At 66.3% G+C, this 56576-nt stretch carries 48 protein-coding genes and 2 pseudogenes (1 of these 50 running past the window's edge); 26 read left to right on the top strand and 24 right to left on the bottom strand.

Annotation, left to right across the window (positions count from 1 at the left end; translation table 11 throughout):
* A protein-coding gene (locus EVC45_RS33875; protein ID WP_129962514.1) for an aromatic acid/H+ symport family MFS transporter crosses the window boundary here: on the top strand, positions 1-111 show its end. Its footprint begins 1272 nt before the window's first position; 111 of the gene's 1383 nt are visible here — the last part of the coding sequence; its start codon lies off the left edge, out of view; its stop codon occupies positions 109-111.
* Between the two features lie 45 nt (positions 112-156).
* On the opposite strand, the gene EVC45_RS33870 is transcribed toward EVC45_RS33875, so the two are convergent.
* The 5 genes and pseudogenes from EVC45_RS33870 to kduI all read right to left on the bottom strand — a co-directional run bounded on the left by EVC45_RS33870 (position 157) and on the right by kduI (position 4194).
* A complete protein-coding gene (locus EVC45_RS33870; RefSeq protein WP_129962513.1) occupies positions 157-405 on the bottom strand; it encodes a hypothetical protein in 249 nt (82 codons plus the stop codon).
* Positions 406-481: 76 nt separating this feature from the next.
* On the bottom strand, positions 482-859 hold the full coding sequence (locus EVC45_RS33865) for a hypothetical protein (RefSeq protein ID WP_129962512.1): 378 nt from the start codon (positions 857-859) through the stop codon (positions 482-484).
* A 705-nt stretch (positions 860-1564) separates the two neighbouring features.
* The gene (gene kdgR, locus EVC45_RS33860; protein ID WP_211193520.1) at positions 1565-2443 is read right to left on the bottom strand and encodes a DNA-binding transcriptional regulator KdgR; all 879 of its coding nucleotides are present in this window, start codon (positions 2441-2443) and stop codon (positions 1565-1567) included.
* Between the two features lie 137 nt (positions 2444-2580).
* Positions 2581-3351, bottom strand: a pseudogene (kduD, locus tag EVC45_RS33855) (2-dehydro-3-deoxy-D-gluconate 5-dehydrogenase KduD).
* A 6-nt stretch (positions 3352-3357) separates the two neighbouring features.
* Positions 3358-4194 carry a 5-dehydro-4-deoxy-D-glucuronate isomerase gene (gene kduI / locus EVC45_RS33850; RefSeq protein WP_129962510.1) on the bottom strand — a complete coding sequence of 279 codons (837 nt, stop codon included), beginning with the start codon at positions 4192-4194 and terminating at the stop codon, positions 3358-3360.
* A gap of 294 nt (positions 4195-4488) precedes the next feature.
* On the opposite strand from kduI, the gene kdgT reads away from it, so the two are divergent.
* Entirely contained in the window at positions 4489-5511 is a 1023-nt protein-coding gene (kdgT, locus tag EVC45_RS33845; protein ID WP_129962509.1) for a 2-keto-3-deoxygluconate transporter, read from the top strand.
* A gap of 31 nt (positions 5512-5542) precedes the next feature.
* Here kdgT and EVC45_RS33840 read toward each other — a convergent pair whose 3' ends face one another.
* The gene (locus EVC45_RS33840) at positions 5543-6163 is read right to left on the bottom strand and encodes a GNAT family N-acetyltransferase (RefSeq protein WP_129962508.1); all 621 of its coding nucleotides are present in this window, start codon (positions 6161-6163) and stop codon (positions 5543-5545) included.
* A gap of 121 nt (positions 6164-6284) precedes the next feature.
* Positions 6285-7730, bottom strand: a complete 1446-nt coding sequence (locus EVC45_RS33835) for an NAD-dependent succinate-semialdehyde dehydrogenase (protein WP_129962507.1) — start codon at positions 7728-7730, stop codon at positions 6285-6287.
* 293 nt (positions 7731-8023) lie between these two features.
* Between EVC45_RS33835 and EVC45_RS33830 the strand changes: the two genes are divergently transcribed.
* The 5 genes from EVC45_RS33830 to EVC45_RS33805 all read left to right on the top strand — a co-directional run bounded on the left by EVC45_RS33830 (position 8024) and on the right by EVC45_RS33805 (position 12882).
* Positions 8024-8227 (top strand): cold-shock protein, encoded by a 204-nt coding sequence (locus EVC45_RS33830; protein ID WP_007181784.1) that lies wholly within the window; start codon positions 8024-8026, stop codon positions 8225-8227.
* 36 nt (positions 8228-8263) lie between these two features.
* Complete coding sequence (locus EVC45_RS33825; RefSeq protein WP_129962506.1) at positions 8264-8674, top strand: hypothetical protein; 411 nt, start codon at positions 8264-8266, stop codon at positions 8672-8674.
* A 386-nt stretch (positions 8675-9060) separates the two neighbouring features.
* The gene (gene hpnJ / locus EVC45_RS33820; protein ID WP_129962505.1) at positions 9061-10482 is read left to right on the top strand and encodes a hopanoid biosynthesis associated radical SAM protein HpnJ; all 1422 of its coding nucleotides are present in this window, start codon (positions 9061-9063) and stop codon (positions 10480-10482) included.
* A complete protein-coding gene (gene hpnI, locus EVC45_RS33815; protein WP_129962504.1) occupies positions 10479-11639 on the top strand; it encodes a bacteriohopanetetrol glucosamine biosynthesis glycosyltransferase HpnI in 1161 nt (386 codons plus the stop codon). The genes hpnJ and hpnI (EVC45_RS33815) overlap by 4 nt, the downstream gene beginning before the upstream one ends.
* Positions 11640-11820: 181 nt before the next feature.
* Positions 11821-12882, top strand: a complete 1062-nt coding sequence (locus tag EVC45_RS33805; RefSeq protein WP_129962502.1) for a lysylphosphatidylglycerol synthase domain-containing protein — start codon at positions 11821-11823, stop codon at positions 12880-12882.
* Between the two features lie 121 nt (positions 12883-13003).
* On the opposite strand, the gene EVC45_RS33800 is transcribed toward EVC45_RS33805, so the two are convergent.
* Positions 13004-14407: an ATP-binding protein gene (locus EVC45_RS33800; RefSeq protein ID WP_129962501.1), complete on the bottom strand. Its 1404-nt coding sequence runs from the start codon at positions 14405-14407 to the stop codon at positions 13004-13006.
* Complete coding sequence (locus tag EVC45_RS33795; protein WP_129962500.1) at positions 14404-15063, bottom strand: response regulator; 660 nt, start codon at positions 15061-15063, stop codon at positions 14404-14406. Before EVC45_RS33795 ends, EVC45_RS33800 begins: the two co-directional genes overlap by 4 nt.
* A 384-nt stretch (positions 15064-15447) precedes the next feature.
* Between EVC45_RS33795 and EVC45_RS33790 the strand changes: the two genes are divergently transcribed.
* Genes EVC45_RS33790 through hpnK form a run of 3 tightly spaced genes read left to right on the top strand, consistent with a single transcriptional unit; the run spans position 15448 to position 17913 of the window.
* Complete coding sequence (locus EVC45_RS33790; RefSeq protein ID WP_129962499.1) at positions 15448-15798, top strand: hypothetical protein; 351 nt, start codon at positions 15448-15450, stop codon at positions 15796-15798.
* Between the two features lie 19 nt (positions 15799-15817).
* Positions 15818-17083, top strand: a complete 1266-nt coding sequence (hpnI, locus tag EVC45_RS33785) for a bacteriohopanetetrol glucosamine biosynthesis glycosyltransferase HpnI (RefSeq protein WP_129962498.1) — start codon at positions 15818-15820, stop codon at positions 17081-17083.
* Between the two features lie 11 nt (positions 17084-17094).
* Entirely contained in the window at positions 17095-17913 is an 819-nt protein-coding gene (hpnK, locus tag EVC45_RS33780) for a hopanoid biosynthesis-associated protein HpnK (protein ID WP_248295363.1), read from the top strand.
* Between the two features lie 38 nt (positions 17914-17951).
* On the opposite strand, the gene EVC45_RS33775 is transcribed toward hpnK, so the two are convergent.
* Genes EVC45_RS33775 through EVC45_RS33765 form a run of 3 tightly spaced genes read right to left on the bottom strand, consistent with a single transcriptional unit; the run spans position 17952 to position 23540 of the window.
* The gene (locus tag EVC45_RS33775; RefSeq protein ID WP_129962497.1) at positions 17952-21011 is read right to left on the bottom strand and encodes an efflux RND transporter permease subunit; all 3060 of its coding nucleotides are present in this window, start codon (positions 21009-21011) and stop codon (positions 17952-17954) included.
* Positions 21008-22138, bottom strand: coding sequence for an efflux RND transporter periplasmic adaptor subunit (locus EVC45_RS33770; protein WP_129962496.1), 1131 nt, complete (start codon positions 22136-22138; stop codon positions 21008-21010). The genes EVC45_RS33775 and EVC45_RS33770 overlap by 4 nt, the downstream gene beginning before the upstream one ends.
* Positions 22128-23540, bottom strand: a complete 1413-nt coding sequence (locus EVC45_RS33765; protein ID WP_129962495.1) for a TolC family protein — start codon at positions 23538-23540, stop codon at positions 22128-22130. The genes EVC45_RS33770 and EVC45_RS33765 overlap by 11 nt, the downstream gene beginning before the upstream one ends.
* Before the next feature lie 220 nt (positions 23541-23760).
* Here EVC45_RS33765 and EVC45_RS33760 point away from each other — a divergent pair, with 220 nt between their 5' ends.
* The 3 genes from EVC45_RS33760 (at position 23761) to EVC45_RS33750 (ending at position 26793) form a co-directional block, all read left to right on the top strand.
* Positions 23761-24423, top strand: coding sequence for a response regulator (locus EVC45_RS33760; RefSeq protein WP_018417800.1), 663 nt, complete (start codon positions 23761-23763; stop codon positions 24421-24423).
* Complete coding sequence (locus tag EVC45_RS33755) at positions 24420-25784, top strand: HAMP domain-containing sensor histidine kinase (protein ID WP_129962494.1); 1365 nt, start codon at positions 24420-24422, stop codon at positions 25782-25784. The genes EVC45_RS33760 and EVC45_RS33755 overlap by 4 nt, the downstream gene beginning before the upstream one ends.
* A 91-nt stretch (positions 25785-25875) precedes the next feature.
* Positions 25876-26793 carry a ProQ/FinO family protein gene (locus EVC45_RS33750; RefSeq protein WP_129962493.1) on the top strand — a complete coding sequence of 306 codons (918 nt, stop codon included), beginning with the start codon at positions 25876-25878 and terminating at the stop codon, positions 26791-26793.
* Between the two features lie 30 nt (positions 26794-26823).
* On the opposite strand, the gene EVC45_RS33745 is transcribed toward EVC45_RS33750, so the two are convergent.
* A complete protein-coding gene (locus EVC45_RS33745; RefSeq protein WP_129962492.1) occupies positions 26824-28173 on the bottom strand; it encodes a TAXI family TRAP transporter solute-binding subunit in 1350 nt (449 codons plus the stop codon).
* A 209-nt stretch (positions 28174-28382) separates the two neighbouring features.
* Between EVC45_RS33745 and EVC45_RS33740 the strand changes: the two genes are divergently transcribed.
* From EVC45_RS33740 to EVC45_RS33730, 3 genes and pseudogenes are all read left to right on the top strand, one after another.
* Positions 28383-28853, top strand: a complete 471-nt coding sequence (locus EVC45_RS33740; RefSeq protein WP_129962491.1) for a DUF2946 family protein — start codon at positions 28383-28385, stop codon at positions 28851-28853.
* A gap of 108 nt (positions 28854-28961) precedes the next feature.
* Positions 28962-29903: pseudogene (locus tag EVC45_RS33735) on the top strand (hypothetical protein).
* 19 nt (positions 29904-29922) lie between these two features.
* Positions 29923-30294 (top strand): copper resistance protein CopC, encoded by a 372-nt coding sequence (locus tag EVC45_RS33730; protein ID WP_129962521.1) that lies wholly within the window; start codon positions 29923-29925, stop codon positions 30292-30294.
* A 19-nt stretch (positions 30295-30313) separates the two neighbouring features.
* On the opposite strand, the gene EVC45_RS33725 is transcribed toward EVC45_RS33730, so the two are convergent.
* On the bottom strand, positions 30314-31201 hold the full coding sequence (locus EVC45_RS33725) for a LysR family transcriptional regulator (RefSeq protein WP_129962490.1): 888 nt from the start codon (positions 31199-31201) through the stop codon (positions 30314-30316).
* Positions 31202-31342: 141 nt separating this feature from the next.
* On the bottom strand, positions 31343-32227 hold the full coding sequence (locus EVC45_RS33720; protein WP_129962489.1) for a LysR family transcriptional regulator: 885 nt from the start codon (positions 32225-32227) through the stop codon (positions 31343-31345).
* A gap of 142 nt (positions 32228-32369) precedes the next feature.
* Between EVC45_RS33720 and EVC45_RS33715 the strand changes: the two genes are divergently transcribed.
* Positions 32370-33146, top strand: a complete 777-nt coding sequence (locus EVC45_RS33715; RefSeq protein WP_129962488.1) for a sulfite exporter TauE/SafE family protein — start codon at positions 32370-32372, stop codon at positions 33144-33146.
* Between the two features lie 229 nt (positions 33147-33375).
* Here EVC45_RS33715 and EVC45_RS33710 read toward each other — a convergent pair whose 3' ends face one another.
* Positions 33376-34752, bottom strand: coding sequence for an MFS transporter (locus tag EVC45_RS33710; protein ID WP_248295362.1), 1377 nt, complete (start codon positions 34750-34752; stop codon positions 33376-33378).
* 350 nt (positions 34753-35102) lie between these two features.
* Here EVC45_RS33710 and EVC45_RS33705 point away from each other — a divergent pair, with 350 nt between their 5' ends.
* Positions 35103-35849 (top strand): glucose 1-dehydrogenase, encoded by a 747-nt coding sequence (locus tag EVC45_RS33705; RefSeq protein WP_129962487.1) that lies wholly within the window; start codon positions 35103-35105, stop codon positions 35847-35849.
* Positions 35850-36054: 205 nt separating this feature from the next.
* Here EVC45_RS33705 and EVC45_RS33700 read toward each other — a convergent pair whose 3' ends face one another.
* Entirely contained in the window at positions 36055-36954 is a 900-nt protein-coding gene (locus EVC45_RS33700; protein WP_129962486.1) for a LysR substrate-binding domain-containing protein, read from the bottom strand.
* 118 nt (positions 36955-37072) lie between these two features.
* Between EVC45_RS33700 and EVC45_RS33695 the strand changes: the two genes are divergently transcribed.
* Entirely contained in the window at positions 37073-38326 is a 1254-nt protein-coding gene (locus EVC45_RS33695) for a 2-aminoethylphosphonate--pyruvate transaminase (protein WP_129962485.1), read from the top strand.
* A gap of 47 nt (positions 38327-38373) precedes the next feature.
* Complete coding sequence (gene phnX, locus EVC45_RS33690) at positions 38374-39177, top strand: phosphonoacetaldehyde hydrolase (protein WP_129962484.1); 804 nt, start codon at positions 38374-38376, stop codon at positions 39175-39177.
* 4 nt (positions 39178-39181) lie between these two features.
* Here phnX and EVC45_RS33685 read toward each other — a convergent pair whose 3' ends face one another.
* Positions 39182-40105, bottom strand: coding sequence for a LysR family transcriptional regulator (locus EVC45_RS33685; RefSeq protein WP_129962483.1), 924 nt, complete (start codon positions 40103-40105; stop codon positions 39182-39184).
* Positions 40106-40228: 123 nt separating this feature from the next.
* Positions 40229-41446: an amidohydrolase family protein gene (locus tag EVC45_RS33680; RefSeq protein ID WP_129962482.1), complete on the bottom strand. Its 1218-nt coding sequence runs from the start codon at positions 41444-41446 to the stop codon at positions 40229-40231.
* Between the two features lie 291 nt (positions 41447-41737).
* On the opposite strand from EVC45_RS33680, the gene argG reads away from it, so the two are divergent.
* From argG to EVC45_RS47085, 5 genes are all read left to right on the top strand, one after another.
* Positions 41738-43072 carry an argininosuccinate synthase gene (gene argG / locus EVC45_RS33675; protein WP_129962481.1) on the top strand — a complete coding sequence of 445 codons (1335 nt, stop codon included), beginning with the start codon at positions 41738-41740 and terminating at the stop codon, positions 43070-43072.
* A 179-nt stretch (positions 43073-43251) separates the two neighbouring features.
* On the top strand, positions 43252-44283 hold the full coding sequence (locus EVC45_RS33670; RefSeq protein WP_248295361.1) for a diguanylate cyclase: 1032 nt from the start codon (positions 43252-43254) through the stop codon (positions 44281-44283).
* A 141-nt stretch (positions 44284-44424) separates the two neighbouring features.
* Positions 44425-45978: a transglycosylase SLT domain-containing protein gene (locus EVC45_RS33665; RefSeq protein ID WP_129962480.1), complete on the top strand. Its 1554-nt coding sequence runs from the start codon at positions 44425-44427 to the stop codon at positions 45976-45978.
* 252 nt (positions 45979-46230) lie between these two features.
* Positions 46231-46590 (top strand): FAD-binding protein, encoded by a 360-nt coding sequence (locus tag EVC45_RS46265; protein WP_211193518.1) that lies wholly within the window; start codon positions 46231-46233, stop codon positions 46588-46590.
* Complete coding sequence (locus tag EVC45_RS47085; protein WP_248295360.1) at positions 46580-47806, top strand: BBE domain-containing protein; 1227 nt, start codon at positions 46580-46582, stop codon at positions 47804-47806. Before EVC45_RS46265 ends, EVC45_RS47085 begins: the two co-directional genes overlap by 11 nt.
* Before the next feature lie 18 nt (positions 47807-47824).
* On the opposite strand, the gene EVC45_RS33655 is transcribed toward EVC45_RS47085, so the two are convergent.
* A complete protein-coding gene (locus tag EVC45_RS33655; protein ID WP_248295359.1) occupies positions 47825-48670 on the bottom strand; it encodes an ATP-grasp fold amidoligase family protein in 846 nt (281 codons plus the stop codon).
* A gap of 215 nt (positions 48671-48885) precedes the next feature.
* Positions 48886-49809 (bottom strand): LysR substrate-binding domain-containing protein, encoded by a 924-nt coding sequence (locus EVC45_RS33650; protein ID WP_129962478.1) that lies wholly within the window; start codon positions 49807-49809, stop codon positions 48886-48888.
* Between the two features lie 121 nt (positions 49810-49930).
* Between EVC45_RS33650 and EVC45_RS33645 the strand changes: the two genes are divergently transcribed.
* On the top strand, positions 49931-50773 hold the full coding sequence (locus tag EVC45_RS33645) for a DMT family transporter (RefSeq protein WP_129962477.1): 843 nt from the start codon (positions 49931-49933) through the stop codon (positions 50771-50773).
* Between the two features lie 78 nt (positions 50774-50851).
* Here the strand turns inward: EVC45_RS33645 and EVC45_RS33640 are convergent, their stop codons facing one another.
* From EVC45_RS33640 to EVC45_RS33630, 3 genes are read right to left on the bottom strand one after another with little or no spacing between them, the layout of a single operon-like run.
* Positions 50852-53749, bottom strand: a complete 2898-nt coding sequence (locus EVC45_RS33640; RefSeq protein ID WP_129962476.1) for an Hsp70 family protein — start codon at positions 53747-53749, stop codon at positions 50852-50854.
* 5 nt (positions 53750-53754) lie between these two features.
* Positions 53755-55602 (bottom strand): Hsp70 family protein, encoded by a 1848-nt coding sequence (locus EVC45_RS33635; protein ID WP_129962475.1) that lies wholly within the window; start codon positions 55600-55602, stop codon positions 53755-53757.
* Positions 55599-56198, bottom strand: a complete 600-nt coding sequence (locus tag EVC45_RS33630; protein WP_129962474.1) for a DUF2760 domain-containing protein — start codon at positions 56196-56198, stop codon at positions 55599-55601. Before EVC45_RS33630 ends, EVC45_RS33635 begins: the two co-directional genes overlap by 4 nt.
* Positions 56199-56576 lie beyond the last annotated feature (378 nt).

The raw sequence follows: 56576 nt of genomic DNA, 5'->3' as shown, positions 1-56576 counted from the left end.
CTCGCGGTGCCGGCCGCGATTGCGGCGGGCGGGGTGGTGCTGATGATGCGGCGCGTGCCGCTCGATCACGCCTCGGCCGATGAAAACGTCGGCGCCATAGTGATCGAATGAGCGCGGTGTCGGGCGTGCCGCTGCGCCCAAAACGCGCGCGACCGCTCAGGGCGTGCGCATTAACGCCATTTCATTGTGCAGCAGCGCGAGCAATTCGGCGTCGGTTGGCCGCGTGCCCCAGTGGCGCGCGCCGGCCACCGACGCGATCGCCATCCACGAATGCGGTGGAAACCATTCGCGCACCAGCGTGCCGTCCTGGCGCAGGCACAACTGGCCGGTCAACTCGCTGTATTCGGCACAGATGTGCGCGCCGTCGACCTGCGCCGAGACTCGTCTCGGATCGTTGCGTAGCATGTCGTCGCTCCTGTTAGAGGGGGTGGCGAGAATGCAAGCGCGACACGGTGGCGCGATGAACGCCACCTGCCGTCCGTCAGTCGTCGTGGCCGCGGTCGTCGTGACGATGACCGTGCCAGCCGTTGTCGTGCCACTCGCCGTGCGGGCCGCGTGCATCACGCCATTCATCGTGATGACGTTCCCAATCGCGACGGTCCCAATAGCGACGACCGTCGTAATAGCGCTCGCCGTACCAGCCCGGCGCGATGACGACCGCGGGCGGCGGAGGCGCATACACGGGCGCGGGCTGCACGTAGACGGGCGGCGGAGCCTCGACCACGGCCGGCGCGTACGCGATGCCCGGCACGCCGATGTTCACGCCGACATCGACGTGCGCGAAAGCGGCCGTCGATGCGACGATCGCGAGACCCGCGACGACGCTCGACGATACCCAGCGGTTGCGTGAAAGACTCATGATTATTCTCTGTGTGGATGTCTGTGATGGAGGGGCGAGCCGGACGCGCACCTACTGCTGCGCGTGATGGCCCGATCAATAGCGTTCGTAGTAGTGGTCGTGATGCGGATGATCGTCGGGGACCACGATGCAGCCGCTCAACGCGCCGCCCAGCGTGGCGGCAAGAATGACCAATGCGAGAATTTTTTTCATGATGCTGCTCCCTGAATTCCGTGATGCCGGCGCCTGTCGTGCGACGCGTTTCATGTGAACGGCTTTCGTTTGAACCGAACTCTACTGAGCGGCGCGATTTCGGGTGTGTTTGTGTGTAACAGGACGTGTCGATTCGGGCTCGCGTCCATGCGGCCAGGCGAGTGCGATAAACAAATAGGGCAGGCGCCTTGGGTTAGGGGGCGAATCGCCGGGCGATCGTCAGGGGTGCGGGCAAACCCTTGAAGGCGCTATGAAAAAAACCGCATTCGAAGGCAGACGATGCAGGGATATGAGGCCACGCCTCGGCGCCTCGATTGCTGAAAAAAGAAGCGAATCGAATTTTGGCTTATGTATCCGGCGCAGATACATTCGGTTGCAGACTGGGGAAGAAGCCGGGTAGTGCGCGCGTGATGGTAAGACGCCACATCGGTAGCGTCATCAGCTTGTCTTAAGCTTCGGTGGGGTAACTAAAGACCCATTGCGGACGCATTGCGCGCTCCGCGCGCGCACAACCTACTGCGCGGCCGCGGGCTCCGGCGCGGTCGCTTCGCGATAGCCGAGCCGCGTCGAAATCGCGAGACCGGCCTCTTTGAGCAGCGCGACGTAGTGCTGCTTCGTGTCGGCACCGCAGCGCATCGTCGGAAACGAAATCGACAGACCGGCGATCACGCGGCCGAAGCGGTCGAACACGGGCACCGCGATGCATTGCAGGCCTTCTTCCTGCTCCTCGTTGTCCTCGCCGTAGCCCTGCTCGCGTACGTGCGGCAGGATGCTCAATACCGCTGCGGCGCAGGTCAGCGTCTTTTGCGTCGACTTGCGAAACTCGATGTGCGACAGCACGTCACGCGCGTCGGCCGGGTCCATCCACGCGAGCAGCACCTTGCCGATCGCCGTGCTATGCAGCGGATTGCGCCGGCCGATCCGCGACTGCATGCGCAGCCCGTAGTCGGCGTCGATCTTGTGGATGTAGATGATCGCGTCGTCGTCGAACGCGCCAAGGTGTACCGCTTCGCGCGTCATCTGGCCGATGCGGCGCATGTCGATGTCGGCCTCGCGCACCAGATCCACGCTTTCGAGCGCTTTCGCGCCGAGCTCGAACAGACGGATCGTCAACCGATAGCGCTCGGTTTCGACCTCCTGGGTCACGTAGCCGAGCGCCTTCAGTGTTTGAATCACACGATGCACGGTAGTCTTCGACATGCCGAGCCGTTGCGACAGCTCGCTGACGCCGATCTGTCCGGTGTCGCCGATCGCGCCGAGAATCGCAAACACGCGCCCGATCGACGACGCCGATTCGCCTCGCTCACCGCCGTCCGCATCGAGCGACACTGCGTCGGCGGGTTCCTTGCGAGCTTTGCCGCGAGTCTTGTCGAGCGTCTTGTCGTGCGCCATGTTCCTGGGTGTTCCCGTTGCCGCCATGTCCGTGATTTCCTGTCTGGGCCAAGCCGCGCCGCTACCTCTTTGAGCCGATGCTCACCGGCGCGAGAGCATAGCGCGTCGCGCGCGCTCGTGGCGAACTCGTGCGGTTCCTAGCGCGCGAGCCAGCCGCCATCCACCGCCAGTGTATGCCCGTGCACGTAGTCCGACGCCGACGACGCGAGAAAAACCACAGGCCCCGCGAGATCGTCGGGCACGCCCCAGCGGCCGGCCGGAATGCGGCCGAGGATCTCTTCGTTACGCTGCGCGTCGTCGCGCAGCGCGGCGGTGTTCGCGGTCGCCATATAGCCGGGCGCGATCGCGTTCACGTTGATGCGCCGCGCCGCTCATTCGTTGGCGAGCAGTCGCGTAAGACCGAGCACGCCGCTTTTCGACGCGGTGTACGACGCCACGCGAATGCCGCCCTGGAACGACAGCATCGACGCGACGTTGATGATCTTGCCGCCGCTTTGCTGCCGCACGAACTGACGCGCCGCGGACTGCGACAGGAAGAACAGGCTCTTCAGGTTCACGTCCATCACCGCGTCCCAGTCGTCTTCGCCGAACTCGAGCGCGTCTTCGCGACGGATGATGCCCGCGTTGTTGACCAGCACGTCGATGCGGCCGAACGCTTCGACCGCTGCGCGCACGATGTCGTCGACCGATGCGCTCGACGCGAGATCGGCGCGCACGTCGGCGAAGCGGCGTCCGAGCGCGTCGACGCGCGCGGCGGTCGTGCCGGTGTCCGCGCGACTGACGCCGACGATGTCGCAGCCGGCCGCGGCGAGCGCGACCGCCATGCCGGCGCCTAGTCCGGTGTTGCTGCCGGTCACGATGGCGACCTTGCCGGTCAGATCGAAAGTGTTCACTGTGTTCGGGCTCATGGTCGCTCAGCGCAGCTCGCGCACCGCGAGATGGTCCATGTCGCCGAACACCTGGTTCTCGCCGACCATGCCCCAGATGAACGTGTACGCGCGTGTGCCGACGCCCGAATGAATCGACCAGCTCGGCGAATTCACCGCCTGCTCGTTGCGCACGACGATATGCCGCGTTTCGTGCGGCTCGCCCATCATGTGGAAGACGGCGGCGTCGTCGGCGACGTTGAAGTAGAAATACACCTCCATGCGGCGCTCGTGCGTGTGGCAGGGCATCGTGTTCCACAGGCTGCCGGGTTCGAGCTTCGTCATGCCCATCGACAGCTGGCAGGTGGGCAGCACGTCGGGCACGATGAACTTGTAAATGGTGCGGCGGTTGCTCGCGGCCGGATCGCCGAGCGTTTCGGGCGTCGCCTGACCGAGCGAGATCGTGCGGGTCGGATAGGTGGCGTGCGCGGGGGCGCAGTTCAGATAGAAATTCGCCGGCTCGCTGGCGTCGGCGCTGCCGAACGCGACCGCCTGTGCACCCTTGCCGATATAGATCGCCTCTTCGTGGCGCACCGTGTAACGCGTGCCGTCGACGTCGACCCAGCCGTCGCCGCCGATGTTGATCGCGCCGAGTTCGCGCCGCTCGAGTAGATAGTTGACGCCGATCGCCTTGCCAAGCGAGCCCGGCACTTCGACCGCGCGCTCGACCGGCCAAACGCCACCGACGATGATCCGGTCGATATGGCTATACGTGAGCTTCAACGCATCGCGCTCGAAGATCTGCTCGACCAGAAACTCGCGGCGCAAGCCGGTGGTGCCGAGCGTCTTCGCGTATTCGCTGTTGATGGCCTGTCTCACGTCCATTGATCGTTCTCCTGTCGGTATGCGCGGCGCCGCACCGCCTTGCCTTGTGTCCGAGACTGTAACGCAGAATCACAATTTCGGAACGCCGGTCCGAAAGAGTTGCGAGGCGCGATTGCGGCGGGCAACGCGTAGCGCGAACGAGCGGGTAAACGATAGCCGGGTTTGAGAAATAAAACGGAACGACGTTCCTTTCACGATGCTATATTGCGCCGGACAGGGAGAGCCCGGCGCAGAACGGGACACCAACGCGGGTCATTGGCCCGTCAACGGGACGTCACCGTCCATGGAGGAGGCATGAAGATCAAGAAGGCCATCGACCGCATTCCCGGCGGTCTGATGCTGGTGCCGTTGCTGCTCGGCGCCTGTGTGCATACGTTCGCGCCGGGCGCGGGCAAATACTTCGGCTCGTTCACCAACGGGCTGATTACCGGCACCGTGCCGATCCTCGCGGTGTGGTTCTTCTGCATGGGCGCGACGATCGATCTGCGGGCAACCGGCACCGTGCTGTGCAAGTCGGGCACGCTGCTCGCCACCAAGATGCTGGTCGCGTGGATCGTCACGCTGATCGCGGCGCGCTTCATTCCGGTCGACGGCGTCAAGACCGGGTTGTTCGCGGGGCTGTCGATGCTCGCGATCACCACCTCGATGGACATGACCAACGGCGGTCTCTACGCAGCCGTGATGCAACAGTACGGCACGAAGGAAGAGGCGGGCGCGTTCGTGCTGATGTCGGTCGAATCGGGGCCGCTGATCAGCATGATCATTCTGGGCGCGACGGGTGTCGCGTTCTTCGAGCCGCGGCTGTTCGCCGGCGCGGTGCTGCCGTTTCTGATCGGCTTTGCGCTCGGCAACTTCGATAGCGATCTGCGCGAGCTGTTCGGCCGCTGCGTGCATCCGCTGATTCCGTTTTTCGGCTTTGCGCTCGGCAACGGCATCGATCTGAACGTGATCGTCACGAGCGGGCTGCCGGGCATCGTGCTGGGGCTTGGCGTGATCGTCGTGACCGGTATTCCGCTGATCCTTGCCGATCGCTGGATCGCCGGCGGCAATGGCGCGGCGGGGCTGGCGGCGTCGTCGACGGCGGGGGCCGCGGTCGCGAATCCGGCGATCATTGCCGACATGATTCCGAGCTTCAAACCGCTGGTGCCGGCCGCGACCGCGATGGTCGCCACCGCCTGCCTCGTGACCGCGATTCTGGTGCCGATCCTCACGGCGCTGTGGGTGCGCCGGCATCAGGCGCGCGACGTGCTGCACGAGGAGTTCGCGGCGGCCACGCAGACCGCGCCGCTCAATGAGCAGCGCGATGCGCATGTTTGAATGAATCAATAGAGGGAAGCTGGCGCGCCGCTCAGCGCGCCAGCTTCGCTTCGAGCATCGCTTTCACCGCCGGCCATTCGTCGTCGATGATGCTAAAGCGCACCGAGTTGCGCTTGCGCCCATCGGGCATGATCCGCTCGTGCCGCACGATGCCTTCCTGCTGCGCGCCGATGCGCAGAATCGCCGCGCGCGATTTGTCGTTGAGCTCGTCGGTCGTGAATTGCACGCGCACGCAGCGCATCACGTCGAACGCGTGGCACAGCAGCAGATACTTCGCCTCGGTGTTCACGGCCGAGCGCTGCGCCGATGCGGCGAGCCACGTATGGCCGATTTCGAGCTTGCGGTTCACGCGATCGATTTTCCAGAACCGCGTGCTGCCGACGATCCGGCCAGCGCCGTGATTCCCATCATCCCCGTCGCGCCGCACGATCACGAACGGCATCACCTTGCCGGCCGCGCGGCCGGCCAGCGCGGTGGCGATATAGCGATCGATCGTCGCCGGGCCCGGCACGACGGTCAGCTTCATGTCCCACAACTGCCCGTCGGCGGCGGCATCGACGAGCGCCTGCGCGTGCTCCTCGCGCAGCGGCCGCAACTCGACGAACGTGCCGCTCAGCGTGGGTTGCATCGATTCGGTTGGAATCTCGTTCATGGCAATAAAAAAGGTCCGCGAGCGCAAGACTCGCGGACCTGGCAGATCGGTTGACCCGCGCTCTGGAACGACGCGAGCGGCGAACTCGCGGCGTCGTTCCTGTAGCGCGTGGTTGGCTTGATTAAACCGACATCACCGTGACCGCCTTGGTGACGAGGTAGGCTTCCATCGCTTCCGGACCGCCTTCCGAGCCGTAGCCGGAATCCTTGACGCCGCCGAACGGCATTTCCGGCGTCGGCGTGGCGGGCTGGTTGATCCACAGCATGCCGACTTCCATGCGCTGCGACAGCAGATGCACGTTGGCGAACGACTTCGTATACGCGTAGCCGGCGAGGCCGAACGGCAGACGGTTCGCTTCGGCGATCGCTTCTTCGAGCTTGTCGAAGCCGCGGATCGCGGCGACCGGGCCGAACGGCTCGTTGTTGAACACGTCGGCTTCGAGCGGCACGTCGGTCAGCACGGTGGCCGCGAAGAAGTTGCCTTCGGTACCAACGCGCTCGCCGCCCGTCGCGACCTTTGCGCCGGTCTTGCGGGCGTCTTCCACGACCTTGGCCATCGCGGTCAGGCGGCGCGCGTTGGCGAGCGGCCCGAGCGTCGTGCCTTCGGCGAGACCGTCGCCGAGCTTCAGGCTTTCAGCGTGCTTGACGAGCGCCGTGGCGAATTCTTCGCGGATGCTGTTGTGCACGAGGAAACGCGTCGGCGAGATGCAGACCTGGCCCGCGTTGCGGAACTTCGCGGCGCCGGCTGCCTTGACCGCGAGCGCGACGTCGGCGTCTTCCGCGACGATCACCGGGGCGTGGCCGCCCAATTCCATGGTGGCGCGCTTCATGTGCGAGCCGGCCAGCGCGGCGAGCTGCTTGCCGACCGGCGTCGAGCCCGTGAACGTGACCTTGCGGATCACCGGATGCGGGATCAGGTAGCTCGAAATCTCAGCCGGATCGCCGAACACGAGGCCGACCGTGCCGGCCGGCACGCCGGCTTCGACGAACGCTTGCAGCAGCGCCGCCGGCGACGCCGGGGTTTCTTCCGGCGCCTTGACGAGGAACGAGCATCCGCAGGCGAGCGCCGCCGACAGCTTGCGCACGACCTGGTTGACCGGGAAGTTCCACGGCGTGAACGCCGCGACCGGGCCGATCGGCTCCTTGAGCACCTGCGACTGCGCGGCGAGGTTGCGCGACGGCACGATGCGGCCGTACACGCGGCGGCCTTCGTCCGCGAACCATTCGATGATGTCCGCGGCCGCCAGCACTTCGACGCGCGCCTCGGCGAACGGCTTGCCCTGTTCCTGCGTCATCAGGCGGGCGATGTCGGAAGCGCGCTCGCGCACGAGGGCACCAGCCTTGCGCATGATGGTGGCGCGCTCGTGGGCCGTCACCTTGCGCCAGGCTTCGAAGCCGCGCTGCGCGGCTTCGAGCGCGCGGTCGAGATCGGCGATGCCGGCATGCGCGACTTTGCCGATGGCCTGGCCGGTGGCCGGATTGATGACGTCGAGGGTCTTGCCGCTGGCGGCGTCGCACCATTCGCCGTTGATCAGAAGACGGGTATCGGTATAGCTCGAGATGGCCATGCTGGGTTCCTGAGAGAGGGAAAACAACTGGCCGCGCGGTCGTGCGGCACGAGGCGACACACCTGCGCGGCCATGAATGAATTGCCGAATCTATTTATCTTATCTGATTGCGGGAAATCGCACCGGGCGCGGGCCGCGAGCGCCCCGGCGCGGCATGCGGCTTGCTGGGGCTTGGCACCGGAGCGACTTTGCGGGTTGCACCGGTGCGCCGCGTCCGCGCTACACTAAAGGCCCGCGGGACGCAGCGCGTCATCCATTCAACGGCTGCTACAGCGCATCACGAGGACATCGACATGCCAACCGGAACAGTGAAATGGTTCAACGACGCGAAGGGCTTCGGCTTCATCACCCCCGATGACGGCGGCGAAGATCTGTTCGCCCATTTTTCGGAGATTCGATCCGAAGGTTTCAAGTCGTTGCAGGAAAACCAGAAAGTCAGCTTCGAAATCAAGCAGGGGCCGAAAGGCAAACAGGCGGCCGACATCAAGCCCGTGTGACGCCGCCAGGGCGGCTCATCCGCATGCGAGGTATCTATGGATAAGGACGCCGCCTACGCGGAGATCGAGCGCAATGGCGGCGCCACCTATGCGAAAAATTTCGCCGCGCGCTATCCCGACGAACCGCTGAGCCCGTTCTGTCATCGCTACCTGTTCGAACAGACTCAGCGCGATGAAGCGGAGCACGAGGCGGCCGCCGCCACGCGCGACGACGAGCGCGGTTTCGCGCTGAGGTCGCTCGCGCGCATGGAGGCGTCGTCGCATATCGCGCAGGCGGCGGCGAGCGCATCGCGCGACGCCGCTACGGCCGCCCACATCTCGTCGCGCTCGGCGCGCCGCTCGGCCTTCTGGACCATGATCGCCGCGCTCGCATCGGCGCTCGGCGTAGTGGTAAACGCGGCTCTCAATCTCGGCTGGCTCGAGTGGGCGAGGCATATCGCGCGATAAGCGCCACTTAAGACCGTGCGTGTGTGAAATGTGCGTGAAAGCTGCCGTGAGAAGGGGCGTCCGCGGGGCGCGCCGGCACATCGCGCGAGAACCTTTCTATTTACCACACCGATACGACATCGATGCCACACGACTATACGACTGGGTCGATCGCAATAAATCGTTCCATAAGAGCATGCCGCGCGCGGCCTGAACGCAGTATTATTCTTCAGGTTTCCTTCAGCTTTGCTCCGTACTATTTGCGCCACTGCCCGTGGCCTTTCCGGACCGCGGCCGCCGCTACGTGCATGTCGAGCGCAGGCTTTCTCGATCTGCATTCGGGCAATGGAACAGATAGATTCCCGACTGAAAACCGAAAGCGCCTATAAAGGCTTGCTGGAGCATCCATGAAAACCCTGTTCTTGCAGGCGCCGTCGTACGACGGCTTCGATGGTGGCGCGGGTTCGCGTTATCAGGCCAAGCGTGAAGTTCGCTCGTTCTGGTATCCGACGTGGCTCGCACAACCTGCCTCACTCGTTCCCGATAGCCGCGTGCTCGACGCCACGGCAGACGGCCTGTCCGTCGAAGCCGCACTCGACATCGCCATACAATACGAGCTGGTGGTGATTCACACCAGCACGCCATCCTTCCCGACCGACGCACTGTTCGCCCAGGACCTCAAGAAGCGCAAGCCGTCGCTGCTGATCGGCATGGTCGGCGCGAAGGTCGCGGTCGATCCGCACAATTCACTGACCGCGACCGAGGCAATCGACTTCGTGTGTCGCGAGGAATTCGATTACACCTGCAAGGAAATCGCCGAAGGCAAGCCGTTCGCGCAGATCCTGGGCTTGAGCTATCGCGCGCCCGACGGCTCGATCGAGCACAACGAAGCGCGCCCGATCCTCGAGAACATGGACGAGCTGCCGTTCGTCGCACCGATCTACAAGCGCGATCTGACGATCAAGAACTACTTCAACGGCTACCTGAAGCATCCGTACGTGTCGCTGTACACCGGCCGCGGCTGCCGCTCGAAGTGCACGTTCTGCCTGTGGCCGCAAACGGTCGGCGGCCATCGCTATCGGGTGCGTTCGGTCGAGAACGTGCTCGAGGAAGTCAAGTGGATCCGCGACAACATGCCTGAAGTCAAGGAGATCATGTTCGACGACGACACGTTCACCGACTTCAAGCCGCGCGCCGAAGAAATCGCGCGAGGCATGGGCAAGCTGGGCGTCACGTGGTCGTGCAACGCGAAGGCCAACGTGCCTTACTCGACGCTGAAGATCATGAAGGACAACGGCCTGCGCCTGCTGCTGGTCGGCTACGAATCGGGCGACGACCAGATCCTGCTGAACGTCAAGAAGGGCCTGCGCACGGACATCGCGCGGCGCTTCGCGCAGGACTGCCGCACGCTCGGCATCAAGGTGCATGGCACCTTCATTCTTGGCCTGCCGGGCGAGACGCCGGAAACGATCCAGAAGACCATCGAGTACGCGAAGGAAATCAATCCGCTCACCATCCAGGTGTCGCTAGCCGCGCCGTACCCGGGCACCACGCTCTATAACCAGGCGGTCGAAAACGGCTGGCTCGCGGAGAACAAGGTGATCAATCTCGTCAGCAAGGAAGGCGTGCAGCTGGCGGCGATCGGTTACCCGCATCTTTCGCGCGACGAGATGTACCACCAGCTCGAAAACTTCTATAAGCGCTTTTATTTCCGGCCGTCGAAGATCTGGGAAATTCTGCGCGAAATGCTGACGAGCTGGGACATGATGAAACGGCGCCTGCGCGAAGGCGTCGAATTTTTCCGCTTCCTGCGCGCGCACGAGGCGTGAGCGCCGCGCACCTCGCCGCCGTCGCGCTCGCTTATGCGTGCGCGGCGGCGACCGTTGTCGGCATCGGCTACACCGTGCTCGCGAGCGCGCTGATCGGGCGCTTCTTCGCGGGGACGGCGGCCGAACCCTCCAGCTTTCCACCCATTACGGTTATCAAGCCGTTGCATGGCAACGAGTGGGCATTGCTCGACAATCTGTCGAGCTTCTGCGCACAAGATTACCCAGGGCCCGTGCAATTCGTGTTCGGCGTGCACGACTCCGCCGACCCCGCGCTGCGAACCGTCGACGAGCTGCGGCGTCTGCATCCGCAGGCGGACATCACCGTGGTCGCCGATGCGCGTCTGTACGGCCCGAACCGCAAGATCAGCAACATCCTCAACATGCTGCCGCAGGCGCGCCACGACGTGCTCGTGTTCGCCGACAGCGACGTGTGGGTCGGTCCCGACTATCTGCGCAACGTGATCGGCGAGTTGGAGAAACCGGGCGTCGGGCTCGTCACCTGCGCGTATCGCGGGCAGCCCGATCCGGGCTTCTGGCCGCGGCTGTCGGCGATCGCGACCAACTACCAGTTCCTGCCGGGCGTCGTCACCGGTCTCGCGCTCGGGCTCGCGCGGCCGTGCTTCGGCCAGACCATCGCGATGCGGCGCGACACCTATGAGCGGATCGGCGGCTTCAAGCCGTTCGTGCAGCATCTGGCCGAGGACTACGAGATCGGCGCGGCGGTGCGCGCGGCGGGCGAGCAGGTCGCGATTCCGCCGTTCGCGATCGCGCATGCGTGTGTCGAAGCGAGCGCGGCGCAGCTCGTGACGCACGAGCTGCGCTGGAGCCGCACGATTCGCCGCATCGACCCGCTCGGACATCTCGGCACGGCGCTCGTGCATCCGTTGCCGTTCGCGCTGCTTGCGCTCGCGTGCTCGGGCGGCGCAGCGTGGGCGTGGGGGCTCGTCGCGGTGGCGATGCTCGCGCGTCTGGCGTTGAAGTGGCGCGCGGATCGGGCGTTGCGCCAGCGCTGCAGCGATCTGTGGCTCTTGCCGTTATGGGATATCGTATCGTTTGCGATTTTCGTCGCGAGCTTCCGCTCATCGCGGGTGATCTGGCGGGGCTTCAGCTTCAAGGTCGACGGCGATGGGCTGCTGTCGGCGGCGCAGGACGAATGACGAACGAACGGCAGATTGGGCAGGCAATGATTGAAGAAGGTTTGAGCGGGCGTAATGGGAGCGCCCTGGAGACGCACGGCGGCACCCCGGCGGACCGGGCGGCGGTGCGCACGGCCAGGCATGCCGTGGCACGCCGCGTGCGGCGCAGCACGAATACCAGGGTCGTATGCGAGGTGCCCGCATGATGAAGCATCTGGGCCGCGCGGCTGCGCTCGCGGGCTTGCTCATCTCGTTGTGGCTCGTCTGGCGCGAGGATCCGCGCGCGGTGTTCAGCGCGTTGCGCGCGGCCGGCGGGGGCCTCGTGCTAGCCGCGTTCGCGCACGTGCTGCCGATGATCGCCAACGCCTGCGACTGGCGCTCGCTGATTCGCGGCGCGAACCGCCCCAGCTTCGGCAAGATGATGCATCTGGTGTGGGTGCGCGAATCGGTCAACTGCATGTTGCCGGTCGCGCGGATCGGCGGCGAACTCGTGTCGTTCCGAATGTTCAAGCGCTGGGGCGTCAGGTCGTCGACGGCGGTGGCCAGCACCATCGTCGACATGCAGCTGACGGTGATCAGCCAGCTGATGTTCACGATGGTCGGCATTGGTTTTCTGTTCGCCAATGCGCAATCGGGCGCGCTGCGCCTCGCCGGGCAGCTCGCGTGGGGCGTGGTCGCGTTGACGCCGGTGCTGCTGCTGTTCGGGCTCGTGCAACATGCGAATCCGTTCGAGCGCATCACGCGTGTGGCGAACCGCGTGACGAGCGGCAAGCTCACCGCGCTGGTCGGCCAGTCCGCGCAGATCGACCAGTCGATCAAGGTGATCTGGCGCCGCCGCGCAGTCGTGCTGCGCTATCTGTTCTTCTGGCAGCCGCTGCAATGCGTGCTGACCTCGCTGGAAATCTGGCTAGCACTGTATTTCCTCGGCGCGCGCGTGACGCTCGTCGAGGCGGTCGTGATCGAATCGCTGATCCAGGCGGTCAGCAGCGCCGCGTTTTTCGTGCCGGGCGGTCTTGGCGTGCAGGAGGGCGCTTTCGTGCTGATTGGCGGCGCGCTGGGGCTCGACCCCGCCACCTGTCTCGCGCTCGCGGCCGCGCGACGGATTCGCGATCTGCTGATGTTCGTGCCGGGCCTGATCGCGTGGCAGCTGTTCGAGGCGTCCGGTAGCGCGCGGCCCCATGCGACGCCGCACGGCGTGCGCGCCGAACTGGCCGAGCAGCGTTCGGGCGTCGCTGACGTGAACCGGCGCGGCGAGCGGCGCTGAGCGTTCGGGGCAGGTGGTTTGCCGCTCGCCCTTTCCCGCTCACCTTTGCCTCGGAAAAATACCTGAAGCGCGACGCGTCTTCGACGCGCTCGCGGCACGCGTTTAGCGTCGCCAAGCGCCTTCAGCGCGTCGCACGATAGGCCGGAAACGACACCCGCACCGCAAGCCCCTGGTTGCCGATCCCGGCGCCCAGTTGCAGACTCGCGCCGAAATGCTCGGCGATCCGCGCAACGATCGACAAACCCAGCCCGCTACCGGTCGCCTGATTGCCCGTCGCGCGGAAAAAGCGGTTCGTGAGCCGCGCGAGATCGTCCGGCGCGACACCGGGGCCGTCGTCGCGCACGGTCAACTGCACGTGCTCGTCGTCGTGGCGCACCGCGACTTCGATATTGCCGCCGGTGCGTCCGTACTTGATCGCGTTGTCGAGCAGATTGTCGAGCAGGATGCCGATCAGCACCGGCTCCGCATTGATTTCGGCGACCATGTCGCCGACCAGCATCACGTTGATGTGCTTCTGCTGCGCATTGCGCCGGTTCGCGAGCAGCGCGTCTTTCGCGATCGCCGCCGGCCTCAGCGGCTCGATGGGCAGCTTCTCCTGTACGTCGAGCCGAGCGAGCAGCAGCAACTGCTCGGCGAGCCGCGCGCTGCGATCGACGCCTTGCACCACGCGCTCCATCGCGAGCCGCTGCAGCGCGACGTCGGGTTCGGCGAGCGCGACCTGCGCCTGAACCTTGATCGCGGCGAGCGGCGTCTTCAGTTCGTGCGCGGCATCGGCGGTGAAGGCGCGCTCGAGTTCGAGCGCATGGTGCAGACGCGCGAGCACCTGGTTGATCGCATCGACGAGCGGGCGCACCTCGAGCGGCGCGCGGCCGATGTCGACCGGCTCCAGGCGGTTGATGTCGCGCGAGCGGATGGCGGCCGACAGCACCTTCAGCGGCCCGAGACTCCAGCCGATGCTGAACCACACGAGCAGCGCGAGCACCGGCAGCGCGATCAGCGTGGGCCGTGCGATGCGGCTCGCGACACCGCTCACCAGGTCGCTGCGGGTGTTGGCCGGTTCGAACACGCGCACGCTGTGACCGAGCGCGGTTTCGCGCAACGTGAACGAGTGATAAAGCTGGCCGCCGAGCGTGACGTCCTGCGCGCCGCTCGCGGGCGGCAACGGCAAATCCCACACACCCAGCGCGTGCAGCTGCGGGCTGCCCGCCAGGATGACGCCGTTGGCCGCGCGTACCTGGAAGAAGGCGTCGCGCGGCAGCGCGTCGTCGTCGTCGAGGTCGTTCGCGCCGGGCTCGCCGGCTTTCTCTTCTTCGCGCACGTCGATGCGCGCATTGGCGAGCGTCGTCAGATTGGTCGAATCGAGCAGCGCGAGCATCTGCGCGAGCTCGGCGAGACGCGCGACTTCCCATTCGGCGACTTCATGGGTCGCCTGCCGGTAGCTCGACATGAGCGCGCCGCCCCATACGATCACGATGCTCGCGAGCACGAGCAGTACGAGGCGCCGCCGAATCGACGGGCCGATCATTCTTTCTCCATCACATAGCCGATGTTGCGCACGGTCCTGATCAGGCTAGGGCCGAGCTTCTTGCGCAGGTTCGACACGTGCACCTCGATCGCATTGCTTTCGATTTCTTCCTGCCAGCCGTAGAGGCTTTCTTCGAGCCGCGAGCGCGACTGCGGAATGCCGAGATTCGTCAACAGTTGCAGCAGAATCGCCCATTCGCGCGAGGTAAGCGGCACCCGCACGTCGTCGATATGCACCGTTTGCGCGGCCGGATTCACTGTCAGATTCTGGTAACGAATCAGATCGATACTGCGACCTTGTGCGCGCCGCAACAGCGCGCGGCACCGCGCGACCAGCTCGGTGAGATCGAACGGCTTGCCGAGATAATCGTCGGCGCCCGCTTCGAGACCGCCGACCCGGTCGACGACCGTGCCTTTCGCGGTCAACACCAGCACCGGCACGTCATTGCCGGCGTCGCGCACGCGTTTGAGCAGCTCCGTGCCGCTCACGCGCGGCAGGCCGAGGTCGAGCACCACCAATGCATATTGAGTCGTGTCGAGCGCGAGGCTGGCCTTGTGGCCGTCGCGTGCCCAGTCGACCGTGAAGCCGGCCTGACGCAGGCCCGCTTCGACACCGCAGCCGATGAGCTCGTCGTCTTCTACGAGGAGTAAGCGCATGAGGCATTTTTTCCATTGTGGGGTTTTATTGCATAACGTCCTGCAGTTTTATGCAAGCAACATTGATGCAAATCTACGAACAATCTGGCGCGTTCCGAAGTGTAACCACGCCGTTCGTTAGCCGCTTTATGCCATGCGCCTGCTTAAGGTTTCCTTCAGCTTGAATCGATACCATCGACGCGCTATAAAATGGTCGTCGCAGATCGTGATGCGTGTGCGAGTCCATGTCGCCGTCAGACCTTCGCAACCTGATCGTAAGGACTTCGATGGACCGACGCGCGAGGCATTCTTTTTGCTGGTCGGTGGCGTCAACGGACGGTATCGACGAGTCCCGCCCAATACCCAGTATCCGGTCAGGCCGCAAGGCCGCGCACGAGTCAGGTTATGAAGCGAGTCACCATCGACATGCTACGAGCCCATTTGCTGGTCGCGTCTCTGACGGCGGCAGGCACTGAAGCGCTGCTGTGCATCGCGCTGCCGGTACTGCCGGTCTCTGACGCATTTTTCGCCTCCGCATCGTTCAGGCTATTCGCGCTCGCGCTGATCATCGGCGGTGTGGTGATCGCGCGCGAATTTGCCGAGGTTGCGTTCGAGGGCGCGGTGCGAAGCGACTACGCGATTCACGCTGCTCGCGGCGCCTCGCCGGCCATGATCGCAGCGAACTGTCCGCGCCGTTGGCTCGTCGTGCTCCATCTGCGCCTCACGGGCCAACCGTTCGTGCTGGCCGAGCACTGACGGACACGGACGGCACACAATGGCGGCGCACGCGTTGATTGCATTCCAGTGGCTCCTGTTAGCCGGTTGCATTAGCGCTTCGATCTACACGGTAGCCGCCGCGCTCGCCATGCCGTTTTTCACGGCGCGGCATAAATCGAACCATCACGGCGGCAGGGCCGTCAATCGCGCGCTCGGCCGTTCGCTGCTGGATTCGCTCAATGACCCGGTCGAGCCGTTCGCGCAGGTCGGTGTCAGCGTGCTCAAACCGCTGTGCGGCGCCGAGCCGCGCCTCTACGAAAATCTGCGAACCTTCTGCGAGCAGCGCCATCAGCATTTTCAGCTGGTGCTGGGCGTGTCGTCGCCGCACGATCCCGCCATCGCGGTGGTGCGCCGTTTGCAGGCCGCCTATCCGCAGTGCGACATCGAGCTGGCGATCGACACGCGCGTGCACGGCAGCAATCTGAAAGTCAGCAACCTGATCAACATGGCCGCGCGCGCACGCCACGAGGTGATCGTGATCGCCGACAGCGACATCGCGGTCGACTCCGACTATCTCGACAGCGTGGCGGCGCCGCTCGCGGACCCGCACGTCGGCGTGGTCACGTGCCTGTACGTCGCGCGCGGCGTCGGCGGCTTCTGGCCGCGCGTCGGTGCGCTGTTCATCAACGAGTGGTTCGCGCCCTCGGTGCGGGTCGCCCACGCAATGGGCTCGCGCCGCTTCGGTTTCGGCGCGACGCTCGCGTTGCGGCGCGCCACTCTCGAGCGCATCGGGGGCTTCGAGGCGCTGAAAAACTGCCTCGCCGACGACTACTGGCTCGCCGAGCACGTGCGCGCGCTCGGTCTGCAAACGGTGCTGTCGCGCGTGATGGTCGCCACCGACGTGATCGAGCCGACCTTCGCGGCACTGTGGCAGCGCGAAACGCGCTGGCTGCGCACGATCCGCTCGGTCAATCCGCCGGGTTTCGTGTCGCTGCTGATCACGTTCCCCACACCGTGGTTGTTGACGAGCGCGTGGCTGACCGCGTCCCTCGCGACGTGTGCTCACGCGCCGTTCGCGGCGGTGGTCGCGAGCGCGTCGGCCACCGCGCTCTGTGTGGGCGCACGCCTGCTGCTGCATCTGCGCGCCGCGCGCCGCGCGCGCACGTTCTGGCGCGATCTGCCGCTCGTGCCGTTGCGCGATACGCTGCTCGCGCTCCAGTGGCTCGTCAGCGCGTTCGGTTCGCACGTCGTGTGGCGCGGCGAGCGCATGCAGCTCGGCACGCCGCCCGCCGAGCGCAGCGGCCGGCTGGACAGCCTCACGTGATGGAGAGCGCGATGGCGGCCCAGCCGCGCGGACTGATCATTACCGCCGACGATTTCGGCCTGCATCAGCGCGTCAATTTCGCGGTCGAACGCGCGCATCGCAACGGGGTGCTGCGCGCCGCGAGCCTGATGGTCGGCGCGCCGGCCGCGAAAGACGCGGTTGCGCGTGCCCGCACGCTGCCGGACCTGCGCGTGGGCCTGCATCTGGTGCTGGCCGACGGCGCCGCGCTGGCGCCGCGCGAGCAGGTCGCCGCGCTGCTCGACGAGAATGGCCGCTTCGGCAGCAATATGGTGCGCGACGGCGTGCGTTTCTTCTTTTTGCCGCACGTGCGCCGTCAACTCGCGCACGAAATTCGCACGCAGTTCGAAGCGTTCGCCGCGACCGGCCTCACGCTCGACCACGTGAACACGCACAAGCATTTTCATCTGCATCCGACCGTGCTCGGCCTGATCCTCGAGATCGGCCGCGACTACGGCATGAAGGCGATGCGTCTGCCGTTCGAAGCGAATGCGCCGCTGTGGCTGCGGCCGTGGATCTCGCACGTGAAGGCGCGGCTCGGGCGTGCGGGGATCGCGCACAACGACTACGTGGTCGGCATCGCGGCGAGCGGGCGCATGGACGAGGCGACCTGGCTCGCCGCGCTCGCCAGTCTGCCGCACGGCGTCGGCGAAATCTACTGTCATCCGGCGCTGGCCGGCGACGCGCTGAGCGAGGGCATGCACGATTACCGGCATGCCGACGAGCTGCAGGCGCTGCTGTCGCCAAGAGTGGCCGCCGCGATCCGCGCGCTCGGCACGCGGATCGGCGGGTTTGCCGATGTGCTGGCGTAGCGCAATGCTTCGCGCACCGCGCAAGGCTTAGGCCGCGCTCACACCGGCCGTTTTTTCATCAACAGCTTCAGCAACGCCGGCAGCAGCAACAGCACGAGCGGCAACTGCACGATCAGCCCCGAAATGATCGCGATCGCGAGCGGTTGCTGCATTGCCGAACCTTGTCCCAGCGCGAACGCGAGCGGCAACAGCGCGAGGATCGCGGCGATCGTGGTCATCGCGATCGGCCGCAGACGGTTGCGGCCCGCGGCCTGCAACGCGTCGTCGAAGGGCATCTCGTCGTCGCGCACCAGCGCCTGCAATTCCGACACATAGAAGATCGCGACTTCCGTCACGATGCCGATGATCATCGTCATGCCCATCATCGCGGAGATGTTCAGCTCGATGCCGGTGATCCACAGGCCGATGAACACCGCGCCGGCCGCGAAGAGCGGCATCGCCAGCACCGCCAGCGCGACGCGCAGGCGTTCGTACAGGAACAGCAGCAGGCCGAAGACGAGCGCGATCGCCGCGCCGAATACGGTCAACAGGCCCTTGAACGCGATCTGCTGCTGCTGGTACAGACCGCCGAGCTCGTAATAGACGCCCGAGGGCAGCAGGTTCGTGTCGCCGAGCGCCTTCTGCACGTCGGCGATCGTCGAGCCGAGATCGCGGCCGTCGATCCGCGCGGTGACCGCGACCATGCGCTTCAGATTCGAGCGGCTGATCTCGGGCTGACCGGTGACGCTCACGCGATCGGCAACGCGCTTCAGTGCGAACAGATGGCCGTCCGGCGCGCGAATCTGTAACTGACCGAGTTGCGTATCGGTCATCTGGCGCGCGCCGTTCACGCGCACGCGCACGCCGACCGTTTTCGGGCCGCTCTGGAACTGCGTCGCGACATTGCCTTCGAGCATGTCGGTGACGGCCTGCGCGATCGCTTGCGGGTCCATGCCTTCGGCCGCGGCAGCGGCGGGCAGGATGTGCAGCTCGATCGCGTCGCCGGCCGGGTTGATGCCGTCGTTGACGTCGACGATGCCCTGAATCCGGCCGATGCGCGCGGCGACCTTGCGCGCGGTCGTGTCAAGCGTGTGCGGATCGTCGGAGAAGATCTTGATCTGCACCGGCTGCGGCACCGCGGTCAGATCGCCGATCAGGTCTTCCATCAGCTGCGCGAGCTCGATGCTGACGCCCGGCACCTGGGTTTCGATCTGCGAGCGGATTTCCTCCATCACGGTGTCGATCGGTTCGCGCTTGCCGGACTTCAGACGCACGAAGAAGTCGCCCTTGTTCGGCTCGTTCAGATCGCCGCCGAGGCCCGCGCCGGTGCGGCGCGAATAGGTCGCGACGTTCGGGTTCGCACGCACGATCTGCTCGATCTGCTTCATCAGCCGGTCGGTTTCGGTGATCGAGGTGCCCGGCTGCGTGTGATAGTCGAGCACGAAGCCGCCTTCGTCCATGCTCGGCATGAAGCCGCTGCCGACGCGCGTGAACGCGAACGCCGCGACGACGATCAACGGCACGACGCCCAGCAGCACGAGCGGCGGCCTTGCGATCACACGCGCGACCGTCTGCGCATAGCGCCGGTTCAGCCACGCGGCGAAGCGCGTTTCCTCGTGCTCCTCGGCGTCCTCGGGCTTCAGCCAGTGGTCGCACAGGATCGGCACCGCGAGCCACGTGACGAGGAACGAAATGAACAGCGCGCTCGCCATCGTCAGCGACAGCGCCTTGAAAAAGGCCCCCGTCACGCCCGACAGAAACGCGAGCGGCACGAAGATGATCAGCGTCGCCGCCGACGAACCGGCGAGCGGCCGCGTGAATTCGAGCGCCGCGGCCATCACGCGGCCGTGGAACGCGCGCGCGCCGGCTTCGCGCATCCGCCGCACGATGTGCTCGATCATCACGATCGCGTCGTCGATGACGAGGCCGACCGCGGCCGCCATACCACCCAGCGTCATGATATTGAAGCCCATGCCGAACACGTCGAGCAGCAGGATCGTCGCGGCCATCACGACCGGCACCAGCGCGACCGCGATCGCGGTGATCTTCCAGTTGCGCAGAAAGAAGAACAGCGTCATTGCCGCGAGCACGACGCCGATCATGATCGCGTCGCGCACGCTGGTGGCCGACGCGATCACGAGTTCGCTCTGGTCGTACCAGTTCGACAGATGCACGTCCGCGGGCATCTGCGGCTCGAATGCGGCGATCTTCGCGCGGATCGCGCGCGCCATCGCGACGCTGTTCGCGCCGGGCTGCTGGTACACGTTCAGCAGCACGGCATCCTGACCGTCGGCGGTGACGCGCATCCATTGCGGCACCACGCCCCGGTTCACCGTCGCGACGTCGCCCAGACGGATCTGCGCGCCGTTCGCATTGCCGTTGGCGGACACGACGACGTCGCGCAGTTCGTCGAGCTGCGTGATCGTCGAGTTGGTGACGACCAGGTACAGCTTGTCGTGATCCTCGATGCGGCCGTTCGCCATCAGCACGTTGCTCGCGCCGATCGCCTTCGATACGTCGGCGAGCGACAGCTTGTACGCGGCGAGGCGGGCGGGATCGACAGCCACTTCGAATTCGTCCTGCGCGCCGCCGGTCACCTCGACGCGCGCGACCCCTTCCACCGACGACAGCAGCGGCCGCATCTGGAACTGCGCGAGATCGCGCAGCACGGCGAGCGACTGCTGCTTCGAAGTGAGGCTGTACGCGAGCACCGGAAACACGGTCGGGTCCATGCGCCGCACCTGCATCGTCGTGCCGGGCGGCAGCGTCGCGAGAATTTCGCTGATCGCCGATTGCGCCTGCAGCGTCGCCTGCGCCATGTCGGTGCCCCAGTCGAAGTTCAGCGAGATCTCCGCGGCGCCGCGGCTGGTCGTCGAGTCGACGTCGCGCACGTTCGGCACGCGGCGCAGCGCTTCCTCGACCGGCATCGTGACGAGCGTCGTCATCTGCTCGGCGGGGCGGTCGCCCGCGTCGAGCGACACGACCGCGCGCGGAAACGCGACGTTCGGAAACAGCGAGATCGGCAGACGGAACGCGCTCAGTGCGCCGGCAATCGCGAGCAACGCGATGACGAACAGCAGCGAGCGGCGATGCGTCTGCATCCATTGACCGAAGTTCATCGCGCGGCATCCCCGCCGGCGCGGACCGCCATGCCGTCTTGCAGCTCATAGTTGCCGCTCGTCACGACGCCGAGCATCGGGTCGAGCGCACCGTCGACGCCGTAGCGATCGCCGTTTTCGACCGCGATGCTCACCGCGACGCGGTGCGCGTTGCTTTGCGGCGTGATCTGGAACACGTAGGCTTGCTGGCCATCGCGCAGCACGGCCGCGCGCGGCACGATCCAGTGCATGCCGGTGCGGGTCGCGATGTCGCCGGACACGCGGGTGCCGGGGATGAACGGCGTCTGCGCAAGCGGTACGGTCGCGCCGATGTTGACCAGTTGCGATTGCGGATCGATCGCGGCGCCGACGAGTACCACGCGGCCTTCGACGGACGACTGCGCGAGCGTCGCCGAGAGGCCGTGCAGCGTGACGGCGTCGCCCGGATGAATCGCTGCGGCGTCGGTGGGCTCGACGCCAAGCGTCACGTTTGCGCGCGCGTCGCGGCCGCTGCCGCTACCGCTCGCGAGCTGCAGAATCGCCGCGCCGGCCTGCACCTGGTCGCCTTGCGCCGCCGATAGCTGCAGCACCACGGCGTCGAACGGCGCGGTCACGACCTTGCTGCCCCTCGCGGCGCCGGTCTGATTCTGCGCGGCGAGCGCGTCGCGCGCATCGTCGGCGGCCTTGCTCGCGCTGGCGAGCTGCGATTGCGTCGCGAGACCTTTGTCGTACAGCGACCGGGTACGCGTGAGTTCGCCTTGCGCGAGCGTCAGCGCGCTGCGCGCCTGGGTTGCGGCAAGCACCGCGGCAGGATCAGCCTGCACGACGAAGAGCGGCGCGCCGCGTTTGACGGTCTCGCCCGCCTGCACGCGCATCTGCGCGATCCGCGCGACATACGGCAGGTTGATCGTCGTCAGGTTCGACGCGCTCGCCGCGACGATCCCGAAGCCGCGCACCGGCTGCGCGATCGCGGCGCGCTGCACGCGCACGGTCTGCACCGCGACCGACGGTTGCGCTTCACTGGCGGCGTTGTCGTCCGCATGAGCCGGGTGGACCGCTGCATACAGCAGGACCGCGCACACGAGCGGCGCGGCGACGGCCGCAACAAGCGGCCACGGATGCCGCGATGAAGACAGGCTATTTCGCATGAGTGTCGATGAAAGTCTGAGCGGAAGAGAAAGCGTCGGGAATCGCGCTGCCGAGCAGCGCCTGCAAGCCGACGCGTTGTTCGTCGAGCGCTTCGCGCAGCGTCGCGACGTCGATGCGTTTCGCGAGCGCCGCGCTTTGCGCGTCGGTGTATGCGCCGAGCACGAGGTTGTGTTCGGCGTAGGCGGCCGCGGCGTCGTGCGCGGCGCGCTCGACGCCGGGCAGCGCGGCTTCGGTCTGCTGAAGTTGCCGCGCGAGAATCGCGCTGTCTTCGCGCAGACGTGCGACGTCCGCATACGCCTGGTTCAGGCGGATCTGGTACTCGTCGCGTAGCCGCTGACGGGTCGCTTTTTCGATCGCGACATTGCCCTGATTGCGGTTGAAGATCGGCAGGCTCAGGTTGATCTGAAAACCGCTCGTGTAGATGTTCGACGTATCGCGTGCCCGCACGAAACCGACCGACAGACTCGGGAACTGGCTCAGAATCGCCGCGCGGTACTTCTGCTCCTGCGCTTCGTAGCCGGCCTGCAACGCGATCAGGTCGGGGCGGCGGCGGGCGAGTTCGCCGAGCGCCGAGTCGAGCGTGGCGTCGGAGAGCGGCGTGACGTCGGTGTTGCTGTCCGGTTGCAGTTGCAATTGCACGTCCGGTGCGAGGCCCAGCAACGCATTCAGATCGTGATGGGTTTGCGCGGCCGCGCGCTCGGCATCGGTGTACTGCTTGCGCGCGTCGCTGTAGGCGAGCAGCGCGGCGGTCAGCGTATCGTCGGTCAGATTGCCGTCCGCGCGCGCGGCGGCCATGCGCTCGTAGCGCGTGCGCGCGAGATCGCGTTGCTGTTGCAACAGCGGCAGCGTGCGCTGCTGGAAGCAGGTCTTGACGAACAGCTGCCGCGCTTGCGCGACGACCTGCCACTCCTGCCAGAGCAGACCGAGATCGGTCTTCGCGAGCGTCGCGTCGGCGGACTGTTTGTTCGCGCTGCGCAGCACGATCGCCATCACGTCGATGCTGAGGCCATAATTGAATGCGCGTGTGAGGCCGGTCGCGCCCGGATAGTCGCTCGATATGCTCACTTGCGGATCGGGCAGCAGACCCGCCGAATAGGCCTGTGCGCCGGCGATGCCGAGATCGTCGCGGGCCAGCTTCAGATCGGGGTTGTTGGCGACCGCGAGCATCGCGACTTCATCGATGTCGAGGCCGTCGGCGGGATCGAAACGATGCGCGGCCAGCTCGGGCAGCGGCATGCTCGCGGGATCGACGCGGATCCGTTCGAGCGAGCGCGCGGACGTCGAGGTGTCCTGTGGCGCGAGCGGCTCGCGGTGATAGGTCGCACAGCCGCTCATCAGCAGCACGCACAACGGCATAAGCGCGCGCCGACGCAGCGCCGCCACGGGATGGAAAACAGGCAAAATCCGGTTCCTGCGAATCATGGGAAGAGGCGAGCGGCTCGCGAACGAGCCTCGCAAAAGGAACCGATTTTCCGCAGCGTGCGCTTAAGACAGGCTTAACGTCGAACCGCGCGATACGAGCCGCGCGAAATCGGCGCGTCATCAGGAGCCCGTAAGGATTCGTTAAGCTGCCGCGGCCGATAATGCGGCGGCCAAAACCGCAAGAAGGAGAGGAGAGGCCATGCGCCTGCTACTGGTCGAAGACGACGACATGATCGCGGAATCGGTGCTGGGCGCGATGCGCCGCGCCGGCTACGCGATCGACTGGGCCGAGGACGGCCGCGCGGCGGAACTGTCGCTCGATAACGGCGTGTACGACCTCGTGCTGCTCGACCTCGGTCTGCCGAAAAAGGACGGCATCGACGTGCTGAACGCGTATCGCCGCAACGGCGGCGCCGCGCCGGTGATCATTCTGACCGCGCGCGACGCGGTCGACGAGCGCATCCGCGGTCTCGACGCCGGCGCCGATGACTACCTGATCAAGCCGTTCGATCTCGACGAACTGGCCGCGCGCATTCGCGCGCTGCTGCGCCGGCGCACCGGCCAGAAGCAGCCGGTCTACAGTCACGGCGAACTGACGCTCGACCCCGCCGCGCACGAAGTCACCAAGGACGGCGTGCCGCTGCCGCTGGTGCCGCGCGAATTCGCGTTGCTGCAGGCGCTGATCGAGGAACCGACCCGCGTGTTCACGAAGGCCGAGCTCGAAGAAAAGCTATACGGCTGGGGCGAGGAAGTGGGCAGCAACACGATCGAAGTGCATGTGCACAGTCTGCGGCGCAAGATCGGCGCGGACCAGGTCGTGACCGTGCGCGGGGTCGGCTACCGCCTGAAGAGGTGCGGATGACGTCGATTCGCCGCTGGCTGCTCGGCTGGCTGATCTTCGGCACGGCGGCGGCGTCGATGGTCGCGGCTTTCGCGATCTTCCATACCGCGCGGCGCGAGGCGAGCGAGCTGTTCGACTACGAACTGCGCACCGTCGCGCTGTCGCTGCCGTCGGCGCTGAGCGGCGCGGGCATCCGCGAGCGTCGTCCCCCCGACCTCGGCGCTCTCGCCGACGACCGCATCGTCATCGAGATCTGGGACAGGAGCGGTGCGCCCATCTATCACTCGGCGCAGGCGCCGGTGTTCGAGCGTCTGTCGCCAGGCTTTCACACGGTGCCGCGCGGCGAGTATCACTGGCGCATCTTCGGCGTCGCGCAGACCGACCGCTATGTGCAGGTCGCGCAGCCGGTCTCGGTGCGCGAAGACCTCGCGTTGCATCTGGCGCTGCATACGCTGTGGCCGCTAGGCGTGCTGCTGCCGGTGACGATCGTGCTAGTGCTGCTGGTGGTCGCGCGCGGGCTCGCGCCGATCGGCGGGCTGTCGCGTGCGCTCGCGACGCGTTCGATCGACTCGCTCGAACCGCTGCGGCTCGACGGCAACGTGCCGGTCGAAATCCGGCCGCTCGTCGAAGCGTTGAACGATCTGCTGCAGCGCTTGCATACGGCGTCGCAGGCGCAGCGCACCTTCATCGCCGACGCCGCGCACGAGTTGCGCTCGCCGCTCGCGGCGCTGAAGCTGCAACTGCAGTCGGCGTCGCGCGACGGCTCGCTCAGGGGCGAAGGGCAGACGCTCGAGCGCGTCGAGCATCGGGTGAACCGGATCATCCACCTCGTGCAGCAGTTGCTGACGCTCGCGCGCGAAGACGCGCAGCCGGTCACGTCGACGGTGCCGGTCAGCCTGCGCCGCATCGGCGAGCAGGCGGTCAGCGATTGTTCCCTGCTAGCGGAGTTGCGCGAGATCGATCTCGGCCTCGAATGCGAACACCCGCGCACGCCGAACGACGCCTATACGGTGCTCGCTGAGCCGCATAGCATCAGCGTGCTGTTAGGGAACCTGATCAATAACGCAATCCGTCATACGCCGCGCGGCGGCCGTGTCGACGTGGTGCTGCGGCGCGCGGGCGGGCAGGTTGGCTTCGAGGTCGTCGATAGCGGCTCGGGAATTCCGGAGGCGGAACTCGAACGCGTGTTCGACCGTTTCTATCGCGGCGAGGAGTCGAAAGGCGAGGGCAGCGGGCTCGGTCTGGCGATCGTCGCGCGCATCGCCGAGCGGCATCAGCTCGGGCTGTCGCTGCGCAACAATGTCGGCGCGCCCGGTTTGCGGGTGTCGGTCACGGGGCTGCGCGCGCCCGCTGCCGACGCGCCCGTCACGGCCGCGAATTGACGATCGTCACTCGGGCTCGGGGTTGTCACAAGCATGTGCGCGCACGCTGCTACAATCTCGCCTTTACAGATCGACAGATTGGTTGTGCACTATGGGTTTCGAACAACTCGCTGAACTGAAGAAGCAACTGGCCGCGGCGCGCGCCGCCGCCGAGTCCGCCGGCAAGCCCGATCGCAAATCGGCCGCACGCCCCGCTTCGAAGTCCGCTGGCAAGCCCGCTTCAAATCCCGGGGCACATCCTGGCTCATCGGCCGAGCGTGGCGCCAATCCCGGCACGAAGCAGGGTGGCCGCCCCGGCGCGAAACCGGCGGCGAAGGCCGGCGGTCGGCCGGACGGCAAGCCGGGCACGCGGCCCGGCCGCCCGCATCCGGCGCGCCACGCCGCGCCTGCGGGCGCCGCGCCCGCGAAGCCGGCGGCGGACGCCAAGCCGGTGGACCCGGTGGTGCGCTCGATCGGTCGTCTGCAAAAACGTTTCCCTGTCGCTTTCCCGAAGAATCCGGCCCCGAAGCTGCCGCTGAAGATCGGCATTTTCGAAGACCTCGTCGTGCATGCGAAGGAGCTGTCGCTGAGCGAAGCCGAACTGCGCGACGCGATCAAGACATGGTGCCGTGGCGGGCGCTACTGGAAGAGCCTCGTCGAAGGCGCGGCGCGCGTCGATCTGGCCGGCGTCGAAGCCGGCAAGGTCACGGCGCAGGAAGCGGCCGGCGCGCAGCGTCTGCTCGCGCATCGCGCGGCCAAGGGCGCGCAGAAGGCCGCCGAAGCGGCGCCGGGCGCGAATGCGTCGACCGATGCCGGTGCACCGGCCGAAGGCGCGTCCGCTGACAAGCCGCAGGCCGAAGCAGCGGCACCGGTAGCCGCGGAACAGCCGGTCCAGCAAGCGGATGCCGCCGCTGCGCCGGCGGAAGCCGTAGCGCCGGATGCCGCCGCGAGCGCGGACAACCAGGCGCAAACCAGCGCGCAAGGCGAACCGCAAGCCGCCGCTCCTGCCTCCACTCCCTCCCAGGCCTGAACCCAGGCATAGCCCGTCGCGGCCTCTCGTTCACGAGGCCATGACGGGCGGTGCAGCCGTCAGCCGGCTGCGCACGAATCCCACATGCTCGCGCAGCACATAAAACGCATCCGCGTACGCGAGCGGCATGCGCAGGTGGCTCAGCGCCGCCTCGATCTCGTCCAGTTGTCCCAGTAGCTGGATGCGCTCCTGATCGGTTGCGCCGGCGAGCGCGTGCCGCTCGATCGCGATCAGCGAACCGTAATAACGATAGATCCGCGAGCGCACCCGCCAACTGTACAGCGCCGGAACCGCCCGCATGGCGGGAAACAGCAGCACCGCGACCGGCAACAGCAGGACCAGCGTGCGATCGGCGATGCTCGCGATCCAGAACGGCAGCGTCCGGTACAGAAAGCCCTTACCGGTCCGGTAATAGCGCTGCGCGTCCTCGCTGATCGGGTATTCGTGCTCGACCGGCGTCGGGAACTGGCCGGCGCGCTGCAACAGGCCCGCGGCGCCGTGCACTTCCTGTGCCGCTTCGATCAACAGATCCGAAATCGCCGGGTGCAGCGTGTTGCGCGCGACGAGTTCGACCGTCGGACTGATCAGGTGGACGGTCTCGGGCGGAACCCGCCGCTTCAGATCGAGCACGCCGGGCGGCAGGTCGATCTGGTCGAGAAACGGAAACACGCGCGTATAGGCGCTCGCTTCGTCGAAATTCATCACCGAGATGCCGGGCACGCGCAAGAGCCGCAGCATCAGGCCGCGCGTGGCCGAGTCGCCGCTCAGGATGGCCGCGTCGACCTCGCCGGCGACCAGCTGGGTGGCGGCCTGCAGGCCGTCGGTAGGCACCAGCGTCGTGGCGCCGCCGGGCTGGATGTCGTTCGCCGCTAGCAGTTGCAGCGCGAGCAGCCGCGTGCCGCTGCCTTCGCGGCCGACCGCGATCCGCTTGCCTTCGAGCTGCGCGAGCTGCGTAAGCTCCGCGCCGCGATAGAACACGACGATCGGTACATAGAACAGGCTGCCGAGCGACATCAGCGACGACGTATCCAGCCCCTGGGCCACGCCCCCTTGCACGAACGCGATATCGACGTGCTGCTTCGGGTCCAGCAGCCGCTGCAGGTTCTGCACGGAACCATCGGATTCGAGCACGTTCAGGCGGATGCCGTTACGCGCGAGGATCTTGCGGTACTGGTTCGCGGTGACGGCGAACGAGCTGTCGTGTGGGCCGGCGCTGATCGTGATCGTGCGCGGCGGCGCCGGATTCGCGATCCAGACGATCAGCACGATCGCGAACGCGATCAGCAGCGCCGTGATGAAGTAGGGCAGCAGGTGCTCGCGCCATTCGGCGTGCGTGGGTTCGGTGAGAAAGTGCGGAGGACGCGGACGCTGCGCTTTCATGAAGACTCCGTGCCTGAAGCCGGGATCATGCATTGTCGCCTGTGCGGGGCGGCTTTGCCGTTGGCGGTTCGCTCTATTGACCGGGCGAGTGGCGGCTCATCGGCGCGTGCCGTTCGCGGCCGGAGAATCAAGACGTACATGGCATAATTTGCCGCAAATCGCGGTCTCGCAGTAGTGGACTACAAAACTCGCGGCGTGGCGCTGGACCCATGTTGAATCGTTGGCATCGGAAGATCGGGAGTTGGCTGGGATTGCTTGCGATCCTGCTGACGACGCTCGCGCCCACTATCTCGCAGACCCTCGCCGCCCATTATCACGCCGACGCGATGACGGGCGAGCATTGCCGGATGGCGTCGATGGACGACATGGCGTCGATGCCGGGCATGCGGATGCGGGACGATACGTCCGAGCCCCCCCAGGCCGCCGCCAATCCGCCCGACGACTCCGACGACACCGCCACTCAGGCCAGCAATGCCGGCGATAAGCACGCCCAGATGTCGGGCGACGCCTGCGGCTATTGCAGCCTGCTTGCGCATCTGCCGGTGCTGCCGGGCGTCGGCGTGCTGTTCGTCGCCGCGGTCCGCGCGCGCCAGCATACGGCCGCGACGCGCTTTCACAGCGTGCGCCGCGTCGAGCCGCTGACCTTCGCGCAGCCACGCGCTCCGCCTTCCGCCTGCTGATCCAAATCGTTTAGAACGCGATGCGCCAAGCCGCATCGCGCCTGCTCGCGCGCGTCCGTTCGACGGCGCGCGCCGGCCTCGTCATAACCGATCAGACAGGATCCACTCATGCACACACCAGCAACGCGCAACGGCCGTCCGCCGCGCGCGGCGCCGCTCGTCACGGCCGCCACCTATGTCGCCTGCACCGCTTACGCCGCGTGCGGCGCGTGCGCCCTGGCAGGTCTCATCGCCGCGCCGTCCACCGCGCAGGCCCACGCGATCGCGGGCGACCGCGTGTTCCCCTCGACGCTCGCGGTGGACGACCCCGGCGTCGGCGACGAAGCCAACTTCGAGTACGGCCATCAGCGCGTGCCGGGAGACAACGGCGACCAGAGCATCAACACGTTCAGCTTCGAGTACGACAAGCTGATCACGCCGCGCCTGGCGGTATCGATCGACGGCGGCTACGTGCTGCAGAACAACCCGCGCGCGGCCGGCTTCGACAACTTCGGCGTCGGCCTCAAGTACCTGCTGTACGTGAACGAGCCGCACGAGCTGATGACGTCGATCGGCGTCAATGCGGAGCTCGGCGGCACCGGCAGCCGCGCGATCGCCGACAACTTCTCGACGATCTCGCCGACCGTCTAAATCGGCAAGGGCATGGGCGATCTGCCTGACTCGCTCGCGTATCTACGCCCGCTCGCGATCACGGCCGAGGCGGCCCCCGCGCTCTCCACCGGCGCCGGTCAGCCGAACGCGTTCAACTACGGCTTCACCGTGCAGTACAGCCTGCCGTATCTGCAGCAGCACGTGCACGACGCGGGTCTGCCGCAGCCGTTCGCGAACCTGATCCCGCTCGTCGAGATTCCGCTTTCGCGCAGCCAGGGGCAGACGACCGGCACCGTCAATCCGGGTTTCATCTGGATCAATCGCTATGGACAGTTCGGCGTCGAGGCGCAGATTCCGATCAACCGCGCGAGCGGCTCGCGCGTCGGCATTCTGGTGCAGGCGCACCTGTTCTTCGACGACATCGCGCCGACCACGCTCGGCAAGCCACTGTTCCAGTAACTCGCGCAGGAGAACGATGATGAACGACACCTTCAGACATCACGCGATGCGCGCGGCGGCTTTCATCGCCGGCGTGACGCTCGCGAGCGCGGCCTTCGCGCATGTGTTTCCGCAGAAGCAGGAGCCGGGCGCGGGTGCATCGGTGGCCGCGCCCGCGCAAGTGAAGCTGACCTTCGACGGGCCGCTCGAACCGGCGTTCAGCTCGCTGACGGTCACCGATGCGAGCGGCAAGCAGGTCGGCACGCAGAAGTCCTCGGTCGATGCGCAGCAGCCCGCGGTGATGACGGTGCCGCTGCCGACGCTCGCGGCCGGGCACTACACCGTGCATTGGGTCGCGGTGGCGTCCGATGGGCATCGAACGCATGGGGACTACGGGTTCGACGTGAAGTAGGGCGTCCCTCAGGCGACCCTCAGGCGCGCTTGAACAACTGCCGCGCGAGCGAGCACATCAGCATCGTCGCGGGCGACTCGTCCTGCAGGCGCCGGCTCATGATGATCGGCGACGCGGCGCTGGCCGACGGAATCGGCCGGTACGCGACGCCATGCGCGCGCAAGCCTTCGACGCTCTCCGGCACGAGACACACGCCGACCTGCGCGGCGACCAGACCCAGCGCGGTCTGCAACTCGCGCACTTCATGAATCGCTTTCGGTTCCAGCGCCTGATCGTGCATCGCGGAGATCTGCTGGTCCGCGTAGCTCGGCCGCGGCGTGCTCGGGTAGACGATCAGCGTTTCCTCGGCGAGCGCGGCGAGCGTCAGCGGCTTCTTCTGCCGCGCGAGCGGGTGGTCCTGCGGCAACGCGGCGATCATCCGTTCCTCGACCAGCACTTCGCGCGCGAGCTGCGCATCGTCGAAGCGCAGCCGGCCGAAGCCGACGTCGATGCGGCCGCCTTTGAGCGCGGCCAGCTGCTCGATCGTGAACATCTCGATCAGCGACAGCTCGATATGCGGCGCCGCTTCGCGAAACGAGCGGATCACCGCGGGCAGCGCGCCATACAGCGTCGACGGCACGAAGCCGATCACGATGCGCTCCGCGAGTTGCGCGAGCCGGCGCGTGAGCGGCGCGAGCTCGTCGGCTTCATCGATCAGGCGTTTCGCCTGGGTGTAGAAAATCCGGCCGGCTTCGGTCAGCCGCAACGGCCGCGAGCCGCGCTCGAACAGCGGCAGGCCGACGTCTTCCTCGATCTGCTGGATCTGCCGCGACAGCGGCGGCTGCGTCATATGCAGACGATTGGCCGCCCGCGTGATGTTCATCTCCTCGGCGACCGCGATGAAGTAGCGAAGTTGGCGAAATTCCATGCATGCCTCTGAGGTGTGATGCGTCGGCGATCGGTGTTGCGCTGGACTGCTGCGCGCCGAGTGTCCGTTGAGTTTTCGTTGAGTGTTCGTTGCTCGCGCCGCGGCGCTGCGCGAGGGCAACGAATGATAGCAACAGCGCCGTCAAATTCCGGCCAGATGGCGCACCAGCGCCTTCTCCGCGCGCGGCAGCGCATTCAGCTCGCGCATGCAGACGAGCAGACGCCGCGTCGCCCACGGATCGCTGAGCTCGATCGTGCGCAGGCCCGGCGTGCCGCGATAGCGCTTCGCCGCGGTGGCCGGCACGATGCCGATGCCCGCGCCCTGTTCGACCATGCGGCAGACGCCGTCGAAGGTGCGCACGTTCGCGCGGAAGCTCAATGCCCGGCCGGCCAGCAGTGCGCGCTCGCCGAGATAGGTTTGCAGCGCGCTGTCCGCGGCGAGGCCGATGAACTCGCGCTGCGTTACGTCCGCGAGCGCGACGCGCCGGCGCGCGCCGAGCGGATCGTCGCGGCTCGTGACGAGCACGAGTTTGTCGATCGCGAACGGCAGCGTCTGCAGCGCGCCATGCTCGAGCGCATCGGAGACGATGCCGACATCCGCCGCGCCGCTCAACACCGCTTTGACGGTCTCGCTGCTTTGGCGCTCCTTCAGATCGACCTGCACGTTCGGGTGATCGCGCAGAAACGCGCCGATCGCCGACGGCAGGAACTCGGTGAGCGCCGCCGTGTTGGTCCATAGACGAATGCAGGCCTTGCGGCCCTGCTGAAGCTCGCCGAGCTCACCCTGCATGCGGTCGATCTGGCCGAGCACGAGCCGTGCGTGATGCGCGAGCGTGTCCCCGGTCGGCGTCGTTTCGACGCCGCGCCGCCCGCGTTCGAGCAGCGGCATGCCGAGCGCTTCTTCCATGCCGCGCAGCCGCGCGCTCGCCGACGGCAGCGACATGTTCGCGCGCGCAGCGCCGTGCGTGATGCTGCCGGTGTCGAGAATATGCAGAAACAGCCGCAGATCGATGAGGTCGAAGCGCATCGGGATTCGGTATCGGGTCGGGTCAGATTGCTCGGACATTGTGCCTTAGGCTGCACCTAAGTCACGCTACGTATCTTACGCATTGTGAAGGCCGGGGCCGCGCAGCAAAATCGCCGGCATCGATTCAATGGATGCCGTGCCGATGACTGCTTCGTTTGTCCTACCGTTATCCGCGCCGTTGCTTGCGCGCATTGGCGTGGTCGGCGCGACCTTCGTCGTGGCCGGCTTCGTCAAGGGCGTGACCGGCATGGGGCTGCCGACCGTCGCGATGGCCGTGCTCGGCACGCTGATGCTGCCCGCCGAGGCGGCCGCGCTGCTGCTGTTGCCGTCGTTCGTCACTAACGTGTGGCAGTTGTTCGCGGGACCGGGCGTGCGCGCGCTCGTCGAACGCTTGTGGCCGATGCTGGCGGGCATCGTCGGCGGCACGCTCGTTGCGGCACCGTTCATTGCAGGAGGCGGCGGCGTGTGGGCGATCGCGGGGCTGGGCGCCGCGCTGACGCTGTATGCGGCGGCCGGCCTGCGCGCGTGGCGCCTGCCGGTGCCCGCACGGCACGAGCGCTGGCTGTCGGCGGCGATCGGCGCGGTGACCGGCGTCGTCACGGGCGGCACCGGCGTGTTCGTCGTGCCGGCGGTACCGTATCTGCAGGGGCTCGAGTTGAAAAAGGAGGAGCTGGTTCAGGCGCTCGGGCTGTCGTTTACGGTATCGACGATCGCGCTCGCCATCGGCCTGGCCAGCGCGCATGCGTTCGCGCTCGATGATGCAAGCGACTCGCTCGCGGCCGTGCTGCCCGCGCTCGCCGGCATGTGGCTCGGTCAGCGCGTGCGCGGGCGTATCGGTGCGGCGAGTTTTCGTCGCTGGTTCTCTATCTGTCTGCTCGGCCTCGGCCTGGAATTAATGGCGCATGCGTTCGTTCTATAGACGTTGAGGGCAGCGGATAGCGGAGGAGGGACATCGTGTGGCCCATTATTCTCGATACGCTCGGCGCGCTCGCGGTGCTCGCGAGCGTGGCCGCGCACATCGCGCTGCTGCGCAAAGATTGAACGGCCAGTGCGCTATTGATGTCTAGCGCGTGATCGTCGCGACTGCCCGGAGCAAGCCTGCGCATTTCGTTCGGTTGCGGCCACCGCGGCAACGCGGCGCCTCGACGTCAGACCCGCGTTTCCTGCGCCGAATTCGGCGCCCCGGCGTGCTCATGTGTCCGGTCATCATCGCCGCCGCGCTTGCAGCCGCGCGCATCGTCATCGATCTCGATGCGCTTCGCGTCGCCGAGCAGGAACGTGTAGCACAGCACCGCGATGATCGCGAACAGGCTGATGAGCCCGAGGGCCCAGCCGAACGACCCGGTCGCGCGCACGATGAAGCCGATCGCGATCGGCGTCACGATACCCGACAGATTGCCCGCGAAATTGACCGCGCCGCCCGTGATGCCGACCATGCCTTCCGGCGCGATGTCTGCGACGAGCGACCACGATGCCGACGCGACGCCTTGCGCGAAGAACGCGAACGACATGATCGCGATCGCGATCCAGTTGGTGTCGGTCAGTACCGCGAGCGTCATCGTCGGCACGAGCAGCAGGCCGGTCATGATCGGCGTCTTGCGCGCGGTCGCGACCGACGCACCGCGCCGCAGCAACCAGTCCGACAACACCCCGCCCGCGACCACGCCGATCGACGCCGCGACGAACGGCACCGCGCTCGCGCTGCCGGCCTTCAGCATCGTCATGTGACGCTCGGTGATCAGGTAGGTCGGAAACCACGTCAGAAAGAAATACAACGACGACAGCGACGCGAACTTGCCCGCGCAGATCGCGATGATCTGCCGGTTGCGAAACAGCACACCGAGCTTACGCCAGGGGAACGCACGATGCCGCTGCGCCGCGCTCTTGCGGTCGATCAGCGCGCCGCCGCTGCGCAGATGTTCAAGCTCGGCCGCATTGACCCGCTTGCTGTGCTCGGGGTCGCGATACATCGCGTACCAGATCAGCGCCCATGCAACGCCGAGCGCGCCGGTGAAGAAAAAAATCTCGCGCCATCCGAAGCGATGCGCGATCCAGAACAGGAACGGCGTCAACGCCGCCATGCCGACGTATTGCCCGACCAGATAGACGCTCGTCGCGAAGCCGCGCTCGCGCTGCGCGAACCAGATCGACACCACGCGATTGTTGACCGGAAAGGTCGGCGCTTCCGCGACGCCCACGCCCAGGCGCAAACCGAACAGCGTCGCGAAACGCCCGCCGAAACCCTGTGCGAACGTGAACGCGGACCAGATGAAAATCGCGCACGCGTACATCACGCGCGAGCCGAAACGATCGACGACCCAGCCGCCCGGAATGTTCGCAATCACGTAGGTCCACGAGTACGCGGAGAAGATGAAACCGAGTTCGACCGGGCCGAGGCCGAACTCGTTTTTCATCAGCGGCGCGGCAACCGCGAGATTCGCGCGATCCAGATAGTTGACGGCGGTGCCGACGAACACCAGCAACAGCATCCAGTAACGCACGCGGGTGGGGCGCAAAGCGGACATGACAGGTTCTCGTTCAGTAGACGGTGAGATACCGCGTGAGGGATGACCGTCTCTTGTTCTATATATGAAACGACGATTTATAGGTGGGGCGATTATAGAAGCGTGGGCGGCAGGCTCAAAGTGGAATCAAATTTTGTAAGCCGTGCGTAATCTGGACCGGCGAAGTCCAGGGTGAATCGATTGTTCGTTACATCCGGCGATTCAATTCGTTTCGAGCCGCTTTATCCCGTGCGGCCAGATGCCTAAATTAACGACCAGTGACAGCGCCACTGCAGTTCCAGCTTCTAGCGGCGTGGACCGCGCGACTCCTCGCGAGGCACGCCGGCGCGAACCATTCAAAGGACACGATGATGAGCAAGCTCACAGGCAAGGTAGCGGTTGTAACGGGTGCATCGAAAGGCATCGGTGCGGCGATTGCGAAGGCATTGGCCGCGCAAGGCGCGTCGGTCGTGGTGAACTATGCGTCGAGCCGCGCGGGCGCCGATAAAGTGGTCGCCGAGATCACCGCGGCGGGCGGCAAGGCGGTCGCGGTGGGCGGCGACGTATCGAAGGCGGCGGACGCGAAGGGCATCATCGATTCGGCGGTCGAGACGTACGGCCGGCTCGACGTTCTCGTCAACAACTCGGGCGTCTATGAGTTCGCGGCGCTCGAAGAGATCACCGAGGCCCATTTCCATAAGCACTTCGATGTGAACGTGCTCGGGCTGCTGCTCGTCACGCAGGAAGCGGCGAAGCATCTGGGCGAAGGCGGCAGCATCGTCAACGTGAGCTCGGTCGTGACCCGCATCACGCCGGCCACTACGGCGGTCTACACGGCGACCAAGGGCGCGGTCGATGCGATCACCGGGGTGCTCGCGAAGGAGCTCGGCCCGCGCAAGATCCGCGTGAATTCGGTGAATCCGGGCATGGTCGAGACCGAGGGCACCCACACCGCAGGCGTGATGGGCTCGGACTTCGAAACGTGGGCGGTGAGCACGACGCCGCTCGGCCGTATCGGCCAACCCGACGATATCGCCGATATCGTCGCGTTCCTCGCGTCGGACGACGCGCGCTGGCTGACCGGCGAGAGCCTGATCGCGAGCGGCGGTTCGCGTTGAGTCTGACGGGGTTGCCAACGCTTCGGGCAACCCGTCGAACGATTCGAGCGCGATAGCGGGCGGCGCGGCCGGTAGTACGAAGGCCGCGCCATTTTGGGGTAGCGATTGAGCGCGACCTGCAGGCCCGAAGCATCCCCAGCCGGGAAGCCCGGTTAGCGGATTGGTCAACCGCACCGCACCGCGCGCTGCTGCGACGCTGCGCGCGCTACGCGCGTTGAACCTCGCCGCCCGAAACCGCGGTTTCCGCTCCCGGCAATTCCACCGCAAAAAACGCGTCGAGCAGATGCGAGCCCGGCCGCTCGGCGAGCCGGGTCAGCGATTCGATCATCTGCACCCGGCAATCGACGAGCGGCACCATCCGGATCCGCCGCGACTCCCTGAACTCTGCGCGCGCAATCACGCCGACGCCGATTCCCTGCGCGACCGCTTCCTCCAGCGCCTCGCGGCCATCCACGTACATGACCGGCTCGACCTGCAGCGACTCGCGCACGAGCTCGTTTTCGAGCAGTTGCTGGGTGACCGAATGCGGCTCGCGGAAGATCATCGGCTGTTCGACGAGCTCCGCGTAGCTGAGGCGGCGCTTCTTCGCGGCCGGGTAGCTGGCCGGCACCATCGCGGCCAGCGGATCGCGCCGCAACACACGCGACTGCAAGCGGCTGTGCACCTGCGGCGCGGCCGTGATCGCGGCGTCGACCGCGCTCGACAGCACGCGCTGCATGCACTCGGCCGCATTGGCGATCGACAATGTGACGACGATGCCCGGATGCCGCTGGCGAAAGGCGCCGATCAGCGCGACGGCGAGATCGGGCGCATCGGCCGCGAGCGATAGCGAACCCGACTCCAGCCCACCCGCCGATTCGAGCAGCTGGCGCGCGTCACGCTCGCAGCTGAGCATATGGCGCGTGACGCTGAAAAGGCGCAGGCCGAGCTCGGTCGTCTCGACGCCGCGCGGGCCGCGCTCGAACAGCTTGACGCCGTAATCCTGTTCGAGCCGCCGCACATGATCCGACACCGCCGGCTGCGTCAGCGACAACGCCTGCGCCGCTTTCGAAAACCCGCCATGCTCGGCGACCGCATGAAACGCCCGCAATTGTGCGTATTGCACGTGAGCCTCGTCAGTCAATAAGTTTTTACGATACCTACATCGATTATATCGATTTTACCGATGGACAACGTTTCTGTACTGTGTCGGGTATCGACATAGCAATATCGGAGTTCCTGACATGGAAAGCGCGATCGGCGGTTCGGCGGCGGCATTGACCGTTGCAGCCGCGGCAACATCGGTCACCGGTTGCACGCCCCCCTGCGCCGCGCCGGCTGGCGGCGAGCCTTACCTGCTGACGCCGGGCCCGCTGACCACCGCGCTGTCCACGAAACAGGCGATGCTGCGCGACTGGGGTTCGTGGGACGGCGACTTCCGCGCGATGACCACCGAGTTGCGCGCGAGCCTGCTGGAGATCGCCGGCGACACCGCCGGCGACTACGACTGCGTGCCGCTGCAGGGCAGCGGCAGCTACTGCGTCGAAGCGATGCTCGGCAGCCTGATTCCGCGTGACGGCCACGCGCTGGTGCTCGCCAACGGCGCGTACGGCAAGCGCGCGGCGACCACACTCGACTATCTCGGCCGCGCCTGCACGCTGCTCGACAAGGGCGACTACCTGCCGCCGCGCGGCGTCGAAGTGGAGCGCATGCTCGCCGCCGATCCGTCGATCACGCACGTCGTCGCGATTCATTGCGAAACCAGCTCAGGCATCCTCAATCCGCTCGACGAAATCGCCGCCGCGGTCGCGAAGCACGGTCGCAAGCTGTTGATCGATTCGATGAGCGCCTTCGGCGCGGTGCCGCTCGACGTGCGGCAGATCCAGTGCGAGGCGTTCGTATCGTCGGCGAACAAGTGCATCGAGGGCGTGCCCGGTTTCGGCTTCGTGATCGCGCGCAAGAGCGCGCTCTGCGAATCGAAGGGCCGCAGCCATTCGCTCGCGCTCGACCTCTACGATCAATGGGACGTGATGAATCACACGGGCCAGTGGCGCTTCACGCCGCCCACGCATACGGTCGCTGCGTTCATCGAGGCGCTGCGTCTGTTCAAGCTCGAAGGCGGGCAGCCCGCACGGCTCGCGCGCTATGCGAACAATCGCGACGTGCTGGTGGCCGGCATGCACGAGCTCGGCTTCGAGCCGCTGCTGAGCGCGCACTGGCGCTCGCCGATCATCGTGACGTTTTTCTCGCCGGCGCATCGGTCGTTCGAGTTCACGCGCTTCTATGAACTGATGAAGGAGCAGGGCTTCATCATCTATCCGGGCAAGCTGACGGTAGTCGACAGTTTCCGCATCGGCTGCATCGGTCAGGTCGACGAGCAGGTGATGCGGCGCGTGGTAGACGCCTGCGCGCAGGCGCTGCGCACGATGGGCGTCACGCACGCGGCGCCGCCGCCCGCCGCGCTCGACGAACGCAAGGCTCTCGCGCAGGCGACCTGAGCCGCGGCAACAACTTCAATACATTCAGATTCCAGGGATTCAAGCAGATGAAGTACGTGAAGGCAGTGATTTTCGATTGGGCCGGCACGGTGGTCGACTACGGTTCCCGCGCGCCGATGGGCGCCTTCGTCGAGACCTTCGAGCAGTTTGGCGTGCCGATCACGATCGACGAAGCGCGCGGCCCGATGGGCATGGCCAAGCGGCCGCATATCGCGGCGCTGATGGCGCTGCCGCGCGTCGCGCGGGCGTGGGCCGAGCGTCACGGCCATGCGCCGACCGATGCCGACATCGACGCCGTGTACGACGTGTTCGTGCCGAAGAACATCGCGGTCGCGGCGAGCTATAGCGCGGTGATCCCGGGCGTCGCCGAAGTCACGAGCGCATTGCGTCAGGACGATATCCGCATCGGCACGACCACCGGCTACACCCGCGAGATCATCGACGAAATCGTCCCCGGCGCGGCCGCGCAGGGCTTTGCGCCGGACAGCATCGTGTGCACCGGCGATACGCCGGAAGGGCGCCCGTCGCCTTACATGATCTACCGGACGCTGCCGCAACTCGGCGTGTGGCGCGCGAAAGAGGCGATCAAGGTCGACGACACCGAGGTCGGCATCGAAGAGGGAATCAACGGCGGCACGTGGGCGGTCGGCGTCGCGGTCAGCGGCAACGCGTTCGGCATGAGCGAAGCCGAAGTGAAGGCGTTGCCGGCCGACGAATTCGCCGCGCGCCGCAACGCCGCGATCGACAAGCTGAAGGCGGCGGGTGCGCATTACGTGATCGACAGCGTCGCGGATCTGATGCCGGTCGTGTACGACATCGACGCGCGACTCGCGCGCGGCGAGCGGCCTTGAGGCGTCACTTGAAGAAACCGACCGCGAGATCGATGAACTCGCGCACCTTGCGCGGCACGAACTCGCGGCTCGGATACACCAGCGACACGGCCACGTCGCCATTGAGCACCGCATAGCCGTCGAGCACGCGCACCAGCGTGCCGGCGCGCAACTCGTCCTCGACCATTTCGAGCGGCAGCAGCGCGATGCCCATCGCGCCGAGCGCGGCCTGCTTCTGCATGATCATGCTGTTGACCGTGAACGATGCATCGATCGCGATGCTCTCGCCGCTGTCGTCGCCGTCCTCGTTCGTACTTTCGGCGTCGCCCTTGCGGAAGATCCACATCGGGCCGGTCGTGTCGAACGGCGCGGCAATCAGCCGATGCCCGTCCAGTTCGGCCGGCGTTTGCGGATGACCGGCCTGTGCGAGATACGCGGCCGCGGCCACCGGCACCGCGTGCGAGTTGATCAGACGCCGCACCACCAGCGACTCCGAGCGGATCATATGTTCGGTCACGATGCCGACATCGAAGCCGCCTTCGAGCAGATCGACCCGTTTTTCCGTCAGCGTGACGCGCAGATTCACCTGCGGAAAGCGCGCCTGATATTCGGCGAACAGCGGCGTGAGCCGAAACAGCGAAAAACTGCCCAACGCGACGATGCGCAGGTCGCCGGCCACGTCGCGCGACGCCGTGGTCGCGCGCGACTCCACTTCGTCCAGTTCCGCGAGCAGCACGCGGCAACCGTCCGCGTATTGCGCGCCGGCCTCGGTCAGCACGACCTTGCGCGTGGTGCGCTGAAACAGGCGAATGCCGAGATGCTGTTCGAGGCTCGACACATGACGGGTGACGACCGAGGTCGACACGTTCAGTTGCGCGGCGGCCTGTGCGAAGCTGCCGACATCGGCGACCTTGACGAAGGCCTGCATGGCCAGAAAAAGATTGATCATCTGAGTGCGAAAAACGTTCTTGTTGTGGCAGGCTGCGTGGCCATCTGCGCGCGGCGGGTCACGCCAGCCTCAGTCCGGCCGATGGCCCCGGCACGGCTGAACGGGTCTTCGGTCCATGCCGGACTACTGCGCGACCAGCGCGCCGTTGCGCGCGACGACGCGGCCGTTGGCGACCACCAGCTTGCGCACTGGCCGCGCGACCAGCGCATGCGCGAGCGTGTCGGCGTCGACCAGCACGAGATCGGCGCGTGCGCCCGGCTGCAGACCATAGCCTTCGAATCCGCACGCGCGCGCGGCCACGCCGCTGACGCAATCGAATGCGAGCGCGAGATCGTCGTCGCGGCGCAGGCCGTAGCGCATCGCGATCAGCATGGCCCGTTCCAGCATGTCGGGCGAGCCGTACGGCGTCCACGTGTCGCGAATCCCGTCGTTGCCGCCGAATAGCGCGACGCCGTGCGCGAGGCAGGCCGTGAGCGGCGGCACCGGCACCGACGGCGGCGCGGTGGTCACGAGCGCGACGCGCAGGTCGGCGATCCGCGCGAGCAGCGCATCGCGCTCGCGCTCGGGCAGCGCGCCGAGACAGAACGCGTGACTGACCACCACTTGCCCCTGCATGCCGTGCGCGGCGACGCGATCGAGCAGCAGACCGAGCGTGAACGCGCCGATTTCGGCGGGCTCGTGCAGATGAATGTCGATCGGCTTGTGGTGACGCTCGGCGAGCTCGAAGGTCAGATCGAGCGACTTCACCGGATCGCCGTCGATCAGCGCGGGGTCGAGCGCGCCCAGCACGTCGGCGCCCGCGGCCAGCGCGCGATCGAGCAGTGCGTCGGTGCCGGGCCGGCCGAGCAGCCCCGATTGCGGAAACGCGACGATCTGCAGGTCGAGCACGTCGCGCAGCGTATCGCGCGTGGTCAGCACGCCGTCGAGATGGCGCAGGCCGGCGTCGGTGTCGATATCGACGTGCGTGCGCACACGCGTCGTGCCGGCCGCCAGAAACGCGCGCGCCAGTGCGAGCGATTGCGCGCCCGCGTCGTGGCCGCTTTCGGCGCGCCAGCGGCGCTCGTTTTCGATGCGGTCGGTCAGCTTCGGCCCGACTTCGTTGCGATACCAGCGCAAGCCCCAGTGGGTCTTGTCCAGATGCGTATGCCCTTCGACGAAACCGGGCAGCAGCAGCGCGTCGCCGCCGTCCTCGACCGCCATCCCGGGCTCGCGCGGCAGAGCGGCGCCGAGCGCGGCGATCCGGCCATCGGCGAACGACACCTCGACGCGCGTGCCGTCGGCGAGACGCACGTTGGTGATCAGCGAGGCATTCGTCGTGGGGCGCGGGGTGGTCGTGGTCATGGGGGGCGGGCGAGAGGAGTGAGCGGGGTGGTCGGCAGGTGCGTTGGGGCAACCCGGGATGGTACCCATAGACGATCATAAATCCGTCACCGGTACGGCAAATACGGCCTGAATCAATCCGGGAATTCGACGCGGCGAGATTGCGGCGCGAGGCCGCGCCAACCGCCAATATCCAAGGCCGCAAGGCGGTTCACGGTATACTCCCGCGTAACTTGCCTAATCGCCAGGCTTGCCCGATACTCAGCTGTTACCCCCAAATCTCCCCGTACGTCGAGTTTAACGCTACTGCTTATGAGTACAATCCTTGAAAATGTCCCGGTTGGCCAGAAAGTAGGTATCGCCTTTTCCGGCGGCCTCGACACCAGCGCCGCGCTGCACTGGATGCGCAAGAAGGGCGCCGTGCCGTACGCCTACACGGCCAACCTCGGTCAACCCGACGAAGACGATTACGATTCGATCCCGCGTCGCGCCACGCAATATGGCGCCGAAGGCGCGCGCCTGATCGACTGCCGCGCGCAGCTGGTCGCGGAAGGCATTGCGGCGCTGCAGTGCGGTGCGTTCCATATCTCGACGGCGGGCGTCACCTACTTCAACACCACGCCGATCGGCCGCGCCGTGACCGGCACGATGCTCGTCGCCGCGATGAAGGAAGATGGCGTCAACATCTGGGGCGACGGCAGCACGTACAAGGGTAACGACATCGAGCGCTTCTACCGGTACGGTCTGCTCGTCAATCCGGATCTGAAGATCTACAAGCCGTGGCTCGACCAGCTGTTCATCGACGAACTCGGCGGCCGCTCGGAAATGTCGGAGTTCATGCGCCAGTCGGGCTTCGACTACAAGATGTCGGCTGAAAAGGCGTATTCGACCGACTCGAACCTGCTCGGCGCGACCCACGAAGCGAAGGATCTCGAAAGCCTCGAGTCCGGCATCAAGATCGTCAACCCGATCATGGGCGTCGCGTTCTGGCGCGACGACGTGCAGATCGCGAAGGAAGAAGTGACGATCCGCTTCGAGGAAGGCCAGCCGGTCGCGCTGAACGGCAAGACGTTCCCGAACGCGGTCGAGCTGCTGCTCGAAGCGAACCGGATCGGCGGCCGTCATGGTCTGGGCATGAGCGACCAGATCGAAAACCGCATCATCGAGGCGAAGAGCCGCGGCATCTACGAAGCCCCGGGCCTCGCGCTGCTCAATATCGCGTACGAGCGTCTCGTCACCGGCATCCACAACGAAGACACGATCGAGCAGTTCCGCGAGAACGGCCGCCGCCTCGGCCGTCTGCTGTACCAGGGCCGCTGGTTCGATCCGCAGGCGATCATGCTGCGTGAAACCGCGCAGCGCTGGGTCGCGCGCGCGATCACCGGCGAAGTGACCGTCGAGCTGCGCCGCGGCAACGACTACTCGATCCTCAGCACGAAGTCGCCGAACCTCACGTATCAGCCGGAGCGTCTGTCGATGGAGAAGGTCGTGTCGACGTTCTCGCCGCGCGACCGCATCGGTCAGCTGACCATGCGCAACCTCGACATCACCGACACGCGCGAGAAGCTGCGCATCTACTCGCAGGTGGGTCTGCTGTCGTCGAACGAGACGTCGGCGCTGCCGCAGGTGAAGGGCGACAAGGAGTAAAGCTGCGCGTCTGATTCCCTGAACGTCGCATCGATCGATGGGCCGGCTCGTGAGAGCCGGCCCATTTTCTTTGGGGCTGCCGGATGCGCTCAGGCGCCGGCGCACGATCCCACATTCTGTGCTCAAGTTTCGCCTGCCTATGCCGTTGACATGAGCTAAGCCCATTCTGGAACCCTGCCGTGCAACTCGCTTACAGTAACGACCGCCTCGCCAGCCGGATGCCAGCCGACTCGACCGCCGGCGGCGAACCGGAGGTGGTGTCTTCGGTCATCGAGTGGCTGTTGCACGACGACCAGGTGATGCGCGAGTGCTTCACGCATGCGGCCGAGATTCTGAAGAGCGTGACCGGCGCGGCGATTACCGCGATCGTGCTGCTCGACGAGGAGTATCAGCACTACCGCGCCGAAGTCGGCATGGCGATGCCGCTCGTCACGCGCGCGCGCTCGCTCGCCGACTACGCGGTACGCGATGCCGATCTGTTCGTGATCGAGGATGCCCACAACGATAGCCGCTTCGGCGAATGCATGCTCGTCAAGCGTCATCCGTTCGTGCGCTTTTACGCGGCGATCGCGTTGCGCGCGCCGAACGGCGAGATCGTCGGCGCGCTGTGCGCGATGGACCCGGCGCCGGGCCGGCTCGACGCGGGCCAGCGCGGCGTGTTCTATCACCTGCGCGCGATGATCGAAAACGATCTGAAGATGCGCACCGCCACCGCGATCGATCCGCTCACGCAGTTGTACAACCGGCGCTTTCTGCTCGAAAGCATCGCGCGCCGCTGGAAGGAAGCGCGCGACGGCGACGTGATGGGCTCGGTGGTCGTCGACGTCGACTGGTTCAAGCAGTACAACGACACCTACGGTCATCAGGCCGGCGATCATTGTCTGCGTCTGGTCGCCTCGGTGATGCAGGCCGCTGCCGACAGCGAGCGCATCGTAGTCGGCCGCATGGGCGGCGAGGAGTTCGGGCTGCTGGTGCTCGAAGCGCAGACGTCGATGCTCGCAGACACGCTCGAAACGCTGCGCCAGGGCGTGGCCGACCTCGCGATCGAGCATCGCGCGTCGCCGCTTGGCGTGGTGACGGTCAGCGTCGGCGCATCGCTCACACGGATCAGCGATCTGTCGCGGCCCGCGCATCGCGACGGCTTCGCGAGTGCGGACCGGGCGTTGTATCGCTCGAAGCATAATGGACGAAATCGCGTGACGATGGCGTAGCTGGCGTTGGCGATTTGCGTTGGTGCGTAGTTTTCCTATAGGACTATCGTCCCATTTCCAACCGTCGCCGGCGTGGCAATATCGAAGTGCGTAGCGAACGTCGACGCAACCGTCGGCGCGCGGCAGCAGGCCATGGTTACGATGCGCATCATTCAAACGTTGCTGTTCATCGCGGCGTTCTGCTCAGGCACGGCCGTCGCCGCCCAACCTGCCACCGCCCAACCTTCCAGCGCGCAGCCGTCCGCGTCGTCGCCGGCCTCATCGGCCGTTCCGGTTGCCCCAACTGCCTCATCTGTTCCCGCGTCGAAGCGGGCCGCGCGCCGCATCGATATCGGCAATCAACCGTTCACCGGCGATTTCGACGCCATGCTCGACCGGCGTCTGATCCGCGTACTGGTTCCCTACAGTCGAACGCTCTATCTGAATGAGCAAGGTCACGAGCGTGGACTGACCGCCGGCCTGATGCGGGACTTCGAGCGCTACGTGAACAAGAAGTACAAGGCGACGCTCGGCAAGCGTCCGCTCACCCTCCTGATCATTCCGACGACGCGCGACCAGTTGCTCCCAGGTCTTGTCACGGGCAAGGGCGACATCGCCGCGGGCAATCTGACGGTCACGGAGGCGCGCCTGAAGCAGGTCGACTTCGTCGCGCCGCGTGAGCGCAAAGCAGTACGCGAAGTCGTCGTCACCGGGCCGAAGTCGCCAGCTCTCGCGAAGCTCGACGATCTCAGCGGCAAGACGGTCCATGTGCGACCGAGCAGCAGCTATTACGAGAGCCTGAACGCGCTGAACGAGCGTTTTCGCAAGGAAGGCAAAGCGCCGGTGAAACTCGTGCCGTTGCCCGATGCGCTCGAAGACGAGGACGCGATGGAGATGCTCAATGTCGGGCTGATCCAGATCCTCGTCGTGGACGACTGGAAGGCGAAGGTATGGGCGCCGATCCTGCCTGGAATCGTCGTGCACAACGACATTTCAGTGCGCGACGCGGGCTACGTCGGCTGGGCGGTCCGCCAGAAGAGCCCCAAACTGCAGGACGCGATCAACGACTTCTACCTGAATTACGTGAAGAAGCAGAGCGTCGCGGAGGTTCGTTTGCAGCAGGAAATGAAGCGCATCAAGCAGATCTCCAACAATACGGAGTCGGCGGAACTGAAGCGCTTCAGGCAGACGGTCGGGCTTTTCGAAAAATACGGCGCGCAGTACGGCTTCGATCCGCTGTTGCTGGCGGCTCAGGGATACCAGGAATCCCAGTTGAACCAGAACGCGCGCAGTCACGTCGGGGCAATCGGGATTATGCAGTTGATGCCAGCCACGGGGAAAGAACTTGTGGTGGGCGACATCCGGATGGCGGAGTCCAACATTCATGCAGGAGCGAAATATCTCGATGTGCTGATGACCCATTACTTTCCCGATGCGCACTTCTCGGAACGGGACCGCTCGCTGTTCGCCTTCGCAAGCTACAACGCGGGACCTTCGAACATCGCCAGAATGCGCAAGGAAGCCGCCGCGCGCGGTCTCGATCCTGATAAGTGGTTCAACAATGTCGAAATCGTAGTCGCGGAGAAAATCGGTATCGAACCCACGACGTACGTGCGCAATGTCTTTAAATATTACGTGGCGTATCGGCTCGTCCAGGAGGCCGAGGCCGCACGGGCGCGCGCTATCGGGCAGATGCGCAAGCAGGGCGGAGCGTGAGGGACGCGGTTAGCCGCCACCGCTGTTGCCAGCGATCGTTCGAGCAATGGAAACGATCACGTTTCAGCGGGTAGGAGCGCCATGGTGAAGCGCCGTGATCTGATCCGGTGGGCTGCGGCCGTTGCGCCGGTTGCCTCTATCTGGCCGCTGCTTCGGCTCGACACCGTTCGCGCTGCGCAGACCCCGCGACGAGTGCGACCGGGTGAACCGGGATGGCCAACTCCCGCGGACTGGGCGCGACTGAAGCAGCAGGTGGACGGCTATCTGATCAGACCAGAGTCGCCACTCGACGTCTGCCGTGAATCTCCCGACAACCCCGGGTGCGTTGCGCTCTTTCGTGAGCTCAAAAATCCGTACTTCATCGGCGACAGTCCCGTTCTGACCCAAACCTGCGAGTGGGTTGGCGCGTGGAAAGCCGCGCCTGGCGCCTACGTCGTCGCGGCGAAAGGGGTCGAACATGTGGCGGCGGCCGTCGACTTCGCGCGTGAACGCAATCTTCGCCTCGTCGTACGCGGCGGGGGCCATTCCTATCTTGGCACCTCGAACGCACCGGATTCGTTGATGATATGGACGCGCGCGATGAACGACATCAGCACTCACGATGCCTTATGAAGCGGTTACCGGCGGCGTCGGTCGATATGTGCAGGGCGGCGGTTGCGGAACAGTGGGAGTCGCTGGACTGATTCAAGGCGGAGGATTTGGAACGCACTCCAAACAATTCGGCATCGCCTCTGCTTCACTGCTCGAAGCGGAGGTCGTCACGGCCGATGGTGTGGTCAGGGTCGTCAACGCCCGAAGAGAACCGGATCTTTTCTGGGCCTTGAAAGGCGGAGGCGGTGGCACCTTCGGCGTCGTCAGTCGTTTGACTTTGCGCACGCACGAACTGCCGGCCGTGTTCGGCCTCGTGTCCTGCGCAGTGGTGGCCTGCTCGGATGTCGGCTACAAACGGTTGCTGGGCCGTTTCGTCGCGTTTTACGCCGACAACCTATGCAATCGCCACTGGGGTGAACTCGTCAAGCTGCTGCCCGGCAATCGCCTGCGGATCGATATGAGCTTTCAGGGACTCGGCAAAGAAGAAGTCGCCACGCTCTGGAAGCCGTTCTGGGAATGGATCGGATCGCAGGACGACCTGACCATGATGGCCGCGCCATCTGTCATCGCCGGTCCGGGCAGGATGCGCTGGGACGGCGCGGCGCTCGCGCGGTTCGTGCCCGGCTCGGTCCTGTTCGATGACCGACCCGGCGCGCCGGATGCCAATTTCTTTTGGGCCGCCAATCTCGCCGAGGCCGGTCATGTGATCCACGGCTTCGACTCGCTGTGGTTGCCTGCAGCCATGCTGGCGCGCGAGCGCCAGGCCGAACTCGTCGATGCGCTGATGGGCGCGACACGCCATTGGCTCGTCGAACTTCATTTTCAGAAAGGGCTGGCGGGCGCCCCTGCCGATGTCATTGCCGCCGGCCTGCAAACGCCCGTCAATCCAGTGGTGGCGGAGTCGTTCGCATTGGCCATCGTGGCAAGCGAGGGGCCACCGGCATTTGACGGACTGACAGGTCGCGAGCCCGACGTTCCGAAGGCACAGCGAGATGCGAAGCTGATCGGATTGGCCATCGACGAACTCAGGAAGATCGCACCGGCGGACGGCGCATACGTCGCCGAGAGCAGCTATTTCCAGAAGGACTGGCAAACGGCGTATTGGGGGGCCAACTATGCGCGCTTGCTGTCGATCAAGCGGCGTTACGACCCGCAGGGCGTTTTCTTCGTTCGCCACGGCGTCGGCTCGGAAGGCTGGAGCGACGACGGTTTCACTCGCGTAGCCGATTCCGGGTAGCCGCGCGCGCACCAGCGCTTACGTCAGGAACCGGCCCCACTCGAAGTCGACGCGGTCCGGCCGCATGGGAACCACGCCCGCGCCGGGCGTGAAAGTCAGTTCGCCGAAGTAGATGTCGTCATTCGGCGCGTACAGATCGACACGCACATAGTCGAAGTCTTTCGACAGGAGCGCCGCGGTCTCGAGGATCGATTCGAGGTTATGCGGCCGAGGTTGGGGCGCCGCACTTCGCGGATAGTCGCCGATCGTCACGTCGAGGTTATTCCATTGCGCGTCGTACACATCGCCGCGTGTGTCGCTGCCGAAGCGGTCCGAGATCACGACGATAAACATTCGCGGCGGCCCGGAGCGTTCGCCGAAGCAGTGCACCTTGTAATCGGCGGGAATCCGGCCACGTGCGTCGAGCAGCAGAGTTTCGAAAAAGATCCGCGGCGGGATCTCGCGGTAATGGCGTTCACGAGCGATCTGGTAGAAGTCCGTCGAGATCCACTGGGCGGCCATCTGTTGCAGGTGCGCGAATGTGTATTGCGACTTGTCGCGAACGATCTTCACAAAACTGCTGCCGTGGCTCGCCTTCATCACGAAGGCGTTCGGCAGCTTGTCGAAAACCTCCTCGGTGAAGGCAGGGGGCGCCGAAATGAGCGGGATCAGATGCTTTTCGCCGATCTTCGCCTTCACGTAGTCACGCACTGCAAGTTTGTCGGTCAAGGCGCCGTAGCGCGGGTCGGGGCGCAGGCTACGTCGAAGGATCTTTTCATTGAAGGTGATCGGGTGCAGGAGTCGCGGGAAGCGGCCGATCTGCTTCCGATGCAGCAAGCTAAGGAAAATCGCATCCGGAAGAAGCTGTTTGGCGCTGTCTTTCATCCGTCGAACGAGTGTGCCGCGTGGGCACAGGGCAGAGTCCACAACAAGACCTCCACGTCGGCGGCGCACTTGCACGGCGCTCGCTGGATCAGCGCAATGCGAAGCGAATCGCATTTACATGTCGCGCTGTAGCATAGTCGAGCGAGGTCCAAATACAGGCGCTTGGCAAATAGGGGCGAAGTATCGGCTGAATATCTCTTCTGCGCAGCGACGAACTACGTCGCGTGCCGCCCAACTACACAACCGCCTTCGCAACCCATCCCCTCGCGCTCGAGCCAGCAACGGAACAGCACGACCAGTTCATCGCCAGACTTCTGATCCGCAACGTAAGTGCAATAGCTGCGCGACGGCAGACGCGGACCGGCGAACGGCGCGACGAGCCGGCCGGCGGCGAGGTCGTCGGATACCAGCGCGGTCGGCCCCATCGCGATGCCGATTCCGTCGATGGCAGCCTGCAAGGTCAGATAGAAGTGATCGAAGGTCAACGCCGCAGCCGGTCTCAGCGCAGCGAGCTGTACGCTCGCGAGCCAGTCGGGCCAAAGCCGCGGAAGACTCGAAGTGTGCAGCAACGTGTGTTCCCGCAAGTCGCCCGGCGATCGAAGCGGCACGCGCTGCAACAGCGCCGGACTACAAACAGGAAGTCTCTCCTCGGACAGAAAAGGCCGCATCGAGTAGCCGTAGAAGGTGTCCGGTCCACCCCGGATGACGATGTCGTAGCTATCTTGCAGGCTTTCCAGCGGCCCGTTCGACGTCTCCACCCTGACCTCGACGTCGGCATGTTCGGCGCGGAATTTCGCCAGTCTCGGCACCAGCCAGCGCAACGTGAATGTCGCGGGCGCGTTGACGCACAGCGTGCGCGACAGCGGTTCGGGCACGCCGTATCGAGCGGTTGCCTGCGACAGCTGTTCGAACAACGGGCCGATTTCCTCCAGATAAGCCTTCGCCGCCGGCGTCAGCGCCACGCGCCGGTGATGCCGTTCGAACAGCGGTGCGCGAAGCCATTCCTCGAGCAGGCGCACGTGCTGGCTCACCGCACCGTGAGTCACGTGCAACTCCGCGGCGGCTTCCTTGAAGCTGCCGAGACGGCCCGCAGCCTCGAAGGCCCGCAACGCATTGAGCGGGGGCAATACCCGTTTCATCTGAAATAGTTTTTCTAACGCAGGAGGCCAATTTATCTGGTTTGAGAGCGCATCACAAGATAGATATCCTTGCTGTTGCACCGCTAACGCAATCCCGCTCCCTTTCCTACCCAAAACCCGCATGCTCAGTTACACCGGTGGCATCGTGCTCTTTGCAGCCGTGCTCCACGCAAGCTGGAACGCGATGCTGCACGGCAACCGCGACCGGTTCCTGTCCATGACGTGGATGAGCATCGCCATCGCGACGGTCTCTACGCTTGTCGTACTGTTCAATCCCTGGCCTGCCAGGGCCTGCTGGCCCTACATCGTCGCATCGGGGCTCGTGCACATCTTCTACAACGTGAGCCTCGTGCGCTCTTATCGCCGCAACGACCTGGCGCTCGCCTATCCGATCGCGCGGGGCTCGTCGCCGCTGCTCGTCACGCTGGGCGCGGCGCTGTTCGCGCACGAAGCGATCGGCCCGTTGCACGCGGTCGGAATCGCGATGATCTCGGGCGGCATCGTCGCTATCGCGTTACAGGGGCGGCACGTGTCGCGCGCCGGTGCACTGAGCGCGCTGACGACCGGTGCGACGATCGCGCTCTACACCGTGATCGACGGCATCGGCGTGAGGTTGTCGGACGCGCAGGCGCTGACCTACACCGCGTGGATGTTCCTGTTCTATTGGCTGATGCCGCTGCTGTTCGTCGCGGTGCGCGGTCTCGCGCCGCTATGGAGACCGGTGCGCGCCGAGCCGCTGTCGATCGGCTCGTCGCTCGTCGGCGGGCTGGTGTCGATCGCCGCGTATGGGATCGTGATCTGGGCGCTGCAGTCGGGCGCGATGGGCGCGGTATCGGCGTTGCGCGAAACCAGCGTGGTGTTCGCGGTGCTGATCGGGCGGGTGTTTCTTGGAGAAGCGGTCAATGGTGCGCGCTGGCTTGCCTGCCTCGTCGTCGCGGCCGGAGCGGCGTGTCTGGGGCTGTGAGCAGAGCCGAAGCGCGGCCTTCGTTGCCGCGTGTCAGTGCCTCGATTTCGCGCCGCGCAACCCGCTTTATCGCTTTACTTAGGCGCCGATCAGCTTCAACCCCACCGGCAGCGATTCGCCGAACACGCGGCCTTCGTCGGCGTTATCGAGCGCGACGACTTCGCTGACCATCGTGATCCAGGCGCGCGGCGCGCTTGCCGCTTCGAGGCGTCGCACGACGCTCGCCCGTAGCGCGTCGGGCAGGTCGCGCGAGCGGTCGCCGCTCATGCGGGCGATCTGCACGGCCGCAAACGCAGCGGGCTCGACCTTCTTCCAGTCGAGCGCGAGGATCGCGTCGAGCCATCGTGCGGCGACCTCGGGCGGCACGACGCTGTGCGCGCTGCCGTAGAAGGGCTGCCGCGCGCCGATCCGTCCGACCGCCCACCAGCTCTGATGGTTTTCCGCGGGCTTCTGCAGGCGCGTGAGCACCGACTCGCCGAGCTCGATCTTGCGTTCGGCCGGAATGCGTTCGAGCGATGCGGACAGACGCACCATATCGGCGAAGCCGGTCTTTGCGACGTCGAACGGCAGCTTGTGACGCGATTGCGCGGCGTTCTGCAGATAGTCCATCGCGTCGAGCACGCGCAATTGCGCGTCTTCGCCGAGGCCGCCGGCCGCGCGGCGCCACAGCGTCCACCATTCCGACCACACCTGGCTATCGGTCACGTACTGGATGCCGTCGTCGAACAGCGTCCATAGCTGCTCGACGCGCCATCCGTCGAGCGGATAGCCGAAGCCCGGCCGCACGCAATAGCCGGCCAGATTCAGCCACAGCCGTTCGTGATCGGCCGAGCGGCGCCGGCGGCGCGCGCGCTCCCACAGCGCGCCGAACAGTTCGCGCAGCAACGCGCTATTCCAGCTATCGCGCGGGCCGAGCAGATGTTCGAGCTGCGCGCGCAGTCGTTTGATTTCCTTCGGGTCGACGTTCTGCGCGCGGGCGCCGAAGCAGCGGTCGATCAGTTCGATCGCGCGATCGAGCGAAGGGTGGCGTTGCGGCGCGCCATCGGCGGACAGGTCCACTTGCGCGTCTTCGCGGCGTAGCTGGAATTCGAGCAGCCAGCGCTGCGATGGATCGTCGAGTTCGATGCAATGGACGTCGAGCGTGCCGACCTCGGTCAGCGACGTCGCGATGCGCACCGCGGTTTCGCGTGCACGCTCGCCATCGCGCGGCTGGACGATCGTCGCGATCGGCGGCAGGCGCACGAAGTCACCGCCCGCGAGGTCGACCAGTTCACCGGGCTGGTACGCGGTATCGGCGCTCGACGACACCAGGTGAAAGCGCACCGGATGCCCGAGCCGCAGCGCGAAGGTGCGCTCCGCGATCAGAATTTCGTGACCTTCCTCGGTGCCGCGCGGCAGCACGCAGATGCCGCGTTGCGCCGGCGCGGCGTCCGCCACGGTGTCGTCTTTGCCGGCGGGCGTTTCGTCGAGCACCAGAAAGTAGCTGCGCGGCGAGCCGCCGCCGATTTTCGGCGCGAAGCCCGCGCGTGCAAGCGTATAGGCGACCGCGCCGCGCGCGACGGCGACGTCGGGGTTGTCGTTGTGCAGCACGTTGAGCGGCGCGCCGCGCCAGCCGCCGAGCGTGTCGGCGAGACGCCGCGACAGCGCGTCGGCGCGGAACACACCGCCGTTGAGCAGCAGCGTGTCGGGAATGGGCAGGGCGGTGGCTGAGGCGTCTGCCGTGTTTGCGTCCGGCGTGCTGGAATCGGCGCCGAGGGCCTTGCGCGACTGCGCGGCGAAGCGTTCGAGAAACGCCGCGATATGCCGCGTGACCGCCGCATCGGTCGCGTACGGCAGGCCGAATTCGACGATTGCGCCGCGCGGCCGACCCGGTCGCTCGTGAGCCGCCACCCGCGGAAAGAAACCATCGACGATGAGCTTCTCGACCTCGTCGCGCGTGACCTGCGTCGTGCGCGCGCCGCCGATCAGCTTCGAGCCCGCGCCGAGCAGCGTGACCGGCGCCGAGTCGGGGGCCTGCGCGCCGAGCAGTTGCTCCTTCGCGACGCGACAGCGCTCGACCAGTTGCGACAGGCTCGCCGCCGACAGCCGCTGCGGTGGCTGCGCAGCACCGCCGCCAGCAGCACCAGCCACACCCAATAGCCGCCCCTCGGCCAGATGCGCGAGCGCGAGGTCCATATTGTCGCCGCCGAGCATCAGGTGATTGCCGACACCGACGCGCGTCAGGCGCGGCTCGCCGTCGTCGGTCAGGCCGACTTCGATCAACGTCAGATCGGTGGTGCCGCCGCCGACGTCGCAGATCAGCACGAGCCGGGTGTTCGCCAACTCGTCGGCAAGCGTGTCGCGATGCCGGAACAGCCAGTCGTAGAACGCGGCCTGCGGCTCTTCGAGCAGCCGCAGCGACGGCAGCCCCGCAAGCCGCGCCGCTTCGACGGTCAACGCGCGCGCGCCTTCGTCGAACGACGCGGGCACCGTCAGCACGACGTCCTGCTGTTCGAGCGGCGCCTTTGGAAAGTGCTGGTTCCACGCGGCGCGCACGTGCGCGAGGTAGCTCGCGCTCGCGTCGAGCGGCGAAATCTTGCGGACCTCGTCGGGCGCGCCCCACGGCAGGATCGGCGCGACGCGATCGACCGACGCATGCGACAGCCAGCTTTTCGCGCTCGCGACGAGCCGCCCCGGCACCTGCGCGCCGAGCAGCCGCGCGAGCCGCCCGACCACGACCGGCGCCGCGGCGTCCTTGCCCTTGCCCTGGCCCGCCGCCGCACGCGCACCGGACCACGGCAACTGCAGATCGGCCGCGTTCAGCTCGCCGTCGGCCGCCTGATAGCGCACCGACGGCAACAGCGGCCGCGCGGCGACCTCGCCGGGGCTCACCAGCTGCTCGATCTCGAACACCCGGATCTGTTGCGATCCGGCTTGCGCGTATGCGAGCACCGTATTGCTGGTACCGAGATCGATGCCGACGCTGTACCGCTTCATGTCAATCACGCATTCGCGTTGCCGCGCACGTCGAATTCGACTTTCCAGCGTTCGTCGGAACCGCGCGGGATCGCCTCGAGTTCGAGCGTGCCCGCTTCGGTCACGCGCGCATGCAGCTTCACCGGCACGACTTCACCGGCGGTGCGGCCGGCCGCCGGCAGCGTCGCCTGGATTTCCTCGAGCTCCTGCAACTCCTCGGGGCCCCAGTAGTCGAGCAGCGTGCCGACCTGGTCCTGACGACGCACCGACGAGCCGAAGAAGCGGAAATGCACCGGCTCGCCGACCACCAGCCCGAACTCCTGCGCGGGCAGCTCGGCGTCGGTGCCTTCTTCCATGCCGAACGGCGCGACGCACAGCGCCTGCACCGGCGGTTCGAGGCCGGGCACGGCGGGCATCGCCGATTCGATCGCGATGTAGTACGCGCGCGCGGTGCCGCCGCGAATCCGCACGCCGCGGCCGCGTCGCACGTAGCCGTAGTAGGCCGCGCCGCGCGCGACCGCCAGATCGAGGTCCGCGCCTTCGAGCAGACGGGCGGGCGCGGCACCTTCGGCCGCGAGCCAGCCGTTCAGCGTGCCCATGATGCGCTCGACCAGCAGCGTCGACTTGAACACGCCGCCGTTGAACAGCACCGCGGTCGGATGCAGGAAGCTCGCGTTTTGCGCGACGTGTTCGCGCAGTCCTTCGAGTTCGGCGAGCGCGCCGACCTGACGGCCGAGGAACGCCGCCAGATGCCGCGTGATGCCCGCGTCCTGCGCATACGGCAGGCCGAGTTGCGTGAGACCGACGCGCGCGCGGCTGAGCGGACGCGCGGCGCTGTCGACCTGCGGGAAGAAGCCGTCGAGGATCGTCTGCGTGAGTTCGGCGCGTGTCAGCTCGGTGCGGATCGAGCCGCCGATCAGCTTCGAGCCGCGGCTCGGCACGACGAGCGGCACGGTGTCGGCGGCGGGGTCGGACAGCAGCGTTTCCTTCGCCGCGCGGCACGCGTAGGTGAGCGCGCGCAGTTGCCACGCGTCGGCCTGGGTGCCCTCGGCGGCGAGCTTGCGCGCGACCACGTGCGCGAGCGCGAGGTCCATGTTGTCGCCGCCGAGCAGGATGTGATCGCCGACCGCGACGCGATGCAGTTCGAGATTGCCGTCGCGCTCGATCACCGCGATCAGCGACAGGTCGGTCGTGCCGCCGCCGACGTCGACGACGAGGATGATGTCGCCGACCTTGACCTGCTTGCGCCACTGGCCGCCGCTCTTCTGGATCCAGCTATAGAGCGCCGCCTGCGGCTCTTCGAGCAGCGTCATGCGCGTGAAGCCGGCGGCTTCGGCGGCTTCGGCGGTCAGCTCGCGCGCGGCGGGATCGAACGAGGCGGGGATCGTCACCGTGACGTCCTGCTCGCCGAACGGCGCGTCCGGATGCGCGTGCTCCCACGCCTCGCGCAGGTGCGTCAGATAGCGCACCGAGCTTTCGAGCGGCGACACGCGTGCGACTTCGGGCGGCGCGTCGTTCGGCAGAATGCCCGCGCGACGGTCGACGCCCGGATGGCACAGCCAGCTTTTCGCGCTCGATACGAGCCGGATCGGCGTGCCCGCGCCGCGATTGCGCGCGAACTCGCCGACCGCGAATTCGCGCTGGCCGGTCCACGGCAGGTAGAGGTCGCCGGAGGCCAGTTCGTCGGGATGCGGCAGGTACAGGAACGACGGCAGCAGCGGCAGTGTGTCGATGGCGCCGGGGCCCGTGAGCTGGGCGATCGACAGTACCTCCTGGGTGGTTTTCTCGCCGTCGCTCGCGTGCGTGTCCACGTAGGACAGCGCGCAGTGCGTGGTGCCGAGGTCGATGCCGATCGAGTAGCGTGCGTCGCTCATAGTTCCACCTCCGCCGGTGCGATGACCTTCGCGTTATGGCCGTCCGCGAGCTTCGGCAGACGCACCTCGTCGACGCGCCAGCCGCGATGGCTGATGCTGCCGCTGAACGGCGCGCTGCCGACGACGTTGCCGGTCAGCCGCACCGAGCTCGCGTCGAAGCCCGCGGGCAGCGTCACGCGGCTGCCTTCGGCTTCGTCGCGCACCGGGCGGATCGTGAAGTGCTCGCGCAGCGTCGCGCGGCAGCCTTCGTGCACGAGGCGTGCGGCCGCGCCGATATCGGCGTCGCTATAGGCCTTGATGTCTTCCTCGACGAAATCGATGAAGCGCGCGTCGCGTTGCAGCAGGCCGAGCAGTTGCAGCGCGGCGTCGGGGGTGGCCTCCTTCAGCACCGGCGCGGGTTGCGGCTTCGGTTGCGGAGCGGGGGCGGGTGCTGGGGCTGGTGTGGCGGCGGAGGCGGCAGCCGGAGCCGCGCCAAACTTTTCGCCGTTGCGCAGGCGAAGCACGTCGGCGGCGAAGTCGCCATTGCCGAGAATGCTGAAAAACGTACCGACGGCCAGGGAAATCCGGCCGAGGAAGGATGGGTTCGAATCGCTCATAAAGGCTCCTGATCTGCTCTGTTGGGGACGAGCGGTCCTCGCCGCGCCGCGTGCGCCGGGTAGCGTTGCTGCCGGGCCGGGCGGGGCTGTGATGTTGCGGGTCGGTGCGCGGTCGCGGACGTCTGCCTGGGCCGACGGTGCTAGCGCCGAGCCGGCGCTCGACGGTCCCGGGACGCTTCGCGAGCCTGTTCGGCCGCGCGTGCTGCGCGCGCAAAACCCGTATTTTGCCTTGCGGCGCGCCCGACGCGGGCAAAGCCGGCAATTCTAGCGGGCAATGGGGTGGGATTGGCGGGGAGTTGGGGGGGTGCCCCTATGTGGTTCGTCAAGCGTTAGGGGCGGATTTCGGTTGATAGAAGGTGCCGTCGCGCAGCATTGCGA

Origin of the sequence: Paraburkholderia sp. UYCP14C (assembly GCF_004197395.1) — a bacterium.
In the GTDB taxonomy this organism is placed as follows: domain Bacteria; phylum Pseudomonadota; class Gammaproteobacteria; order Burkholderiales; family Burkholderiaceae; genus Paraburkholderia.
The sequence above is the reverse complement of the archived record's forward strand: the minus strand, read 5'-3'. Positions and strand labels throughout refer to the sequence as shown.

What these genes read in the sequence shown, in the direction of transcription:
- argG (WP_129962481.1), top strand. Translation starts at nt 41,738, where the DNA reads ATGAGTACAATCCTTGAAAATGTCCCGGTTGGCCAGAAAGTAGGTATC.
- EVC45_RS33760 (WP_018417800.1), top strand. Translation starts at nt 23,761, where the DNA reads ATGCGCCTGCTACTGGTCGAAGACGACGACATGATCGCGGAATCGGTG.
- EVC45_RS33680 (WP_129962482.1), bottom strand. Translation starts at nt 41,446, where the DNA reads ATGACCACGACCACCCCGCGCCCCACGACGAATGCCTCGCTGATCACC.
- EVC45_RS33800 (WP_129962501.1), bottom strand. Translation starts at nt 14,407, where the DNA reads ATGATCGGCCCGTCGATTCGGCGGCGCCTCGTACTGCTCGTGCTCGCG.
- kdgT (WP_129962509.1), top strand. Translation starts at nt 4,489, where the DNA reads ATGAAGATCAAGAAGGCCATCGACCGCATTCCCGGCGGTCTGATGCTG.
- EVC45_RS33840 (WP_129962508.1), bottom strand. Translation starts at nt 6,163, where the DNA reads ATGAACGAGATTCCAACCGAATCGATGCAACCCACGCTGAGCGGCACG.
- EVC45_RS47085 (WP_248295360.1), top strand. Translation starts at nt 46,580, where the DNA reads ATGCCTTATGAAGCGGTTACCGGCGGCGTCGGTCGATATGTGCAGGGC.
- EVC45_RS33750 (WP_129962493.1), top strand. Translation starts at nt 25,876, where the DNA reads ATGGGTTTCGAACAACTCGCTGAACTGAAGAAGCAACTGGCCGCGGCG.
- hpnJ (WP_129962505.1), top strand. Translation starts at nt 9,061, where the DNA reads ATGAAAACCCTGTTCTTGCAGGCGCCGTCGTACGACGGCTTCGATGGT.
- EVC45_RS33725 (WP_129962490.1), bottom strand. Translation starts at nt 31,201, where the DNA reads ATGGAATTTCGCCAACTTCGCTACTTCATCGCGGTCGCCGAGGAGATG.
- EVC45_RS33825 (WP_129962506.1), top strand. Translation starts at nt 8,264, where the DNA reads ATGGATAAGGACGCCGCCTACGCGGAGATCGAGCGCAATGGCGGCGCC.
- kduI (WP_129962510.1), bottom strand. Translation starts at nt 4,194, where the DNA reads ATGGACGTGAGACAGGCCATCAACAGCGAATACGCGAAGACGCTCGGC.
- EVC45_RS33795 (WP_129962500.1), bottom strand. Translation starts at nt 15,063, where the DNA reads ATGCGCTTACTCCTCGTAGAAGACGACGAGCTCATCGGCTGCGGTGTC.
- EVC45_RS33865 (WP_129962512.1), bottom strand. Translation starts at nt 859, where the DNA reads ATGAGTCTTTCACGCAACCGCTGGGTATCGTCGAGCGTCGTCGCGGGT.
- phnX (WP_129962484.1), top strand. Translation starts at nt 38,374, where the DNA reads ATGAAGTACGTGAAGGCAGTGATTTTCGATTGGGCCGGCACGGTGGTC.
- EVC45_RS33830 (WP_007181784.1), top strand. Translation starts at nt 8,024, where the DNA reads ATGCCAACCGGAACAGTGAAATGGTTCAACGACGCGAAGGGCTTCGGC.
- EVC45_RS33870 (WP_129962513.1), bottom strand. Translation starts at nt 405, where the DNA reads ATGCTACGCAACGATCCGAGACGAGTCTCGGCGCAGGTCGACGGCGCG.
- EVC45_RS33835 (WP_129962507.1), bottom strand. Translation starts at nt 7,730, where the DNA reads ATGGCCATCTCGAGCTATACCGATACCCGTCTTCTGATCAACGGCGAA.
- EVC45_RS33775 (WP_129962497.1), bottom strand. Translation starts at nt 21,011, where the DNA reads ATGAACTTCGGTCAATGGATGCAGACGCATCGCCGCTCGCTGCTGTTC.
- EVC45_RS33630 (WP_129962474.1), bottom strand. Translation starts at nt 56,198, where the DNA reads ATGAGCGATTCGAACCCATCCTTCCTCGGCCGGATTTCCCTGGCCGTC.
- EVC45_RS33635 (WP_129962475.1), bottom strand. Translation starts at nt 55,602, where the DNA reads ATGAGCGACGCACGCTACTCGATCGGCATCGACCTCGGCACCACGCAC.
- EVC45_RS33665 (WP_129962480.1), top strand. Translation starts at nt 44,425, where the DNA reads ATGCGCATCATTCAAACGTTGCTGTTCATCGCGGCGTTCTGCTCAGGC.
- EVC45_RS33805 (WP_129962502.1), top strand. Translation starts at nt 11,821, where the DNA reads ATGATGAAGCATCTGGGCCGCGCGGCTGCGCTCGCGGGCTTGCTCATC.
- EVC45_RS33740 (WP_129962491.1), top strand. Translation starts at nt 28,383, where the DNA reads ATGTTGAATCGTTGGCATCGGAAGATCGGGAGTTGGCTGGGATTGCTT.
- EVC45_RS33655 (WP_248295359.1), bottom strand. Translation starts at nt 48,670, where the DNA reads ATGAAAGACAGCGCCAAACAGCTTCTTCCGGATGCGATTTTCCTTAGC.
- hpnI (WP_129962498.1), top strand. Translation starts at nt 15,818, where the DNA reads ATGGCGGCGCACGCGTTGATTGCATTCCAGTGGCTCCTGTTAGCCGGT.
- EVC45_RS33715 (WP_129962488.1), top strand. Translation starts at nt 32,370, where the DNA reads ATGACTGCTTCGTTTGTCCTACCGTTATCCGCGCCGTTGCTTGCGCGC.
- EVC45_RS33705 (WP_129962487.1), top strand. Translation starts at nt 35,103, where the DNA reads ATGAGCAAGCTCACAGGCAAGGTAGCGGTTGTAACGGGTGCATCGAAA.
- EVC45_RS33720 (WP_129962489.1), bottom strand. Translation starts at nt 32,227, where the DNA reads ATGCGCTTCGACCTCATCGATCTGCGGCTGTTTCTGCATATTCTCGAC.
- EVC45_RS33790 (WP_129962499.1), top strand. Translation starts at nt 15,448, where the DNA reads ATGAAGCGAGTCACCATCGACATGCTACGAGCCCATTTGCTGGTCGCG.
- EVC45_RS33640 (WP_129962476.1), bottom strand. Translation starts at nt 53,749, where the DNA reads ATGAAGCGGTACAGCGTCGGCATCGATCTCGGTACCAGCAATACGGTG.
- EVC45_RS33695 (WP_129962485.1), top strand. Translation starts at nt 37,073, where the DNA reads ATGGAAAGCGCGATCGGCGGTTCGGCGGCGGCATTGACCGTTGCAGCC.
- hpnK (WP_248295363.1), top strand. Translation starts at nt 17,095, where the DNA reads ATGGCGGCCCAGCCGCGCGGACTGATCATTACCGCCGACGATTTCGGC.
- EVC45_RS33650 (WP_129962478.1), bottom strand. Translation starts at nt 49,809, where the DNA reads ATGAAACGGGTATTGCCCCCGCTCAATGCGTTGCGGGCCTTCGAGGCT.
- EVC45_RS33755 (WP_129962494.1), top strand. Translation starts at nt 24,420, where the DNA reads ATGACGTCGATTCGCCGCTGGCTGCTCGGCTGGCTGATCTTCGGCACG.
- EVC45_RS33685 (WP_129962483.1), bottom strand. Translation starts at nt 40,105, where the DNA reads ATGATCAATCTTTTTCTGGCCATGCAGGCCTTCGTCAAGGTCGCCGAT.
- EVC45_RS33745 (WP_129962492.1), bottom strand. Translation starts at nt 28,173, where the DNA reads ATGAAAGCGCAGCGTCCGCGTCCTCCGCACTTTCTCACCGAACCCACG.
- EVC45_RS33645 (WP_129962477.1), top strand. Translation starts at nt 49,931, where the DNA reads ATGCTCAGTTACACCGGTGGCATCGTGCTCTTTGCAGCCGTGCTCCAC.
- kdgR (WP_211193520.1), bottom strand. Translation starts at nt 2,443, where the DNA reads ATGGCGCACGACAAGACGCTCGACAAGACTCGCGGCAAAGCTCGCAAG.
- EVC45_RS33770 (WP_129962496.1), bottom strand. Translation starts at nt 22,138, where the DNA reads ATGCGAAATAGCCTGTCTTCATCGCGGCATCCGTGGCCGCTTGTTGCG.
- EVC45_RS33730 (WP_129962521.1), top strand. Translation starts at nt 29,923, where the DNA reads ATGAACGACACCTTCAGACATCACGCGATGCGCGCGGCGGCTTTCATC.
- EVC45_RS33710 (WP_248295362.1), bottom strand. Translation starts at nt 34,752, where the DNA reads ATGTCCGCTTTGCGCCCCACCCGCGTGCGTTACTGGATGCTGTTGCTG.